The following is a 57,671-nucleotide window of genomic DNA, read 5'->3' on the forward strand; positions in this document are numbered from 1 at the left end:
TATAATCAGCTATTTTCTTCCCTGATGACATATAACTATAACTCCTCCGTTAAAAATTTTTTCATTTCCATTTTTACTTGTAAATTCTCATTAATATATTTTTCAAAACTTATAATAATTTTTTTTAAATAAACCGAATATTTTTCAAATTCTTTCAGAATATAATGTTCGTCAGAATATTTTTTATTTATAAAGGAGATTTCCCTATATTTCAGTATTAATTCAAAATCTAAAATTTTTTCAATTTCATCAGAATGGTAAATTCCCTGTTCTATCATTATTCTTCTCAAAAAAGATAAAATAATATAATATTTATAGCCTTTTAGAAGTTTTTCCCTCGTATTTATAAATTTTAGAATATCAATTAATTTATCAAAAAAATCTTTATCTTCATAATTTATATCATATAATTTATTTACACTGTCTAAAATATACAATGAAATTTCCAATTTTTCAATGTCATTTGTAATATTTCCAAATTTTTTTATAAGTTCAGAATCATTTACCGTATAAAAACCGTTTTTTTTCTGAATGGTCATATCTACAAGACTTAGAGGATTTAAAGTAATCGGATTTCTTTTTCTTGATTTCCTTATCCCATAAGCCATGATATTCATTTTCCCGTATTCCCTTGTAAAAACTGTTGCGGATAAGTCCGCTTCATTTATTTTTTTATTTTTTAATACCAGACATCTCGTTTTTAAAATTTCCATTTCTTTTTATTATCTTCCATTTGTTTTCCGTCTCGCCGTTATTCTTATTCTGATAATTTATGTTATTCTGTTTTATATATTTCATTTCTGCTATAATTTGTTTAATTATATTATCTGAAATTTGATAATCTGTAAATAATTTGTGAATTACCGTCAGTTACCGAAATTTTTGAAGGATAAGTATATTCTCCTGCTTTTACATAATCACTGAAATTCACTTTATATCCCTTGCTTGTTATTGATACGAGCCATGAATTATCGAAAGTAAATGTATCTCCATTTTTTGTCTGAGTTTTTTTCTCTGTCAGTTTGTTAAGTTTATTAAACACACTCAATATGTTAGATTCATCCTCCTGAAGTTTTTGAGTAACAGTCTGATTCAGAGAGGGATAATATATAGTTTTGGTACTTCCTGTGAATGTATAAATTTCGCCTTTATTTACAGTCGGATAAGTCATCTGAATTTTTAGAGTTCCGCTACTGTAAGTCATTACATATTTTTTAGTTTTAGTTGATTTATTCATTTTCATATTTTCCGTAACATTCACTACAAATCTGCTTTTTTCCCAAAAATCCTTGGAAAAGGAAAGTACCGAAAATATCATAAAAAGAACTGCTATTTTTCCTATTATTGTTTTATTTTTCATTATTTTTTTCTCCTCTTGATTAATATATTTTTATACAGCGATTTTATAACAATATATTTATAATATATTTTGAATATCCCAATATTATCACTAATTGATATTTCTGCTGATTATTATATATTAATTTAAATTTCTTTAGTTTGTCTGTGTTGTTCCTTTATTTTTTTGGAATTCCTGTTCTATTTCCTGATTAATCTGATTTTGAATTTCTTCATCGACAGTCGCATTTGTACTCCATTTATATACGAGAACACTCTGAATGTCATATATCTGATAAGACGGTCGAAATTTTACTTCTTTAGTCTGCTTGAATGAATTTAAATCCTTAATATAAAATGAACCTATTATAAGCCCTCTCGGAAACAAATCACTCGTTCCCGAAGTTTCAATACGGAAATTGGATTTTTCAGTAACATTTTCATTATAATTGAATATGGAAAACGTTCCGTTTCCGTTTCCACGCAGTATCTGCATATCAGTACCATTTATAACTACACTTGTTCTTGAATTTTTACTTGTAAGTAATGTTACTTCGGAATAATTGGAGCCTACTTTTGATATTTTTCCAATAAGAAATCCGTCATACATTACAGGCAAATTGAGACTTATTCCGTCATTTTTACCTTTATCAATAAATATTCTTTCCGAAGAATTCAAATCTTCTACTAATGCAACGTCGGCAGCAATGTATTCGGCAGGATTTTTGCTCCTCATTTCCAACATTTTTCTTAATTTTTCATTTTCTCTTTCAATATTTATCAATTCCATATTCTGAACTTTATTTTTCTGTAATTCAAAATCTCTTTCTTTATTGTTATTGATGTATGTATCTATATAATTCATATCATGTATTCTTGATTTAAATTTTAGTGTCTGCTTGTAGACAATGCTCTTTACTTTGACTAATTTGAAATTTACAGCTTGGGCCAGTCCGTCAAGAACTCCGACTGAACTCGCAACTTTGTCTTTAAATATAAATAAGACTACGGCTATAACTGCTACTATCAGTATATTTCGTGCTGTATTATTTTTTCTTTCGGCATTTTTTCCTCTTTTTACTGCCATTTATGAGCTCCTTTTCATAATGGTTTTTATTTTTGAATTATACTATATTTTTCTGACTTTGTAAATGTTTCAAATATTAAAATTTTTCGGTTATCTGCTCTTGCTTTTTGAATTTTTCCAGTTATACTATTAGAGTAAGAAATTGAATTAATTATTATATTATTTTAAAAAGAAGTTATCCTGAAATAATTCCTATCTCCGATATTATCAGGAAATAACTTCGGAAGGAGAAATTTATGAGAATCTATGAAAGCGACAGCATTAGGAATGTAGCTATTTTAGGGCATAGCGGTGCAGGAAAAAGTAATATGACCGAAGCATTGGAATATACTGCCGGACTCACTGCAAGAATTTCAAATCCTAACGATAATGTAAAAATAAGCAGTTCCACCACTCTACATGCAGTTGAATATCAGTCTTTGAAATTTAACTTTCTCGATATTCCGGGATATACTGATTTCTTCGGAGAACTGGAGTCAGGTCTTGCAGCAGCAGACGGTGCTGTCATAATAGTAGACGGAACGACAGATTTATCAGTAGGAACCGAAACTTCCCTTGAGCTGACTGATAACAGAAATATTCCCAAATTCATCTTCGTAAATAAAATTGACAGTGAAAAAGCCGATTATGAGAAAACTCTTTCTCAATTAAGAAAAAAATATGGAAAAAGGATTGCTCCTTTCCACGTTCCTTGGGGAAAAGCGGAAGCATTCAAAGGACATATAAACGTTGTAGATATGTACGCGAGAGAATATGACGGAAAAGAATGTCAGAACGCCTCTATCCCTGATAATATGGATAAAGAAATCCAAACAGTAAGGGATATGCTCCTTGAAGCAGTTGCCGAAACAAGTGAGGAATTAATGGACAAATATTTTAACGGAGAAGAATTTACCACTGCCGAAATCCACAAAGGACTTAGAGAGGGTGTCCTTAATGGAAGTGTAATTCCCGTTGTATGCGGGTCTACATTTAAAAATATCGGACTTCATACCACTTTCGATATGATAAGGGACTATCTGCCTGCTCCTCGTGATAATAAAAAAGTTAAATCGGAAAAAAAAGAATTTGTATGTCAAATATTTAAAACTGTCATAGATTCGTTTCTCGGAAGAGTTTCTTATGCTAAAGTTCTTTCAGGGGAATTAAAACCTGAAAGCGAAATATATAATATAAACAAAAGAATAAAAGAAAGAGTAGGAAAAATCTCCACTGTCGTATTGGAAAAACTCACCGACATTCCTAAAGCAGTATACGGAGATATTATAGTATTTACCAAACTTGCAAATACTCAAACTTCGGATACTCTGTCAAACAGTGAAAAAGAGCCTTCAGTTCCTAATATTTCATTCCCTAAGGCCCAGATGCTCGTAGCCATAAAGCCTTTAAATAAAGCCGATGATGAAAAAATATCTACAGGATTACAAAAATTGCTCGAAGAAGATGCCTCATTCATGTGGAACAGAAATATGGAAACGGGGCAGACTGTATTGGGAGTTCAGGGAGACTTGCATACAATTACATTGATTGAAAAGCTGAAAAATAAATTTGGTGTGGAAGTCAAGACGGAAGAGTTGAAAGTACCTTACAGGGAAACAATTACAGGTCAGTCCGACGTTCAGGGAAAATACAAGAAACAATCAGGAGGGCATGGGCAATACGGAGATGTAAAAATCAGATTTATGCCGACAGAAGAACACTTTATATTTGAGGAAACTGTTGTTGGAGGAAGTGTTCCTAAATCATATATTCCCGCGGTAGAAAAAGGACTGAAAGAATCTCTTGTCCACGGTGTACTGGCAGGTTATCCCGTAACAAATATGAAAGCTGTACTATATGACGGCTCCTATCACGATGTGGATTCTTCGGAAATGTCTTTTAAAATTGCCGCAAATCTTGCGTTTAAAAAAGGTATGCTCGAAGCAAAACCTGTACTTCTTGAGCCAATTATGGAGCTTTCAATTATAGTTCCCGAAGAATACATAGGGGACATTATGGGAGATATAAATAAAAAACGTGGAAGAGTTATCGGAATGGAATCCCACAAAAATACAAAACAAAAAATAACTGCCGAAGCTCCTATGGCTGAAACTTTTAAATATGCAAATGATTTAAAAGCTATGACACAGGGAAGGGGATATTTTGAAATGAAACTTTTAAAATATGAAGAAGTTCCTTATGATTTGGCTAAAAAAATAATTGACGAAACAAATAAAGATAAAGAGAAATAATCAGAAATATTATGAGAAATTTTATAATTAATAGAATTTACAATTGATAGAAAAAATATAAAGCATAATATCTAATATAAAATATAATCTTTAGGAGGAAAATAAAATGAAAAAGAATTTTCTGTTATCAATTTTAGTATTAATCTTTCTTATTTCATGCGGTGGAGAAAAGAAAGGCTCCCAAACAGGCGGAAAAGGTGAAAAAGTCGTCCTTAAAGTGGGAGCATGGAATGATGCGGGAGACGCTCTGAAAAAAGTGGCAACAGCATTTGAAAAAACTCACCCTGATGTAAAAATCGAAATAATTGAGTCGGATTCCAATTATACAAAACTTACTCCTGCCCTCGTTTCAAATCAGGGTGCTCCGGATATAATCCAAGCTCAGGCAAGGGATTTTCAAAGCTTTTTAATAAAATTTCCAAAACAGTTTTATGACCTTACTGAAAAAATGCAGAAAGACGGATTGGCTGATAAATTTCTACCCGCATCCATTGAAAATGTAAAAGGGAACGGTAAAATTTATGCTATGCCTTGGGACATAGGTCCTACAGCATTATATTACAGAAAAGATATGTTTGAAAAAGCGAATATTGACCCTAAATCTATAGAAACATGGGACGATTTTATAGAAGCAGGGAAAAAAATACAGGCTGCAAATCCCGGTGTAAATATGACAGGTTATTCGGAAGACAATGATTTTTTCCATATGTTATTTAACCAGCTCGGAGGAACTTATGTCAAAGACAATAAAATCTCTGTAAATTCCACTGAAGCTGTAAAAGCTTTTGAACTAATGAAAAAAATGCAGGCTGCAAATATCCTCATTAATGTAAAAGACTGGAACGGACGTATTATCGCCCTGAATAACAGTAAAATAGCAACTGTCATTTTTCCTGTATGGTATTCAGGAACATTGGTAAATGCGGTTGCCGATCAGAAAGGAAAATGGGGACTTATAGAACTTCCCGCATTTGAAAAAGGCGGAAACAGACAGGCTAATTTGGGAGGTTCTGTCCTCATAATATCAGAGCAATCCAAAAACAAAGAAATTGCTTACGAATTTTTAAAATTTGCTTTAGCTACCGTTGAAGGAGAAGATATTATGATGGAATTCGGACTATTCCCTGCATATACACCTTATTACTCCGCACCGAGTTTCAAAGTCAACAACGAATATTTCGGCGGAATGGACATAAATACTTTCTTTGCAGGATTGACAAACACTATTCCTGAAATAAATTACGGAGCTATAATGCTCGACGCTCAGACTCCTTTAAACAATATGACTACTTCGGTAATGGGAGGAAAAGATATAAATACCGCTTTAAAAGAAGCCTCTACAGCCATTTCCCAAAGCACACAACTGGAAGAAGCAAAATAAGATAAAGTAGCAAAGGAGACAATATGAAAATAAAAAATACACTAAATTCAAAAAAATTGACCCCTTATCTATTTTTGGCACCATTTTTCATTATTTTTTCTATATTTATGCTTTATCCGATTTTAAATTCATTGTTCCTGTCATTTACTTCAGAACAAGGATTTATAGGATTGGGCAACTTTAAACGTGTACTGTCGGACAAAATATTCTGGAAATCAATAATGAACGTATTTCTTATATTAGCAGTTCAGGTTCCTATTATGCTATTTTTAGGAACTGTCCTTGCCAATATTCTGAACAGTAATTTTCTTAAGTTCAGAGGTCTTTTCAGACTTTTTATATTTTTTCCTGTATTGGTAGATTTAGTTACTTATTCGATAGTATTTTCGATTTTATTTAATGAAAACTTCGGATTAATCAACTACATGCTGAACACTGTCTTTCATCTAAATCCTGTTCCGTGGTTTTCCAGCCCTTTGTGGGCGAGAATACTTATCATAATTGCCATAACTTGGCGTTGGACAGGGTACAATACGGTTATCCTGTTGGCAGGACTTCAGTCTATTGACAATTCTCTTTACGAATCTGCCGATATTGACGGAGCAAATGCTGTTACAAAGCTTCTTCATATAACTTTGCCGCTACTGACACCGATACTGCTGTTCTGTGGAATAATGTCCACGATCGGCACTATACAGCTGTTTACGGAGCCTCAGCTTCTTACTTTGGGAGGTCCTGACAATGCGACCCTTACCCCTATTATGTATATTTACCAGTACGGTTTTCAAAGTTTTAAATTCGGCTATGCTTCGGCAGTTTCTTATGTGATAACTACTATTGTGTTTATTATAAGTCTGATTCAGATAAAACTGACAAATGGAGGTAAACAATGATGAAAAAAGATAAAAAACTGAAAATTACATTTATGTATCTCATTCTAATTATAATCTGTCTGATTTCCGTTTACCCTTTTGTTTGGCTGATAATAAGTTCAACTTTATCAGATACCGACATTTTTAAACTGCCGCCTAAAATATTTTTTGGAAATAACTTTTTTAAAAATTTTGAAAATCTCAATATAAATCAACCCATATGGAAAGCATTCGGAAACAGTATGTTTATATCCGTTACTTATACGCTGTTGACACTTTATCTGTCTTCTTTGGCAGGTTACACTTTTGCTAAATTTGAATTCAAATTCAAAAATCTGCTTTTAGGAATAGTCCTTATGACTATGATGCTTCCCATTCAGGTAACACTTATTCCGTTATTCAGGATTTCCATAGCTTTGGGCTGGCAGAATAAAGCTGCGGCAGTTATCATTCCTGCTCTGGCAAATGCCTTTGGAGTATTTTTTATGAAACAGAATATGATGAGTATCCCCTCTGAACTTCTTGAATCTGCGAGAATAGACGGTGCAAGTGAGATTTCCATATTCCACAAAATTATTTTGCCTACTTCACTGCCTCCTTTGGCAGCTTTGGGAATACTCAGCTTTATACAGCAATGGGGAAATTTCCTCTGGCCTCTTATAATCTTACAGGATAAGGAAAGTACGACATTACCTGTATTATTGTCTATGATGGTTCAGAGAGGACAGGTCGTCCATTACGGAGAAGTGCTGGTAGGTACTATTTTCAGTATTCTCCCTGTTCTGATTATCTTCCTGTTTTTACAAAAATATTTTATAGCCGGAATATACAGCGGTTCAGTGAAAGGATAAAATTATGAATATAAAAAATTTAGAAGATTTAAATGTTTTAGGGATTAACAGAATAAATCCCCGTTCGACTTTTTTTGGATATGAAACAGCAGAAAAAGCCGAAACTTATAACAGAAATTTTTCCAAAGGTTTTAAATTACTGAATGGAAACTGGAAATGTATGTACAGTGAACATCCTGACGATTTTCCGGATGACTTTTTTTCAAAAGATTTTGACGATACTGACTGGGATTTGATATATGTTCCGTCAAACTGGCAAATGGAAGGCTATGACAAGCCATGGTATACAAACGTACAATATCCTTTCCCCGTAAATCCTCCCCATATACCGAGCCTTAATCCGACTATGGCATATAGAAGAAGATTTTATATGTCCTCTTCTGATTTGGATAATACCCAGTATTTGAAATTTGAAGGGGTAGATAGTGCATTTCACGTATGGATAAACGGAAAATATGCAGGATATAGCCAAGGAAGCCGTATTCCGTCGGAATTTAAAATTAATGAATATATTGTTCAGGGAGAAAATACTCTTTGTGTCTTAGTTCATAAATGGAATGTCTTTTCTTACCTCGAAGATCAGGATATGTGGTGGCTGAACGGTATTTTTAGGGATGTATATATCACTTCTGCTCCTGAAAGCCATATATATGATATTTTTGCAAAAACTTCCCTGAATGAAACTTATAAAAATGGGATTTTAGATTTGGAAGTCGATATTATAAATAACACAGATGCGTCTAATATGAACAGAAACGACGTGAATGAAAATAATCTGAATGATTTTTATTTGGAAATTATTTTAAAAGACAGAAATTCCGACAAATTCCTTATCAAGGAAAGTTATAATTTAAAAGAAAACTATAACTTAAATAGCTCCCGTAAATTAGAAAATAACACAGAAAATAATATTAAAAAATACAATTTTCATTATGAACTGGAAAATATACTGAAATGGTCTGCTGAAAGCCCAAATTTATATGAATTATATGTCATTCTAAAAGAAAAAGAAAAAATATTACAAATTGTTCCATTAAAAACAGGTTTTAAAAAAGTCGAAATAAAAGACGGAATAATGCTGTTTAACGGCAAATATATTATGCTCAAAGGAGTAAATCGCCACGAGTCGCACCCTATTTACGGACGAAGTGTAAGAACTGAAGATATGCTGAAAGATCTGAAACTGATGAAAGAACATAATATCAATGCCATACGTACTTCCCATTATCCTGACAATCCTAAATTTTATGATTTATGCGACGAATACGGATTTTATGTAATAGACGAAGCAGACCTCGAAACTCACGGTTTTGATATTATAAATAAAAGAAATTATCTGAATAATCTTGAAGAATGGAAACCTGCATTTATTGACCGTGCTGAAAGAATGGTAGAGAGGGATAAAAATCATCCGTCAATTATTATGTGGTCATTAGGAAATGAATCGGGCTACGGAAAAAATCACACTGCTATGGCTGATTATATGAAAAGTCGTGATGACAGCAGGTTAGTTCATTATGAAGGAGAAACAAGGGAAATCTTTGAAAATAATGACGGACTTCCCGACAGAGATCCTGAAAGCTCCGATGTACATTCCACGATGTATACCTCTATCGAAACAATGGAAAAAGTTGCCAAACTGAATTTCCTGAAAAAACCTCATATTATGTGTGAAAATCTCCACGCTATGGGAAATGGACCGGGAGGCATAAAAGAGCTATGGGAGCTATTATACAGGGAAAGAAGACTACAGGGCGGATTTGTCTGGGAATGGTGCGACCATGGTATTTTACAGGTGGATAAAAACAGAGAAAAATATTTTGCTTACGGAGGAGATTTCGGAGATACTCCCAATGACGGAAATTTTGTCGTAGACGGACTTGTAAATCCCGACAGAATTCCCTCTCCTGCTCTTGCCGAGTACAAGAAAGCTATCGAGCCTATAAAAATGACTGCACTAAATCCTGAAAAAACTGAATATGAAGTTGAAAACAGATATGATTTTATAAATCTTGACGATTTTATATGCAGTTTTGATATAAAAAAAGACGGAAAAACTATTCAAAGCGGTTACCTTGAAAATGTCAGTATAAATCCTTCGGAAAAAGGAAAAATCAAGATAAATATCAACAATTTCCTTCTTAATCGGAAAGGCGAATATTATATCATTTTTTCATGGACACTGAAAAAAAATATCGGTCTTTTGAAAGCAGGAACGGAACTGGCTTTTCATCAGGAAAAAATTTCTGAAAAATTTATCGAAAAAAATTTAGACCAAATGAATATTATTTCGTCAAATAATACTGATAACGACAATAATATCTGTCTAAAAAATGCTCCTGATATGTTTGATATTACTGAAACGGAAAACGAGCTGAAAATAGACTTTTTCAATAGACAAATAATTTTTGATAAAAATAAAGGAAAAATAAAAAGCTGCTGCTATGACGGAATACATATATTTGAGGACGGACCGATACTGAATTTATGGAGAGCTCCTATTGATAATGACATATTGGGAATCGAAGAATTCGGTGCTAAAAAAGTTTTAAATCACTGGAAAGAAAAATGTATTCATCTAATCCAACATAATATAAGAAATTTTGAAATCTCTGAAAAAAACGAGAACTATATCGTAATAAATATTTCTGCCGATGTAGCCCCTCCCGTTATAGACTGGGGATACAAAGTCAATTACAGATATACTGTTTACAGAAACGGCGTAGTCAAAATGGATATATCGGGAAAAACCTACGGAAACACACCTGAAACATTGCCAAGAATAGGAGTTATTATGAATATCAATAAACGCTTCAGAAATGTTCAGTGGTTAGGTTTAGGTCCATATGAAACTTACATCGATTCGTGTAGCGGTGCTAAATTTGATTTATGGAATAAAAAAGTCGAAGATATGTATACTCCTTATATTTTCCCGCAGGAAAATGGAAACAGATATAATGTAAAAAGATTTTCGCTAAATGACGACAGAAATGTAAAAATATGCTTTGAAACCCTTGATAATAAATTTGATTTCGGTATAAGTGAATACACTATTGAAAATATTGAAAAAGCAGGACACACTTATGATTTGAAAAAAGCAGATTTTCTCCAGTTAAAAATTGATATGGAACAATATGGCTTAGGCAGTGCAAGTTGCGGAGAAGAAACTCTTAAAAAATACAGACTTTACTGTAAGGATTTTGAATTTTCATTTAAATTCTCGGTTTTTTCTAAAGACGAATAAAATGATAAATAAATACTATAATAGATACATTCAAATTTGAAATTTTTTAATAAATATTATTTTTATTGGAAAAAAGAGATAACTAAAAATAAAAGAGGCGTAAGCCTCTTTTAAAATTTATCAGATATATTTATATTTGAGTAATATACCATTTTAGACATTGTAAAAATATATTTATTTCTTTTATTTTCAACATTTATCGTTTTTGTTGGCAAATTTGTTGGCAAAAGTATTTTTTTCGATTTTTAGTTTTTGTTATATATTCTAAAACTCTTATTTTCTCAAATGGTGCGAGTGGTGGGATTTGAACCCACACGACTATTGCCACTGCTCCCTGAAAACAGCGTGTCTACCGTTCCACCACACTCGCATCCTTTGTTATTTTACACTATTTTATATTTTTTTGCAATAAGATTTTTTAAAATTTTACCATATTTTTATTCTGTCTTTCGGTTCTTTGTACAGTTTATCTCCTTTTTTAGTTTTAAATGTATCATGGAAAGCGTCAATATTTATAAGAAGTCCATTTACACGGAAATAATTAGGAGAATGAGGGTCAGATTTTACAAGATTTTTTAGATATTCTTCCGTTGCTTTCTGTCTCCATATTCTTCCAAAATTCATAAAGAATAACTCATTTTGAGTATATCCGTTTTCCTTTATATTTTTTTCAGGGTGATCTTTTAAATATAGTTGCAACGCATCAAAAGCTATATTTACTCCTCCAAGATCCGCTATATTTTCAGTTAATGTAAATTTACCGTTTACATTTACATTAGGGGCAACAGAATATCCTGAAAACTGCTCCGCCAATTTTTCCGTAACTGTATCAAATTTCTTTTTGTCCTCTTTACTCCACCAGTCTTTCACATTACCGTCTCCGTCAAAATTTGCTCCTGATACATCAAATCCGTGTGTAATTTCATGACCTATAACTGCTCCTATTCCTCCGAAATTACTTCCCGGACCTAAATCTTTATAATCATAGAAAGGAAACTGCAATATTCCCGCAGGAAATACTATCTCATTACCTGTAGGAGAATAGTAGGCATTTACAGTATTTGCACTCATGAACCATTCTGTCTTGTCCACAGGTTTTCCTACTTTTTTCAGCTCTTCCTTATAGCTCCATTTGGATATACCTTCAAGCTGTGTATATAAATTATCCTTTTCGTTTATAATCAACTCATCAAAATTACGCCATTTATCAGGATATCCTATTTTTACTGTTACTTTTCCTAATTTTTCAAGGGCTTTTTTCTTAGTTTCACTGCTCATCCATGTGAGATTTTCTATTCTGTTTCTGAATGCTTTGAAAATATAACTTACCATTTCTTTCGCATTTTCTTTGGCTTCGGGTGGAAATTTCTGTTCCACATAAACTTTTCCGACCATTTCTCCCAATGTTCCGCTTACAAAATTTAACGCTCTTTTTTCAAGAATTTCTCTTTCTTTTTGACCGTTTAAGTATTTTCCATAAAATGCAAATTTTCTTTCTGCAAGTTTATCTGATAATAATCCCGAAGCTGAAGAAATCAAATGAAACTTCAAGTAATCCTTTATTATATCCATATTTGTATCATTTAAAAACTTATCCAGGTTTTCATAGTATTTCAGCTGCGAAATAATGACTTTGTCAGTATTTACTCCCGACTGTTTCAAATAATTTTTCAAATCGATGTTTTTAACTATTTTTGACAGTTCATCTATTTTTCTTGGGTTATTTCTTTTTTTTATGTCGTGGCTTTCCTCATTTGTAAGAAGTGTTTTCGCCATTTGTTTTTCAAATTCAACTATTTTTTTTGCTTTTTCTTCCGTATTTTTTTCTCCCAAATAACTTAGCATATCACTGATATATTTTGTATATTCCTGAATAATCTTTTTATTTTCTTCCGTTTCTTTTTGATAATAATCCTTTGAAAGCCCTAATCCTGCTGAACCAAGATAAACAGCATTATCTTTGGATGAATTTAAATCCGGTCCTACTCCCCAGCTGTATAAAGTTCCTCCTCCTTCTTTCGTAACTTCTATTGTATATTTTTCAAAATCTTTTATATTTTTTATGGCATTTATTCTATCCACATCTTTTTTCAGGGGAGAAATCCCTTCTTTATTTCTTCTTTTCATATCAGAATAAGAATTATAAAGGGTAAGTATCTTTTTTTCATCTGAATTTTCAGATAATTTCTTCTTTTTCAGCCCATTAATCATTTCTTTCAAAAAATCCTGATTTTTTTCAAATAATTCCGTAAATGAACCCCAAGCAGGTTTTGTAGAAGGAATTTGTGTTCTTTTTTCCCAGTTTTCATTTATAAATTTATAAAAATCATCCTGAGGTTTTATATTTTTACTTAAATCTTTCACAAGTTCTTTATCTCCCTTATAAGTTGTTATATTTTTATCCTCATTCTTTTCACTTACTTTTTTTTCAGTATTCTGAACAGCATTTTTACTGTTTTTAGATTTTTCAGTATTATAAGTTATTCCCATACACACTAAAAATAGTGAAATTACTAATAATTTTCTCATAATTCAAATCCTTTCTTTTCGTTATATTTTATTTTTAGTATATATTATTCACTCCAATAACATATACTATATTTACAGAATAAACAATCCAATTAATTTATATGCTCTTATTTATTCTGTTTTTTCCAGTATGTTTATAGTATAACATATATAGTATTAGTTTTTAATTATAAATATTTATTAAAATTTTATTTGATTAAAGATTGTTTCAAAAAATATCTTTGATTTTAAAAAAATAATATACTTTAAAATTTTGTGTTTTTATGGTATGATTTTATAGAAAAATTAAAATCTGACAAATTTAATAATACTATTAAAACAGGAAAGGCATATAAATGAAAATAGGAATTGATAAAATCGGATTTGCAATGCCCAAATATTATTTAAATATTGAGGACTTGGCTGTAGGAAGAAATGTAAGTCCGAACAAATTTACAAAAGGACTTATGCAGATTGAAATGAGTATCTCTCCTTCCAGTCAGGATGTAGTAACACTTGGGGCTACTGCTGCTTATGAATTTCTGAATGATGAGGACAGAGAAAATATAGATATGATAATTTTCTGTACAGAATCAGGCATTGACCAGAGCAAAGCCGCTTCGGTATTTATCCATAATTTGCTGAAAATACAGCCTTTTGTCCGTTCTGTCGAAATCAAAGAAGCATGTTACGGGGCTACTGCCGGACTTTCTTTTGCTAAAAATCACATAGAAAAAAATCCTGATTCGTCCGTTCTAGTAATTGCTGCAGATATAGCAAAATACGGTATAAATTCATCAGGGGAATCCACACAGGGAGCAGGGGGCTGTGCAATGCTCATAAAGAAAAATCCCTCCATTCTTATTTTAAATGATGACAATGTTTATCAGACACGAGATATTATGGATTTCTGGCGACCCAACTACTCTGAATATCCCTGTGTAGACGGGCATTTTTCTGCGAAACAGTATCTTGACTGTTTAGTTACAACTTGGGAAGAATACTCCAAAAGAAACAATAAAACTTTGGAAAATTTTGCAGCATTCTGTTTTCACCTTCCCTATCCTAAACTGGGACTCAAAGGACTTCATTCTCTGCTATTGAAATCCACAGATAAAACTTTGAAAGCCGGATTACTGGATAATTTCGACAGCTCCATAATTTATAGCCGTAGAATTGGAAATATATATACAGGTTCACTTTATTTAGGTTTGCTGTCATTACTTGAAAACAGTCTAACTCTTAAAGGCGGAGATAATATTGCCTTATACAGTTACGGTAGCGGTGCCGTATGTGAAATATTTAGCGGGACTTTAGCTGAAAATTTTAAAAACAATCTCCGTAGTAATAGAAATGATGATTTTTCCAAACGTCATAGATTGTCAATCGAAGAATATGAAAAAATGTTTTTTGAGAAAATTTCTCCGGATGAAAACGGTAATTTTGAATTTCCTGACGATAACAGTCTATTTTCCTTAAAAAAAATAGAAAATCATAAAAGAATTTATAAATATAATCCAAGATAACATAACCTGAAATAATAAAGGAATAATTTTATGAAAAATAATAAAAATATTTGGCTCGGTTTTCATAATAAGAGTCGAATTGAGCGTATCAAAAAACTGAAAGAAAATGATTTCCTAAATGAGGAATATTTTGAAATTCTAAAAAATAATATTACTTTATCTTGTGAAATTGCAGATAAAATGTCTGAAAACAGTCTTGGAACTTTTTCTTTGCCTTTCGGTATTGCACCGAATTTTCTTATTAATGGAAAAGAATATGCTGTCCCTATGGTTACCGAAGAGCCGTCGGTAGTTGCTGCATGCAGTTTTGGAGCTAAAATAATAAATCGCTCGGGAGGTTTTTCTACAAAAGTTGTAAACAGAAAAATGATAGGACAGGTAGTCCTTTATGACATTAAAGATATTGAAAAAGCAGAACAGATTATATTTGAATATAAAAGTGAAATCCTAAAAACTGCTAACGAAGCTTACCCTTCTATTGTTGTGAGAGGTGGCGGAGCCGAAAATATTGAAACAAAAATTTTTTCTAATAAGGATTTTCCTGAAAAATATGCTGAAAATAATGATGATATCGAATTTTTATCTGTCTATCTGACTGTCGATGTCAGAGAGGCAATGGGAGCAAACATTCTGAACAGTATGCTTGAGGGAATAAAACCCTTTCTTGAAAATATAACCGGAGGGATTTCTCTTATGGGTATTTTATCCAACTATGCTACCGAATCCCTCGTAACTTCATCTTGCGAAATTGATATTAAATTTTTAAGTAATGATGAAAAACAGGCTGTAAATACAGCTAAAAAAATTGAGCTTGCGGACAGATTTGCAAAAATGGATATTTACCGTGCAGCAACTCATAATAAAGGTATTTTTAACGGTATAGATGCCGCCGTTATTGCTGTCGGAAATGACTGGAGAGCTATAGAAGCGGGTGGACATGCTTATGCTTCAAAAGACGGAGCATATAAAGGTCTTACAACATGGAAATTTGACACTGAAAACAAAAAACTCAAAGGAGAGCTTACGCTTCCGATGCCTATAGCTTCTGTCGGAGGTTCTATAGGACTTAATCCTACTGTTAAGGCAGCTCGTAACATTTTAGAAAATCCTGATGCAAAAACTTTATCCGAAATCATCGTTTCAGTCGGTCTTGCTCAAAATCTGGCAGCTTTAAAAGCTTTAGTAACAACGGGTATACAAAAAGGTCATATGAAATTGCAGGCAAAATCATTAGCACTTTTTGCAGGAGCTAAAGATGATGAAATAGAAACTGTCGTTCAGGAACTTCTAAAAACAAATTATATTAATTTGGAAAATGCCCGAAAGATACTGGAAGAAATCAGAAAATAAAAAAGTTTAACCAATTATTTTTAATAGTAATGCTTGGCATTTAACAGTTTTTCGGCTTTTCTGTAATCAGGCATATAACTTTCAACATAATTATAAAAACCTTTTCCGTGATTAGGATATTTTAGATGAGCAAGTTCATGCAAAACGACATATTCTATCTCAAAAAGAGTTCTTTTTACAAGTTCTGTATTAAGATTTATATATCTTTTATTGTGATTACATGAACCCCATCTCGTTTTCATCGGTTTGATTGATAGATGTTCTATTGTTTCATCAAGTATTTCAAGCCATTTTTTTATAACATCGGGAAATATCTTCTTTGCACAATCAAAATACCATTTATTCATTATTTTCTTTTTATTTTCAAAATTTTCATTGTTCGTAACAAGTATTATTTCATTGGTTTCTTTATTGAGAGTAACTCTGTTTATATTTCCCGTTTTTACTGTCAGAAAGTATTCTCTCCCCATTAATTTATGGGTTTCTCCCGTTTTATACTCATATTCTTTCCGTTGAGTTTTTACATCTTCTATTTTATTTATAACTTTTTTTATCCAGCTTTCTTTTGAGCGGATAAAATTTTCTATATAACTGGTATGAAGACTTAAAGGAGCTGAAATATAGACTTCCATATTCTGATTTATTCTTAAATTTATGTTTTTTACCTTTTTTCTGTGAACATCATATCCCAGAATTTTTTCAGTTCTCATTTAAATACTTACTCCTTAATTTCTTTTATTTTTATAATTTTCTATCTCTCTATCCATTATCGCCGTTATATTTATTCCCATTGGTGCATTTTTTATAAATTTTTCATATAGTTCGGAGTTATTTTCTTTACAACTTTTAAAAAATAATATAATATTTTCTTTTTTCTGAAGTTTTATTGCATAATCATCTTCCAATACAATATACAAGGTTAAATTTCCAAACATATCATTTTTTATAATCATTCTTGTGAAAAATACAGTTTTTACTTCTTCCAGTTTAAAATAAACTTCTTTTTTAAAAATTCTCCTCAAAAATGTATATATAAATTCTCCGTTTAATTCTTCAAGTTTTTCAAAGCTCAATTTTATATTTTTCCATATTTTCCTTGCAAGGAAATATAAAACCAGATATAAAATCACAAGCAACCATATATTCATTATTAACCTCTCTTCAATATGCGTTTACTTTTAAAACTTCATTCTTTTTCAATTTTTATTTTTTAATTTTTGTTCTTTTTCAGTTATTTTGATTTTGAAAAATAAGTAACTCCGAATAATGTTTTCATATCATTGGACTTTTTCACTACATCTTTGACTTTAATCCATTTTACTTCAAGCTCTTCTCCTTCATCCAAAGAAAGCTCTTTCGGTTTTATCGAATCGGATTTCAGTCTTGCACTGAAAAAATAGAGATTTTCAGTCGTGTATCCGGGAGATACAAACAGACCTTTTTTTAATTCTTTAAAATCCGTTATATCTTTTTTTGTATACCCCGTTTCTTCTCTTAACTCTCTAAAAGCTGCTGTTTTAGGACTTTCTCCATCGTCAATTAATCCTGCGACTACTTCCAGTGTATAATCTTTAGGTCCGGGTCTAAACTGTTTTACAAGTATTACTTTTTCTTTCGTTTCATTAAAAAGTACAAAACATACCGCATTGGATTTATCCAGATATTCCAGTGTTATTCCTGTCGTAGGGTGTATCATTTTGGCACCTTTTAAAAATCTGAAATTTTCCATTTTTTTATTCCTTTCTCTTCATAAATATTTGAAAATTATGATTTCAATTTTTTTATTTAATATTTTTAATTTTAATATTTCCTATAATTATTAGATTTTATTTATCAAATTCTATTTTTTAGATTCTATTTTTTTATCACATATCTATTCTTTTTATTTATTTATGGGAGTGTATCCAAAATTATCAGAATAACAGAATTTAGAAAATGTTTTAAAAATTTAAGATACTTTTTAAAATATACTTTCAATTATATTTAATCCTAACTCTTTCGCAAATATTCTTGCCATTTCCATAGGCAAATCTTCCATTTCCTCAAAGTTATGGGTATCTGAACCTATTATAGTACGGATATTGTATTTAGCCACTATTTCCCAAAATTCTTTATAAGGATACATATATCTGTTCCATTCAGGGTGTCTTGCCAATGTTTTTCTTATACCGTTTGCATTCACTTCGAGCGGAACATTACATTTTTCAGCAGCCTTGCAAATCATATGTGCAGCCTCTATACAGCTATCTGTCCAATTTCTATATTTTACCATATATAAATCAGGATGAGCTATATAGTCAAAATTTCGCGATTCTATGGCTTTTACCATATATCCGGCATAATCCAGAACATGTCTATCATCGTTTATAGTCCATGCACTGTATATTTTTTCATCTTCATCCGTTCTGAAAGCATGAAGTCCTAAAACTATATAATCCAGTTTTCTTTTCAATTCGTTATAATAAACCTGCCATTCGGGAAAATATTCTATCTCCAGAGATTTATATATTTTTATTTTATCCTTATATTTTTCCTGCGCTTCTTCTATTTCTGTCAAATATCCGTCCAGCTCGCTCATTTTCATTCTATCCTCGTAATAATCAGGAACAGGAGCATGGTCTGAGATTCCTAATTCGGAATATCCTTCCTTTATAGCTACTTTTACATAATCTTCCACATTCCCGACAGCATGCCCACATCTATAATTATGTGTATGGAAATTTGTTTTCATTTTCTTTCATCCCTTTCATTTTTTCAATAATTTTATTGTCTATTTTGAATTATCTACTTTAAGCCATTCATTTATTATTCATTTATTTTTGTAATTTTTGAATAAAATGGCAATAAATTCTTATGGATAATTCAGTCTTATTTTATATTTTACCAGTTATTTCAAAAAAAATAAAGACTTTAAATCGGAAACTTATCATTTTATTCATTATCCGCTATTTCTTATCCATATTTTTTGATATGATTATATTTATCTGACAGGTCTAATAAACATTTGTCTTTACTGATTTTTTCTGATATAATGTATCGGATAATTAATATTTAAGGAGGAAGTTCTTTGATTTCAACAAGTAATCTGTCAGTCCAGTTCGGAGGAAGAAAATTATTTGACGAAGTGGACATAAAATTTACACCGGGTAACTGTTACGGTATAATAGGACCTAATGGTGCCGGAAAATCAACATTTTTAAAAATACTTACAGGAGAAGCCGATTCTACTTCAGGAGAAGTAATCATTGATAAAAATAAAAGACTGTCATTTTTAAAGCAGGATCACTTTGCTTATGAAGATGAACAAGTTTTAAATGTAGTAATGATGGGACATACAAAATTATATGATATTATGCAGCAGAAAAATGAGCTTTATTCAAAATCGGAATTTACAGAAGAAGACGGTGTTCTTGCAGCGGAACTCGAGGGGGAGTTTGCCGAGTTGGACGGCTGGGAAGCTGAAACTAATGCCGAAAAATTTCTTATAGGACTTGGTATTCCTGCCGAGCTTCATCATAAATTGATGAAAGAGCTTACAGAACCTGAAAAAGTAAAAGTTCTGCTTGCACAGGCTATATTTGGAAATCCTGATATACTTTTACTGGATGAGCCTACAAACGGTCTGGATTTGAAAGCAGTAAAATGGCTTGAGGATTTTTTAATGGAACTTGAAAACACTACTGTCCTTGTTGTTTCCCATGATAGACACTTTTTAAACAAAGTATGTACGCATATTGCCGATATCGACTACGGAAAAATCAAAATATTTGTCGGAAATTACGATTTCTGGTATGAATCAAACAAATTAATGCAGGAATTAATAAGAAACCAAAACAAGAAACTTGAACAGAAGAAAAAAGAACTACAGGATTTTATAGCCAGATTTTCTGCCAATGCTTCCAAATCCAAGCAAGCTACAAGCCGTAAAAAACAGCTTGAAAAACTCCAATTTGAAGATATGCAGATTTCCAATAGAAAATATCCTTACATAGAGTTTAAACCTGACAGAGAAGCAGGAAATAATATGCTCAAAGTAGAAAATCTGACTAAGACTGTGGATGGAGAAAAAGTTCTAAACAATATTTCTTTCACTGTAAACACAGGAGATAAAGTCGTTATTCTTTCTGACAATGATATTGCAAAAACTGCTCTCTTTCAAATATTGTCAGGAGAAATGGAAGCCGATTCGGGAACTTATGAATGGGGAGTTACAACTTCCCAGAGCTATTTTCCTAAAGACAATTCAGAATATTTTGAAAATGTCGACTTATCGCTAATAGACTGGTTAAGACAGTTTTCTACTGATCAGCACGAAGAATATGTAAGAGGCTTTTTAGGGAGAATGCTGTTTTCAGGGGAAGAAGCTAAAAAAATGGCAAAAGTCCTTTCAGGAGGAGAAAAAGTAAGATGTATGCTTTCGAGAATGATGCTTTCAGGAGCAAATGTTCTTTTACTTGATAACCCTACAGATCATCTTGACCTCGAAGCCATTACTTCTTTAAATAAATCTCTTATGAATTTCCCGGGAACTGTATTATTTACTACTCACGACCATGAATTTATTCAAACAGTAGCAAACAAAATAATTGAAATTACACCTAACGGAATTCTTGAAAAAGAAATGGAATATGATGATTATATAAATGACGAGGCTATACAAAAAAGACTTGCAGAACTATATGGTAAATAATTTGGTATTTATAATTTTATATTTAAGAGAAAAAGTATCTTGAAATTAATCACTTGAAAATTAATTGATTATAATAACACAATAAAAAAATATATTTATTAATTTTCCAAAATTTTACAATACTTAAATACGAAAGTTAAATAATCTTATACTTATTTAATTTATACCAATAACCTTATATTCAAGAAAAAAAGTATCTTGAAATTAATTACTCAAAAATTAATTAATTATAATAACACAATAAAAAAATATATTTATAAATTTTTCAAAATTTCTCAATGCTGAAATGTAAAGTATCTTACTATTTCAACAACTATTTTTTATAAATGAAATTTTGTTATAATGAATAAATATATTTTTTATTGTATTGTTGTATTATTATTCTATTGTGCTTATGTGCTTAATTTTTTTATTTAGTTTAATTTTTTTCTATTATCTAATTTATTATCTAATTATTTATCATATTAATTTTATTCTCAACATTTTCAGGTGTTGCCAACTGTACTACGACAAATGTATGGTCTAACATTCTGTATACTTCTATCGTTTTTTTACTGTTATATAGCAAAAGACTATCTTCTTTTTCTATTTTTTTCATTTTTTCTTTGGAAAACTTATTTTGATTTTTTGAGTATGTTTTTACAGTTTGTTTATGTTCCTCATCAGTAGTTGCTGAATCAAAAATCGCTGAAACAAGTCTATTATCTCTAAACCCAAAGCTTGCAACTTGGCTCACCTTTCCTAAAGGATTTACAACTTCTGAATAATAGTATACAGCACTACTCCCTTCGTCGTGAGATATTGACAATTCTTTTTTTTGAATTACTTTTTTAAATTCTTCCTTTGTCATTCCAAATTTTATTTTATCAGTTATACTTTCCCCAAAATTCTTTTCATAACCTTCCCCTAATAAAAATGTTGATAATACCAACATAATCATTAATAATATTTTTTTCATTTTTTCCTCCTTGTATTTTTTATATTCTTATTGTAACTTATCAAAATGAAAATAAACTGAAAATCTAAAGAATTTTTTTATTTTAATTTTATTATATACTAAACAGTATATTATATTAAACAACATATACAAAAAAAACTAAGATACCGATATCAGATATCTTAGTTTTTAAGTTCATTTTAGTTAATACTATTGAGAAACAACGTTTGTTGCTTGAGGTCCTTTTGGCCCTTCTTCTACATCAAAACTTACTTCTTCGCCCTCATTAACTGATTTGAATCCTTCTTTATTAATTTTAGAGAAATGTAAGAAATAATCATTTCCGTCTTCTCCTGAAATAAATCCGAATCCTTTTTTGTCATTGAACCATTTTACTTTACCTAACAAAGTACTACCTCCTAAAAATTTACACCTCAAACAACCTTGTTACAAACTACATTTATATATTTTGTTACACTTGCTTTTGGTTTCTATAATTATTATACCATATTTTTTCAAAATTAAAAGCCTTTTTTTGATTTATTTTTATTATATATAATTATCATATTTTATATTTATTCTTTTAAAACCCTGAAAAAATAAATGTTTTTATTTATATCATTAACTAAAAATATGATTGATTAATAAATTTATATAATTGTTAATGAAATAATATTATGTTTAATATTGAATTAGATATTAAAATAGTATATTATAGTATAAGAAATAATTTAATTTATTAAATTAGAGGTAATGGGTACCTTAATACCTAAATTTGAAAAAAGGAGAGAGATAATCACTTATATCCATAAGTATTATACAGTTTAAAATATGGCGTTAATTATCCAGAAATATGGCGGAACTTCAGTTGCAAATGCCGAAAGAGTTAAAGAAGTTGCTAAAAGAGTTTTAAAATACAGAAAAGAGGGGCATAATGTAATTGTTGTAGTTTCTGCTCCTGCGGGAACTACAGATTCACTAATAAAAAGAGCATATGAAATTTCCGATTCTCCTAACAAAAGAGAGCTTGATATGCTTCTCACATCAGGGGAACAGATTTCAATAGCTTCTCTTGCTATGGCTATTGAGGATTTAGGAGAAAAAGCTGTTTCATTAAATGCTTTTCAGGTGAAATTCAAAACAACTGAAAATCATACAAAAGCTGAAATACTTGACATTGATACCGAGTTAATCAGAGAAAAAATTTCTGAAGGAAATGTTGTAGTTTTTGCAGGTTTTCAAGGGATTACAGAAAATAACGATATTACTACCTTAGGAAGAGGAGGATCCGATACTACTGCCGTTGCTTTAGGTGCCGCTCTAAAAGCGGACGAAGTTGAGATTTATACAGATGTGGACGGAGTATATACTGCTGATCCGAGAGTGGTGTCAAATCCTAAAAAGCTAAAGACCATTTCTTATCAGGAAATGCTTGAACTGGCAGTTTCAGGGGCTAAAGTGCTTCATCCAAGATCTGTTGAAATAGCTGCCAGATACGGTATAAACATACATTTAAGGTCATCATTTGATGATACTACAGGAACAATAGTAACAGATGAAAAAGAAGGAGAACATTTAATGGAAAAAGTAAAAATTGTAGGAGTTACTTCATCAAAAAACGAAGGAAAAATAACAATATTAGGGGTACCCGATAAACCGGGAATAGCTGCGAAAGTTTTTTCGACATTGGCAAAATCCAAAATAAATACAGATATTATATTACAAAGCTCAAGTATAAATAAAGAGTTTAACAATATCTCATTTACTGTGAAAACAGATGACTTTAAAGAAGCCGTGCAGATTTCTGAAAATCTCAAAGAAAAACTTGGAGCGGAAGGAGTTATATACGAGGAAAAAGTTGCTAAAGTTTCAGTCATAGGTATAGGACTGAAAACTCACTATGAAACTACTGCCCGTATATTTGATACTCTTGCTGAAAACGGAATAAATATAGATATGATTTCATGCTCCGAAATCAATGTATCATGTATTATTAAGGAAGATGATATTGAAAAAGCTGTAAAAGCTTTACATGAAAAATTTATTGAAGAATAAGATTTTAAAATAAAATATTTATAAGGAGATTTACTATGAAAATAGGAATAATAGGTTTGGGGACTGTAGGAGAAGGGGTATTAAAAGTTCTTACTGCTGAAAAAGAAAGTATTTTTGAAAAATCAACTGCGGATATTGAAGTAAAATACGCATGTGATTTAAATATTAACAGAGAATTCTCATTTGATTTTGATAAATCCATTCTTATAGATGATTATAAAAAAATTATTGATGACCCTGAGATTAAAATTGTTGTTGAGCTTATCGGAGGGGAAACGATAGCTAAAAACATTATTACAGAAGCATTCAGAGCAAAAAAAAGCGTAGTTACTGCTAACAAAGCTCTTATAGCGAAAAATGGCGTGGAACTGTTTCAGATAGCTAAAGAAAACGGTGTATCTTTTCTATTTGAAGCCGCTGTGGGAGGAGGCATTCCGATTATTTCTCCATTAATGGAGAGCCTTGTCGCAAATACAGTAACGGAAATTAGAGGTATAATGAACGGAACTTCCAATTATATCCTCACTAAAATGAAAGAAGACAAGCTGTCATTTGAAGAAGCTTTATCTCTTGCTTCTGCCAAAGGATATGCTGAAGCTGACCCGACTTACGACATTGACGGGATAGATGCAGGTCATAAGATCAATATTCTCGCTTCTCTTGCTTACGGAGGTTCGATAAAATTCAAGGATATGCCTCTTTCAGGTATAAGGGAAATAACTTCTATTGATATTTTCGCCGCAAAACAACTGGAGCATACTATAAAGCTGATTGCTCAATCAAAATTGCTCTCTGACAATACTGTACAAATTTCTGTAGAGCCTACTCTTGTTTCAAACAATCAAATTTTGGCAAAAGTAGATGATGTGTTCAATGCTATTGAGACAATAGGTTCTTATACAGGAGAAACTTTATTCTACGGAAAAGGAGCAGGAATGGAGCCTACGGCTTCAGCAGTTGTCGCAGATATTGTAAAAATTACTACAAGAACACATATAGAATCTGATTATTTCTTTAATTCTACAAAAGTCTTTAATGTTGTAGATATTGATTCTGTAAAAGGGTCTTACTATATAAGAGTTTCATCGGATTTCAATATTGAAAAATCACCATTCCAGCTGTATAATCAGGTAGATAACTACTATATTATACTTGCCGATGATATATCAAAAAATGAAATAAATGAGTATTTAAAAGATGCTCAGGAAAAATTTATTTTAAAAATTATTAAATAAGTAATGGAGCTGTTTTAAAAGTAGAAAATGATTGGAAATAAATATATTTTTTATATTATACAACATTTATAACTTTTAAAATGGCTTTTTTTATTTAATAATAAAAAAGGTAACACTTTTGAGTATTACCCTTATAAATTTTATATTTTATATTTTTATATTTATTTTACTTTTTCTACTAATTTTGTAAATTCTGTCGGATTATTTAAAGCCAAATCAGCCAATACTTTTCTATCCAGCTCAATTCCTGCTTTTTTCAATCCATTCATAAATTTAGAATAGGAAATTCCGTTTAATCTTGCCGCAGCATTTATTCTGATTATCCATAATTCTCTCATTTTTCTTTTCTTCTGTTTTCTATGCTCTGTTGCATAAGCCATTGCTTTTTTTACGGCTTCATTAGCTTTTCTAAAGTTTGTTTTTACGGAACCTCTATATCCCTTTGCTTCTTTCAATATTTTTTTATGTCTTTTTCTTCTTACTATTCCTGTTTTTACTCTTGGCATTTTCTTTCCTCCTTATACTTTATTACTGTATTATCTTCCTTCTTGCCCTGCTAATAGTTTCTTAATTCTTCTTTCTGCTCCTTTTGGAACAATTGCATCCTGTCCCAATCTTTTCTTTCTTTTATGTGATTTTTTAGTCAATATATGACTTTTTCCTGAATGTTTAATAACAAGTTTCCCGCTTCCTGTTACTTTTACTCTTTTTTTTGTTCCTCTGTGTGTTTTCATTTTTGGCATTTTCTTTCCTCCTTATTTTACTTTTTAGGTGATAACATAATAAATTTTTGTATTTGTTCTTTTCCATATTTTTTTTCAACGATTGCATTTTCTTCAAAATAATCTGCAAATTCGTCCAAAACTTTTATGGAAGACTCGGCATGAAGTTTTTCTCTTCCGCTTAATCTTAAACTTACTTTCACCTTATATTCTTTGGCTATGAATTTTTCAATTTGAGATATTTTAGTTTCTTTGTCGTGTTCATCGATATGAGGTTTTATTCTAATCTCTTTAATCACGACATTTTTTTGTTTCTTTTTATTTTCTTTTTCTTTTTTTGTTTTCTCATACTTGAATTTTCCATAATCCATAATTTTACATACAGGCGGTGCCGCATTTGGAGAAATTTCAACTAAGTCCAGCCCTTTTTCATTGGCAAGAGCTACAGCTTCACTCACTGATAAAATTCCGAACTGTTCGCCTTCTTCTCCAATTACTCTTATTTCTCTCGCTCTGATTCTCTCGTTCATTCTTGGTTCGTCAGATTTATTAGTTCCTTTTATACAGAACACCTCCTAAAAATTTTTGAAATAAAAAAACAAGATATAAGAAACCTTGCTCAATAGTTATATTAAAACTGCTCATATAAAAAATATATAAGAATTAATAAAAAACTATGTACCTGACTCATCTTTAAATATTGTCCTTATCAAAGACTTTATAACAGTTATATGCTGTTAACGATGGAAAGGTGAGAAACAACGTTTCTACTTCTAATTTAATTACCAAAATATTCTACTATATTTTGATATTTTTGTCAAATTTTATTTTTATTATACCACTTTTTTATTATACCACTTTAAATTTTTAAAAACATTGTTGCAAACTTAAAATAAATAATAAGTGTTACGGCATCTGATATTGTTGTTATTAGAGGTGTCGCCATAACAGCGGGATCCGCTTTCAGCAGTTTTGCCCCAAGAGGCAGTAATGCTCCTACTATTTTTGAAACTATTACTGTAAATACGAGAGTTACAGAAACTGTAAGGGCAATCGTAATATCTACTTTTTCCAAAGTAACCAGTCTTATAAAATTCAAAATAGATAAAACAATGGATACCATTACAGAAATTGAAAACTCTTTTTTCAAAACTTTAAAAGCATCTTTGGGAGATATTTCTCCAAGTGCCAACGAACGTATTACAACCGTTGATGATTGTGAGCCGACATTTCCTCCTGTAGACATAAGCATTGGAATGAATGCTGTCAGTACAATGGATTGTGCCAGCACTTTTTCATATCCTTGAATTATATTTCCTGATATTGTATCGGAAATCATAAGTACGGCAAGCCAGCCTATTCTCTGTTTTGCCATAGTAAATACGTTTGTTTTCATATAAGATTCTTCTGCAGGAGCGGTAATCCCTGCCATTTTGTGAAAGTCTTCAGTAACTTCCTGTTCAACTACGTGCATTACATCGTCTACTGTTATTATCCCTAATAGTCTGTTTTCATGGTCAGCAACAGGCAAAACTATCAAATCATATTTTTTAAATATGTCTGCAACGGCTTCTTGATCAGTATCAGTCTGAACACTTACAAAATTACGCTCCATAATATCTTCTATCAGAGTATCGTCTTTTTTTGCTATTAGCTCTTTCAGGGAAAGAACTCCTTCAAGTTTGCCTTCTTCGCTCGTAACATAGCATGTGTAAATATTTTCTTTATCTTTTCCTGTTTTTCTTATTTGCTCAATCGCTTCTGACACTTTCATATTTTTTTCTAAATCTACATATTCAGTTGTCATTATACTTCCCGCTGAATTGTCAGGGTATTTCAATAACTGATTTATCAAATGTCTGTCTTTAGTATCGGTATTTTTCAATATTTTTTTTACCACATCTGCCGGCATTTCTTCTATTATATCTACTATATCATCAAAAAACAGCTCGTCAAATATATCCTTTGTTTCAATGTCTGTTGCCGCATGGATAATCATTTCCTGATGTTCGGAACTTAGATAAGGAAATACAATCGCAGCCTTGTCTTTTTTAAGCAATCTGAAAAGCATTATTACTACTTCAGAAATTTCAAATTCATTTATTATTTCAGAAATTTCTACAGGATTTAAATCATTCAGCTGTCTTCTTATTTCAAAATATTTTTTCTCTTTTATGAGAGTTTCGATTATTTCTTTCATTATTCCTCCTTACCGCTACTATTTTATCAGATTACTCAAAAATATAGACGCAAATTTAAAATAAATAGTAAGAGTCAGAGCGTCCAATATTGTAGTTATCAACGGTCCCGCCATAATTGCAGGGTCTAATTTCAATACCTTGGCAACAACAGGAAGTGAAGCTCCTATTATTTTTGAAATTATAACTACAAATATCAGCGTTACCGAAACAGTCAAAGCAACATCAAGGCTTGTCTTGGTCAAAGTTATAAGCCTTAAATAGTTAATTGCCGCCAAAACTAACGCTACTATAAATGAAATAAAAAATTCTTTTCTTAATATTTTGAATGTATCTTTAATAGTTACATCTCCTAATGCCAAAGCACGTACTACTATCGTTGACGATTGGGCTCCCGCATTTCCTCCTGTATCCATAAGCATAGGTATAAATGACGCCAGTATAACTACTGACTGCAATACATCTTCGTAACTTTTAATAATTCTTCCTGTAAATGTTGCCGAAATCATAAGAACTATAAGCCACATTATTCTTTGTCTTGCCATGGTAAATGCATTTGTTTTAAGATAAGACTCTTCTACCGGTGAAATACCTGCCATTTTATGAAAATCTTCTGTTGCTTCTTTATCAATAACGTCCATTACGTCATCTATCGTTATAATACCTAAAAGTCTGTTTTCAATATCTACAACAGGCAACACGATTAAATCATATTTTTTAATTATGTCAGCCACCATTTCCTGATCATCATTGGTATGGACACTCACAAAATTGCGGTTCATAATGTTTTCTATAACAATATCATCTTCACTTGTGATTAATTCTTTCAGGGAAACTACTCCCTCAAGTTTTCTATCCTCACTTATTACATAACATGTGTAAATATTTTCTTTTTCTTCAACAGTTTCCCTGATTACTTTGATTGCCTGAGATACTTTCATATCTTTTTTCAAGTCTACATATTCAGTCGTCATTATGCTTCCCGCTGAATTATCGGGATATTTTAACAACTGGTTTATCATATGCCTGTCTTTGGCATCAGTATTTTTCAATATCTTTTTAACTACATTTGACGGCATTTCTTCTATAATATCAACTATATCGTCAAAATACAGCTCGTCAAATATATTTTTTGTTTCAACATCAGTCATAGTATTGATTATCATTTCCTGATGTTCAGTATCCAAATAGGAAAATACGTCCGCTGCCCTGTCTTTGGATAAAAGTCTGAAAATCATCATCAGTTCCGAAGACTCAAATTGATTTAATAATTCAGAAACTTCTACAGTATTCAAATCGTTCAGATATTTTCTTATTTCAAAATATTTTTTTTCTTTTATAAGAGATTGAATTGTGTTTTCCATTGTTATCTCCTTCCTTATTTCATCCGTGTATTTCTACGCATTTTCAAGATGAGAAGAATAACATTACCGAGATATTCCAGTCATCATGCATAGATTTTCTAAATTCAGCTTATTCAGTTTAAATATACTCCGACCGGTTTCCTCGTTCAAAACACTCACCTCCATAAAATAATTTTCCATAAGATTTTATCAGACATTGTAAGCATTGTCAATAATTTTCTTAGAATATTCTTTTTACATTTTTTTATTTTACTGGAAAAATATACAAATAAAATAAATAACAAGCATAATCTAAAACATTATTTATAATTTCTTATAGATAGACCTTCAAGATTTTACAATATAAAACAGCGGGGCTGTCTCATAAGTCAAAAATAGTTTTACTAACATAAATGTTATATATTTTTAAAAATCAACAGATATTATTTTTATTGATTTTATAAATATAGTAAAATATATAGAATTTACGATTTGGTAATTTTATTTACTTTATGAGACAACCCCATTATTCATTTTTTATTATTGAAATTATTCAGAATAATTTCAATATAGTTTTTAATATATCCTCAAATGTACTTTCAACACCCCTATTACTTTCAGCAGAGAACTTTTTTCTTTTGTCAGTAAAATCATATTTTCATTATTTTCGAGAGATTTTAATATAATTATTTCGTCAATATATTCCACTTTTCTTATTTCGATTTTATCCTTATATTCTATCAAACATATTTTTCCATGCAACTCGCTATTTTTTATAATATTTTTTTTCTCAAAAATCAAAGCATCATTTATGTAAAAAACGGGAATATAATTTATATATTCAGTCTTTACTGCAAAAAGCTCATTATTAGTTTCTATTTTAATAAAAGATATGTTTTCATTATTTTCATCATATCTGAAAAAACCGTCGCTATCAAACTTTCCAAGCAAAGATATTTTTTGAATTTCCTCGACTTTTTCATCGTTATTTTCATTTTCACCTGACTTTTTTAAATCCAACAATTTTTCCTGAAATTTCTTAGGTAATTTTCTAAATTCTTCATATTCTTTAATATCAGTTTTATCTTTTTCGCTCACATCAAATATTTTATAAAATTTTTCAAGAAAATTCTCGGACGGGCTTTTTAAATTTTTTATTATATTATTAATGTATTGGGGCGATACCTCTATTATTTTTGCCAAATCTACTTGAGACATTTTTTTTCTCAAATATTCTTCCAGTATTTCTCCGGTTTTTCTCATAATGACCTCTTTTCCGTTTTATTCATTATAAATATTATAGGTAATTATACCTTAAAATAATGAAAAAATCTATTTTAAATAAAAATTATGTGATTGATTTTTTCAAAAAATGGTTGTAAAATAAATCAGTATTTTTTAACAAAGCCATAAATGCAAAATAAAAATTAATATTCTATCTAATATATATTATGTGAGTATATGTTATGGAGGAGTGATTAAAAATGAGTATAAAAATAAGAAAAGGAAAAATTGAAGATTTAAAAGAAATAGCTTCTATAGAAGCAGTCTGTTTTCCTGTAAATGAAGCCGCGACGGAAGAGGCACTGAAAGGGAGATTATCAGTCTATCCTGATTATTTTTACATTCTTGAGAAAGACAAAAAAATAGTAAGTTTTGTAAACGGAATGGCTACAGACAGTCCCAATCTTACAGATGAAATGTATGAAAATCCTTATTTACACAAAGACAAGGGACAATGGCAAATGATTTTCGGAGTTAATACTTTACCTGAATATAGAAAAAAAGGATATGCCGAAAAATTAATCAATGAACTTATTTACGATGCAAAAACTCAAGGAAAAAAAGGGGTTGTCCTCACTTGCAAAGATGTACTTGTCCCTTATTATGAGAAATTCGGTTTTGAAAATGAAGGAGTTTCCGAATCTACTCATGGCGGAGTTGTGTGGTATGAAATGAGATTGAAATTTTAGATAACAAATTGATAAAAAAAGCTATTCAAAAACAAAAAATTTATAATAAAATTTTAAAATAAAATCATATGAGAAAATATATTTATAACTTTTTTTATTTAATATTCGAAATTTTATAAAAAAATGTTGTATATCAAAATTGACATAATGAGTATATTTTATATAAAAAAAAATTTCATAATAAAAAATACTGTATATCAAGATTATATATTTTTCTATTTTTGAAGCAGCTCCATTTTATCATAATCAGATAAAATTATTTGCAGAATTCGGGATAATCCTGCTTTATAGCATTGTATAATCTTTCAAGCCCTTTTTCTAAGATATGGGTAGGAACAGCTAAATTCATTCTTTCAAATCCGTCTCCATTTTTTCCGAATGTATAACCTTCACTGAAAAATATTTTTGCTTTTTCATTCATAAATCTTTTCAATTCTTTGTTTTTTAATCCTAACTCTCTAAAATCGAGCCATTGTAAATAAGTTCCCTGTATCAAAGGAGCTTTTAAAACAGTAAATTTATTTTCAAAAAATTCGTTTACAATTTGCTGATTTTTATTAATCAGCTCAAGAAACTGTTCAAACCATTTTTCGGCTTTAATATATGCCAGCTCACATGCCTTAAATCCCAATGCTGCAAATACATGAGATGATGATTTTTCCTGTTCTTTTATAAATTTTTTTCTTAATTCTTTATTTTTTATAATAATATTTGATATTCCTATTCCGGCAAGATTAAAAGTTTTTGTAGGAGCAGTACAAGTTACGGTTATTTCAGAAATCTCATTGGAAATTGTCTGTAATACCGTATGTTTTTGTCCTTTCATCAAAATATCAAAATGTATTTCATCAGAAATGATGATTAAATCATTTTTCAGGGCAATTTTCCCTATTTTTTCCAATTCCTCTTTTGTCCATACCCTTCCTACAGGATTATGAGGACTGCATAAAATAAGTAATCTGTTATTTTTATCTTTAGCAAACTCTTCAAATTTCTGAAAATCTATCGTATAATTTCTGTTATTTTCAATCAAAGGACAATCAATTATTTTTCTGTTATTGGAAGTTATGGCACTGTAAAAAGGATAATACACGGGAGTAAATACTATTATACCCTGATTTTCTTCTGTATAGGCTTTTATCGCGTCATATAAGGCTGAAACAACTCCCGAAGAAGTTACAATCCACTCTTTCTTCACATCAAAATTATGTCTTTTTTTCATCCAGTTTACTACAATTTCGAGATAATTGTCATTTGCTCCCGTATATCCCAATACCGCTTCATCAATATATTTTTTCAAACCTTCCTTTATTTCAGGAGCTATCTGTAATTCCATATCGGCTACCGAAAAAGGAATTATATCATCAGGCAAATCGGGATATTCTTTATACATCTGTTCCCACTTATAAGAACCCTGATTTTTTCTTCTTATTACTGTTTCAAAATCATATTTTTCATTCATATATCCAATCATCCTTTCATAATCAAAACTGCTGCTCAAAATTATCTTAAAACTATTGTTCAAGATTATCGTAAAAATAAAATTCTCTGTGTATTCCTATGAAACTGTTTCGTCTATAAATTTTTGAAAATTCTATAATTTAAAATAAACCTGTAATTACACCATTTTCATCTATATCAATCAACTCTGCTGACGGTCTTTTAGGAAGTCCCGGCATATCAATTATTTCTCCTGCCATTGCTACCAAAAATCCCGCTCCTGCCGATAATCTTATCTCATTTATTGTAATTTCAAAATTTTGAGGTCTCCCCAGTAATTTAGGATTATCCGATAATGACTTTTGAGTTTTGGAAATACAGATAGGCAGATTATCATAGCCGTATTCAGTGTATTTTTTTATATTGTTCAATGCTTTGGGTGTAAAATTTACTCCGTCGGCACCATATATTTCACGGCATATTATCTCAATTTTCTCTTTAATCGGTAACTTTTCATCATATAAGAAATAAAATCTCTTTTCGGACTTTTCATTTCTGCTAATAGCACCAATCACTTTATCTACTAATTCTTTTCCTCCGTCTCCGCCTTTTTCCCAAATTTCGCAAAGAGCTGCTTCTACACCTTTTGAATTACAGAATTTTTGAATTTCTTCGATTTCCCTGTCAGTATCAGTTATAAATTTATTTATTGCAACTAAAACGGGAATATTGTATTTTTGCATATTCTCAATATGTTTTTCGAGGTTTACAAGACCTTTTTTCAGTGTTTCTATATTTTCATTTTTCAGATCCAGATCTCCTCCATGATGTTTCAATGCTCTTACTGTCGCAACTATTATTATTGCGTCAGGTTCAAGCTTTGCTTTTCTCATCTTTATATCAAGAAACTTTTCAGCCCCCAAATCTGCCGCAAAACCTGCTTCAGTTACTACATAATCCGACAATTTAAGTGCCATTTTTGTAGCCAGAACGGAATTACATCCATGGGCAATATTGGCAAAAGGTCCCCCATGTATAAATACAGGAGTATTTTCCAGTGTCTGTACCAAATTCGGTTTTATCGCGTCTTTCAATAACGCTGTTACGGCTCCCTGTATATTGAGCTGTTTTACTTTTAACATTTCACCTTTTCTGTTATAACCAAATACTATTTCTCCAATTTTATTTTTTAAATCGGAAATAGATTCGGCAAGACAGAATATTGCCATTATTTCAGAGGCGACAGTTATCTGAAAGGACGACTCTCTCGGAATGCCGTTAGCTTTTCCTCCCATACCGACTACAATATGTCTCAATGCTCTGTCATTCATATCAAGAACACGTTTCCAGCTTATATTGTTTACGTCTATATCAAGTTCATTACCGTGAGACAGATGATTATCGATACAGGCGGAAATAAGATTATGTGCGGCAGAAATTGCGTGAATATCCCCGTTAAAATGAAGATTTATCTCTTCCATAGGTACGACCTGAGACATTCCTCCGCCTGTAGCTCCTCCTTTCATACCAAATACAGGTCCTAAAGACGGTTCCCTCAATGCTGCAATCGATTTGTAACCGAACTTGTTCAGAGCCTGTGTCAGTCCCACAGTTACAGTGGATTTCCCCTCTCCCGGAGGTGTCGGAGTTATTGCCGTTACAAGTATCAGCTTTCCGTTTTTCTTATCTGAATGTTTTTTCAATACATTTAAATCTACTTTCGCCTTGTATTTACCGTACTGTTCATAATCTTCTTCAGTAAGTCCTATTTTTTCAGCAATAACATTGATTTTTTCCATTTTTGCTTTTTGTGCAATTTCTAAATCCGTCATTTTTACCTCCTAATTATGTTTTTTATATTATACTAAAAAAAATTAATATAAGTCCAGTTTAATTTTACTTTTTACAAAATAAATGATACAATTATGAAATAAAATTTATTTTATAAAAACTTATAAATTTAAATAAACTATAATCAAATCAAGGAGCCTTAATGAAAAATAAGAAATTTTTAATAGTCGTCTTTATGATATTTGGATTTATCTATTCAAACCCTCTTGGAAAAACAATACGAAAAAAAGGCAGCAGAACTACTCATCGAACTGTAAATGCTAAATCTAAAGCAGTATCTGTAAAAACTGTGGCTGCTAAAAAAGCGCATTCTCCAAAAACTGTTGCATCCAAAACCAAAAAAGGACATTTTCCGAAAAAAGGTGCTAATGTCCATAAAGATACAAGTATTTATGCGGTTCCTGCCAATAACAGAACTCTTCTTATTACATCCAAAATGAATGAACTGAAACAGAAACATAAAAAAGTTGCAAAATCAGGAAATATCAGCCAGAAAAAATCCGCAGCAATCGAAAAAAAACTGCTTACTTCTTACAGTAAATGGAGAGGTACAAAATATGCGTGGGGAGGAGATTCTAAAAGAGGTATCGATTGTTCAGCTCTGACGCGGAGAGTTTATCGGGAAGTTTATTCCAAAGAATTACCGCGAGTTTCTGTACAACAGATAAAAAAAGGAAGAAAAGTTTCCCATAAAAATCTGAAACCCGGGGATATTGTATACTTTAGACCCGAAGGCAGAACTAACCATACAGCAGTCTACGTCGGAAACTCCTTATTTATCAATGCTTCTTCTTCAAAAGGAGTAGTAATGTCATCACTTAAAAGCCCTTATTGGAAAAGATATTTTAAATATGGAGTAAGAGTCAAGAAATAAAAAGGAAGATATTTTAAAAACACTATTTCAAGAAAAAGTTTTCTTAATAACAATATAAAAAACAATATTTATTTTTTAATAAAATTTTGCTCATATAAAATCATTCATTCGCTAAGAAAAAATCAAAAACTTGCCTAAAAGTTCAAACAGATAATTTTTTTCTGACGTTTATTTCTTGTTTTATATTGTAAAATTTTAAAGAATTTATAAATATTGTTTTTTATATTATGGAATAATTTTATTCTTTTTAAAATAATGTCTGCTGATTAGTTGCCGATAATTCAGGTACACAATTATACGTTTTCAGTAAATCCACTACAGTTTTATTAAGTTTTGTTCTTTTCACGAGGTCTTCTATTGACAGAAACTCTCCGTTTTTCCTTTCATTAATTACATTGACTGCTACAGCCTCTCCAAGCCCGTCCATTGCAACTAAAGGCATTCTGATTTTACCATTTTCTATCGTGAAAGAAGTGGCCTCCGATTTATAAATATCAATTTGTAACAGTTCTATTCCTCTATAATGCATCTCAATCAGAATTTCATATAGAAATAATTCCTGCTTTTCCTTAACATTCAAGTTCGGTTTTCTTTCAAACTCTTTTTTCATTTTTTTCAGTTCATCGATAGGCTTAAACATAACCGTCATTTTAAAATCCCCGATTTTTCTGTTCAAAAATGCCGTATAAAATTCCAACGGATAATAAACTTTGAAATAAGCTATTCTCACAGCCATCATTACATAAGCTACAGCATGCCCTTTAGGAAACATATATTTTATTTTCTCACAGGAATCAATGTACCACTGTTTTACTTTATGATTTTTCATTATTTCCAAATATTCTTTCCATTTTTCAGGATTTTTAGTAGGCTGTCCTTTTCTTACAAATTCCATTATCGTAAATGCTACCGATTTATCAAGACCGTTATCAATCAGATAGTTCATAATGTCATCACGGACAGTTATTATTTCACTTAATGTTGCAATCCCCTGTCTTACATATTCCTGTGCATTATTTAACCACACGTCCGTTCCATGAGACAGTCCCGATATTCTCACAAGTTCGGCAAAAGTCTTAGGCTTAGTATCTACCAACATCTGTTTTACAAACGAAGTCCCAAATTCGGGTATTCCCGATGAACCTGTCGGAGAGCCTATCTCTTCGGGAGTTACTCCCAGTGCTTCTGTTCCACTGAAAAGACTCATTACTTTTTTATCGTCAAGAGGGATAGTATAAATATCTTTTCCTGTCAAATCTTGCAGTATTCTCAATGTAGTCGGATCATCATGTCCGAGTATATCAAGTTTTACAAGCTGTTCATCCATTACGTGATAATCAAAATGTGTCGTCTTGGACTCAGCATTCATATCGTTAGCAGGTCTCTGAATAGGACAGAAATCATATATTGACTTGTCTTTCGGTACAACTATCATTCCTCCGGGGTGCTGTCCCGTAGTTTTTCTCGCTCCCTCGCAACCTTTGGCAATCCTTGTCAGTTCAGCTTTTCTTTTGCTTATTTCAGGTGTTCCTTCTACTTCCTCAAAATATTTTTTTACATATCCGAAAGCATTTTTCTCTGCCAATGTGGCAATTGTTCCCGCTCTGAATACATTATCCGCTCCAAACAGCTCTTCCGTATATTTATGTATCTCTCCCTGATATTCTCCCGAAAAGTTCAAGTCTATATCAGGTACTTTATCTCCGTTAAATCCCATAAATACTTCAAAAGGTATAGCATGTCCGTCTTTTATATATGGTGTTCCGCATTCAGGACATACTTTATCGGGCAAATCAGGACCGCTTCCCTCAAACTCCATAAATTCACTATGTTTGCAATTAGGACATCTGTAATGGGGATAAAGTCCGTTTACTTCAGTTATTCCCATTAGATACGCTACTATAGATGAACCCACGGACCCTCTTGACCCTACAAGATAACCATTATCAAGGGATTTTTTAACGAGTTTCTGGGCTATAAGGTAAAGTACGGCAAATCCATTTCCTATTATGGAGTTCAGCTCTTTTTCCACTCTTTCATTCAAATGTTCAGGAATATTCTCTCCATATAATTCATGAAGCTTTTTATAAGCCGTTTGTCTCACTTCTTCTTCCGCTCCCTCTATTTTTGGCGGATAGAAACCTTTAGGAATAGGTCTTACATTTTCAATCATATCATTTATCTTATTTGTATTATCCACTACAACTTCATAGGCTGCATTTTCTCCTAAATAAGAAAATTCTTCAAGCATTTCGTCAGTTGTTTTGAAATAGAGTTTTTTATCGTAAGAAAATACCCGACGACCCATTCCGCTACCAAGAACGAGGACACTACGATTTATAGCTTCTCTCTCTTCGAGATAATGAACATCTCCTGTAGCGACTACTATTTTCCCCAGCTTGTTTCCCAATTCATAGAAATATTTGTTCATCTCGGTGATAATACCTTGGCTTTCCATTTCCGTGAGATTTTCCCCTTCCATATCCGAATAATTGGAAAGAGGCTGTATTTCAATATAGTCATAAAATTTGGCTTTTTCTTCTATCTCGTCTTTTTCCGTACCACGTAAATAAAGATTTACAAGCTCTCCTGAATTTCCGTATACCGCCGAAGCCGAGCTGGCAAGGAGAAGATTAGCTCTCATTTGATTTAACAGTGTTTTCGGTATTCTCGGTTTCTTGTTTCCAAAAAACTCAATATGACTTCTCGATACAAGCTCATACAAATCCCTTAATCCCTGCTGATTTTTTACAAGTATAATCGTATTCAGTGTATCCGCATTTTGTATATTTGTCTGAAGCTCACTGTTTATTTCATTTAGGTTTAAAACACCTTTGCTCAATATCATATTCAAAAATTTCTGAAATATTTCCGCAGTAGCTTTTGCATCATCTACAGCTCTATGATGATTATCAAGGGAAACATTGAAATAATTGGCAATGTATTTCAAACCGAACCTTTTTTGTTCAGGCAGCAATATTCTTGCCCAATGGAGAGTGTCTATAACACTTGGTGAGTATTCCAATCCCTGATTTTTAGCTTTCTGATTAATAAATCCTACATCAAATTTGGCATTGTGGGCTACAACAGTCGTATTTTTACAAAATTCCAAAAATTTTGGTAATATTTCTTCAACTTTTTCAGCATCTTTTACCATATCATTTGTAATATTTGTTAGCCTTGTTATCTCTTCGGGAATGTCCATTTCAGGATTTACAAATACTGAAAATTCATCAATTATTTCTTTACCTTTTAATTTAATGGCTCCGATTTCAATTATCCTGTCTTTATAAGGGTCAAGCCCTGTCGTTTCTATATCGAATACTACATATATTTCTTCTTCTATAAGCTTGTCGGACGGTTTGGTTATCATTTCCTGCTCATCGTCTACAACATAGGCTTCCATTCCGAAAATTATTTTAAAATTTTCATCAGATTCCTTGTATGCAAACGGAAATGAATGCACCACTCCGAAATCGGTAACAGCAACAGCACTATGTCCAAATTCCTTTGCTCTTTTTGCCAAATCTTTTGCCGAAACAACTCCGCTCATTTCACTCATATTTGTATGAGCATGAAGCTCTATTCTTTTTTTCTCCGCATTGTCTTTTCTTGAAAAAATTTTAGGCTCTATCTTATCTACTCTCTTTGTGTTTATATAATATTCTCCGGTAAATCTGTCCGCCTCAAATATTCCGTTTACTTTTACCCAGTCATTCAGATTTATATCTTTAAGTTCCGTAGTGTCTTTTGCAAATATTCTGCATCCTATGGAATCGTTGTAATCAGTAATCAGGAAATCACATTTCAGATTTCCGTTTTTTGTTTCCGAAGTATCTACATGAAATATCTGACCTTCAAGGGCTATGTTTTCACTTGTATTCAGGCTTTCGAGTATGCTGAATTCACTCGCTTCCCTATCCTGAACTTTTCTTTTAAAGCTGCCATTATATGAAGTATTTTTCTTACTGTCTTTCCAGTTATTTTTCGTATCTTCCTCTTCTATTTTAATTTTAGGTATTTCCTGAGCTTTTACAGTATTTTTTAAAATTTCTTTTCCTTCTTCGGCTTTTTTAATATCTTTAAAATCTCCTGTTGTAAATTCTATATTAAAATTTTTATTAGTTATGTCCAACATTCTTTTGGATAAATCCCTTAATATTTCAGTCTTTTTCCCCTCTTCTATCATATGTTCCGACGGAAGCTTTATAAATATTTCATCTTCAAGACTTTCTATTTCATAATTGGCAAAAATATACTGATGTCTCATACTTTCCGCTTTATAATTTTCTATTATAAATTTTATAAACTCATTCATATCTTTTTCTACAAGCTCGGCTTTTACACTTATTCTTATTTTCAACATCAGCTCATTTCCTAACTTTTTATAGAGAAGCTGTCTAAATTCTTTTATTTCTTCCTTTGCCTCATAATCATTTATATTTAGAAATACTTCCATTTCCTTTTTTTCAGAATATAAATTTATATGCTCTATTTCAAAATTTTTCATATCATATTTTGCTGTAAAACCTTCGTTAGGCTTTAATTTCAAATATTTTTTGGACATCTTTTCTTTCCTTTGCTTTTTATAATTCTATTTTATTTTTTATATTATATATTATACAATATTCAAAAAATTATTACAAAAATTTTTTCTTTTTCAAAAAAATATGTTATAATCTTTCATATATTTTGAATGGAGGATTTTATGGGAAGACATGGTACAATAGCAGGACGTAAGGAAGCTCAGGACAGAAAAAGAGCAGCTTCTTTTACTAAATTTGTCAGACTTATAACTGTTGCCGCAAGAGGCGGAGCAGACCCTGAATACAATGTAGCATTAAAACATGCTATAGAAAAAGCGAAAGCTATAAATATGCCTAATGATAACATTATGAGAGCTATAAAAAAAGGGTCGGGAGCTGACGGTTCTACGAGTTATGAGGTACTGAACTATGAAGGATATGGACCGGGGGGAGTTGCAATCATTGTCGAAGGACTGACTGATAATAAAAACAGGACCGCTTCATCAGTAAAAACTGCCTTTGATAGAAATGGAGGCAATCTCGGTGTTTCAGGATGTGTTTCATATATGTTCGACAGAAAAGGTGTAATTGTTATAGAAAAAACTGATAAAATTGTAGAAGATGAATTAATGGAAACAGCTCTTGAAGCAGGTATGGAAGATATGAAGACTTACGATGACAGTTTTGAAATTATAACTACTACCGACAGTTTTGATGATGTATCTTCGGCTCTTAGAAATGCAGGGTATGACCTGCTTGAAGCTGATATAGAGTATGTTCCTTCAATAGAAGTCGAAACACTTTCTGAGGGAGATACTGAAAAATTAAAAAAACTTATTGATATCCTTGAAAATGACGATGATGTTCAGAAAGTTCATCATAACTTTGCAGGTGAATTATAATTCAAATATCAGAATTATAAAAAATAAATCGGAAACATTGAGCAAGAAATTTATTCTTATCAAGCTGTTTCCGATTTTTATATACTTTCTTAAATTTATGTGTTTATTAATCTATATGTTTATTGGAAAATCTTAATTTCATCTAATTTTTCATAACACATTATCTTTTAATTTATCTATTTAATTATCTATAATATTTTCAATTTCCAATTTTTACTGTATCATTTTTAATCTTATCTATTTAAACTGTTATACTCTCCCACAAGTTCATTGAAACTCTTAACAACATTTTCAGGTGAGCCGTCCTCATTTTCAAGGAAAAAGCTGTTTTGCAGATGAAAATTATCTATTTTTTTCTTTGCTTCCATTCTTTGTACAAAATTAGCTACACTTGCTTTAAAATCATTTGTTTCTCTCATAAAACTATCTATTTTATAACTTTCATATCCTTCTTTTTTAAGCTGTTCAGGGTCTCTTGCAACTTTTTGAAATTCAGCTACTATATTAATTAATTTTTCCTGTAATGGTTTGAATTTTGAAGGGTCTCCTGATGTAAAGTTTGCTCCGTTAAGATTTTGATTACGAATTTCTGACAATATTTCCTCACTTACACTTAAGATTTGCATTTTACTATAATCTATCTTTCTTCCTGCTTTTTGTAATTCTTTCGCTTCTTTTTCTTTCTGTACAGCTATCACTTTTTCCATTTCTGCTCTAAACTGAAGAACAGCTGCATCATATTTTTTCACAACAGCTAAAAATTTAGTGTGAAATTCCTGAGCTTTTTTATAATTATCACTTGTATAATCTTTTCCGTCATAATAAGCTTTCATATCCTGAGTAAGTGGAAGAAGCTCTTCAAGTACCGGAACTAAATCTTTGGAAGTTTTATCTACTCCCGCCATAGCAGGTTTTGCTGAAGAAGCTTCCTTGATTTTTTTCATTATGTCATCTACTCTTGAAAAATTCACACTTACACTTCCGTTAGGTTTTTGAAACTGCTCTTTATCACCTGCGTCTTCAAAATAACTGTTAATATCTCCGTCAAGACTTAGCAAATCATTGTACACTCCTATATATGAGTTATATTTCTGTATTTCACTCATACTCTGTTTTTTATCATCTTTGTTTCCTCCCAAATTAAGCGGGTCAGATTTATCCTTTCCTTTTCCGCATGAAATTAAAAGCAATAACATTGATAATACAATTAAAATTTTCTTCATTTCTCAATCCTCTCTCTTTCTTAAATTTATTTTTTACATTAATATTTTATAACTATAATAGTTATTTTTTAAATATTTTGAGATTTTTCATTTTTTATTATTGAATTGTTTTTTGAGAGCATTAAAACAAAAAGAGGTATTAAAAAATCCTTATTTTAAATCCCTCTAAATTATAAATTCATTCTTTGTAATTTTTTTGGAGCGGAAAACGAGGCTCGAACTCGCGACCTCAACCTTGGCAAGGTTGCGCTCTACCAACTGAGCTATTCCCGCATTTTGTCCACTTAGAAATATTACATTATTTTATGAATTATGTCAATAGTTTTTTGTAATTTTTGATATTATTTTTTATACTCTCAATTCTTCTCTTTTATTATCAATCTCATTCTTATATTTCTCAAGTATCGGGTCAATTTCTTCCTTAATAAAATCTTCTGTCTGTTTAGCTGCAAATCCCGTATAATTTGATGAAATTAAAATCCCTTTCATATCTTCGGTTTTTAATCCAAGTCTTCCGTCTTTTATAATTCTATCTATGAGATTATTAGGTTTGCCATTTATTTTTATTTCTTTTGTTTCCTGCATGGAAAGTTCCCTTATTATTTCATGTACTTCCTGTCTGTCCATACCCTTTCTGACTGCTTCCATAATAATATTTTCAGTAGCCATAAAAGGTAGTTCTTTTTGGATATTTGCTTCTATAACTTTAGGGTAAACTACGATTCCGTCCATTATATTAAGCCATATAATCAAAATAGCATCCACAGCTAAAAATGCCTGCGGAACGGATAGTCTTTTACTCGCAGAGTCATCCAACGTCCTTTCAAACCATTGTGTTGCAAAAACCAATGCACCTGTCTGTGAACTTGAAATTACATATTTTGCAAGGGATGATATTCTCTCACTTCTCATAGGGTTTCTTTTATATGCCATTGCACTCGAGCCTATCTGATTTTTCTCAAATGGCTCTTCCAATTCTTTCAGATGTTGTAGCAGCCTGAAATCATTTGTAAATTTATGAGCCGACTGGGCAATATTTGAGAGCAGGTTTAATATCTGAGCATCGACTTTTCTGTCATAAGTCTGTCCTGAAACTCCCTGTTTTATTTCAAATCCTGCTTTTTCGGTAACAAGCTTATCCAGTTTTTTTACTTTCTCAAAATCTCCGTCAAAGAGTTCTTTGAAACTTGCCTGCGTTCCTGTAGTTCCTTTTACACCTCTGAATCTCAATTTTTCCAGTCTAAACTCCAGCTCCTCAAAATCAAGAAGCATCGAATGGAGCCATAGAGTGGCTCTTTTCCCCACAGTAGTCAGTTGCGCCGCCTGAAAATGAGTAAATCCCAAAGTAGGAAGAGCTTTATATTCCAAAGAAAACTCTTTCATTTTTTGAATTAATGAAAGTAATTTTTTTCTTATTATGATTAATCCTTCTTTTATCTGGATCAAATCAGTATTATCTCCTACATATGCACTCGTAGCTCCCAAATGTATTATTTTTCTAGCATTTTTCGCCTGTTCTCCATAAGTATGTACATGAGCCATTACATCATGTCTTAATTTTTTTTCAAATTCTGCTGCTCTTTCAAAATCAATATCATCTTTATATTTTTTCAGTTCTTCTATTTGTTCGTCCGTAATAAAATCAAGCCCAAGTTCCTTTTCGGCTTCTGCCAGATTTATCCACAGCTGTCTCCATGTTCTGAATTTAAATTCCGGAGAAAATACATGAAGCATTTCCCTGCTTGAATATCTTTCCGCCAGAGGATTTGAGTATATACTCATATCTTTCATTTATTTTCCTCCTATTTTTTTATTTCTACTTTATCTATTAAATCATATCTGTAAATATTCTGACTTCTTTCAGGACCGACAGAAATCATCGAAACGTTGCATTTCAGTTTTTTTTCGATATATTCAACATATTTTTTACAGTTTTCTGGCAAATCATCATAGTTTTTTACTTTAGTAATATCTTCTTTCCAGCCGTCAAGTTCATCATATATTATTTTCGGATTTTCAGATTTTCTCAAGTTTCCGGGATAAGAATTGTAGATTTTCCCGTTTATTTCATATCCTACGGCAACTTTGATTTTATTAAATCCGGTAAGAACATCCAATTTTGTCAGTACAATATCAGTCAGACCGTCTATAAGTACGGCGTATTTTCCTATTACAAGGTCAAGCCAGCCACATCTTCTCGGTCTGCCTGTTGTCGCTCCGTATTCATGTCCCACGGTTCTCAATTTTTCCCCTGTTTCATCGCTAAGCTCTGTAGGGAAAGGCCCCTCTCCCACTCTCGTCGTGTAGGCTTTCATAACTCCGAGTATTCTGTTTATTTTTTTAGGAGAAACTCCCGTACCTACAGTTACTCCTCCTGCCGTAGGTGAAGATGACGTTACATAAGGGTATGTCCCATAGTCAATGTCCAGCATTAATGCCTGTGCCCCTTCAAAGAGAACTGTTTTCCCTTCTTCTATTGCTTCATTTATTTCGAGGACTCCGTCTATTATTCTATGTTTTATTTTTTCACCAAGTTTCATAAATCTGTCATATAATTCATCAAAATCAAATATCCCTTTTCCATATCTCGTAAGCATATCATTTTTTTCTTTTATATTCCATTCCAGTTTATCCTTAAATCTTTCAGTATCAAGCAAATCTCCTATTCTTATTCCGTTTCTCGCTATCTTGTCGATATAGCACGGTCCTATTCCCCTTTGAGTAGTTCCTATTTTGTTTTTTCCCATTGCTTCTTCTTTTGCCTTGTCTATCTCAATATGATAAGGCATTATTATATGGGCTCTTTCATCAATATACAGGTTATCGAGTTTTTTCCCTCTTTTTTCGAGCTCTTCTATTTCTTTGAGCAAAACTTCGATATCTACTACAACTCCTGCACCTATTACACATTTACCGTCAGAATTTATAATCCCCGAAGGCAATAAATGCAGGATAAATTTTTCGTCATTTACGACAACAGTATGACCCGCGTTATTCCCTCCCTGAAATCTTACAATATAGTCAGCTTTCGGAGACAGAACATCTATTATTTTTCCTTTTCCTTCATCTCCCCATTGAGTACCTACAATTACGAAAGTTTTATCTTCCATTTATTATTCCTCCTCTTTGATTTATGATAACTGATGATATAATGAATAATTCTTTTTACTATTTATTCTACTATATTTATATCCTTTTTTCAATTATAAATAATTGGCATTTTTATTTTTTCTTAGCAAACGGCTGTTTCGTATAACTAAAAATTTTACAAACAGAATAAATATTATTTTTTATATTTAAAATATACCGATTATACAAAAAAATAGAGGAAAATTTTCCTTATTAAATATTTTTTCAAACTATACTTTAATTAAATGAATAATATTTTAAGATAGGAGATGAAGTTATGAAGCAAAAAAATACATTGTTTCTTTTAATTTTGCTTGTTTTAATGACCCAATTTTCAACATATGTCCTTGCATGTACAGGAATTATTATAGGTAAGGGACTTACGACGGACGGAAGTTTTATTTTCGGAAGAAATGAGGACTTTACAGCAGCCGTTGACCATAATAAAAATTTTGTTGTCCATGAAAGAGGAAAAAACAAACCGGGAACTATATTTAAAGATGAAAGTAACGGATTTACATATCCGCTTCCCGAAGAAAGATTTAAATATATATCTATTCCCGATGTTACTCCCGAAGAGGGAATATTTGACGAAGCGGGATATAATGAATACGGCGTGGCTATAGACGCTACAGTTTCTGCCGAAGCTAATGAAAAAATTCAGAAAATTGACCCTTATGTAAAAGACGGTCTTGCAGAATCTGCTATTCCTACGGTTATTCTGCCTTATGTAAAGACTGCAAGAGAGGGAGTTCTACGTTTGGCTGAAATCATAAAAACTAAAGGTGCCGCTGAAGGAAATGTACTTGTGATCGCCGACAAAAAAGAAATGTGGTATATCGAAATTTATTCGGGACATCAGTTTGTTGCTATAAAATATCCCGATGACAAATTTTCTGTATTTTCAAACACTTTTTTCTTAGGAACTGTTGATTTAAATGATAAAAATAATGTAATAAAATCAGATAATATAGAAAAAGTTGCTAAAGACGCAGGCAGTTATGTGGCAGTAAAAGGAAAAATGCACCTTGCAAAATCTTATGCCCCTGAAATGACAGACGGTAACCGTTCACGTGCTTATTCAGGAATTTTGCATTTAAATCCTAAAGCAGGTATTACTTATACCGATGAAGTATACGAATTATTCCAGACAAGGGATAAAAAAATATCCGTACAGGACGCAATGGCTGTCTTGAGAAATCGTCTCGAAAATACAAAATTTACAGTGGCTAAAAGAAAACAAAATACAGATACTGCTAAATATCCTATAAGCAATGAAAACGGTATTGAAACTCATATTTTCCAGATTAAGAAAGATTTACCTGCAAATGTGGGAGGAATTGTCTGGCTTGCGATGGCAGGAGCCAAATATTCTCCATTTGTTCCTTATTATGGAAATATAAATGCCACTTATGATACTTATCATGTAAAAGGTACTAAATACAATGAAAATTCTTTCTACTGGGTTGCTGAAAATGTAAATATCAATATGGAAACTGCTTCTAAAGATGTACAGAATAAATATTTACAAAAAATTAAAGATTTTGAAAATAAAAAAGTTGCCGAACAAAATGCACTGGACAAAAAAATAGCTAAAATGTCCCCTAAAGAAGCTGAAAAATTTGCAACTGACCTCGCATTAAAAAATGGAAAAGCAGCTTATGAAATTGTAAAAAATGAAGAAAAATCATTGAAAAAATAATATTGCAGTTTTTCTTTGAAATCAGACTTATTTTTTCAAATAAATTTTCTTTATATTTTTCGGATTTTACTTTTGTTTCAATAAATTTTTATGTATAAATATAATTAAATACAATTAGGAGATGATAAATTATGAAAAAATTATTTTCTGCAATGGTTTTACTTACATTAATGACTCAATTTTCAACATATGTTCTCGGATGTACAGGAGTCATTGTAGGTAAAGGACTGACGACAGATGGGAGCTTTATTTTCGGTCGAAATGAGGACTTTTTAGAAACTCCTGAACATAACAAGAATTTTGTTGTCCATGAAAGAGGAAAAAATAAACCGGGAACAGTATTCAAAGATGCAAGTAACGGATTTACCTATACACTTCCCGAAGAAAGATTTAAATATTTTTCTGTTCCTGATGTTACCCCTGAGGAAGGTATATTTGACGAAGCCGGATATAACGAATACGGTGTAGCTATAGATACTACAGTTTCTGCTGATTCCAATGACAAAATCAAAAAAATAGACCCTTATGTAAAAGACGGTATCGCTGAATCTGCAATGCCTACAGTTATTTTACCTTATGTAAAAACTGCAAGAGAAGGAGTTTTACGTCTTGCCGAAATAATAAAAACTAAAGGTGCTGCTGAAGGAAATATTTTAGTAATTGCTGATAAAAAAGAAATGTGGTATATCGAAATTTATTCAGGACATCAGTTTGTTGCTGTAAAATATCCTGATGATAAATTTTCAGTTTTCCCTAATACATTTTTTCTTGGAACTGTTGATTTGAATGATAAAAATAATGTAATAAAATCAGACGGCATAGAAAAAGTTGCTAAAGACGCAGGCAGTTACGTAGCTGTAAATGGAAAAATGCACTTAGCTAAATCATACGCACCTGAATTTGCTGAAAGAAATCGTTCGCGTGCTTATTCAGGAATTTTACAAATAAACCCGAAAGCAAAAATTAACTATAATGACGACAGATTTGAATTTTTCCAATCTTCCGACAAAAAAATCAGTCTACAGGACGTAATGGGCGTTTTGAGAAATCGTCTTGAAAATACAAAATTTAAACCTCAAATGGACGGAAAAAAAGGAGACGATTACAAATATCCTATAAATAATGAAAATGTAATAGAATCTCATATTTTCCAAATCAAAAAGGATTTACCTGCAAATGTAGGAGGAATTATGTGGCTCACAATGGCAAGCTCAAAATATTCACCTTATATTCCTTATTATGGAAATATAAATGCCACTTATGATGCTTATCACGTAAAAGGCGGAAAATATGATGCAAACTCTTTCTACTGGGTATCCGAAACTGTAAATACTGCTATGAATAAAGCTTCTGTCAATGCTCAGAAAGAATTTTTCAATAAAATTAAAGACTATGAAAATAAAAAAATAGCCGAACAAAATGAGTTAAACAAAAAAATAGCTAAAATGTCTCCTAAAGAAGCTGAAAAATTTGCAACTGACCTTGCTTTAAAAAATGGAAAAGAAGCATTTGAATTTGTAAAAGCTCAGGAAAAATTATTGAAAAAATAAAATATAACAATTACGACAATATTATAAAAATAGAAATATAAAAAGAGACTATGTTATGAACAGGTCTCTTTTTTGTTACTGTCTTATTGCTTTCTTGAATTACTCTTTCGGCATTTTTCTAAATTCATATATTAAGAAAATTACTGCTACTGCAAATGAAATAAAATCCGTAACGGGAGTTGCGTACATTATTCCGTTCACTCCCATAAACATAGGCAATATAATCAACAAAGGCAGTAATACTAATATCTGTTTCATCAACGATATAATTACCCCTTTTACAGCTTTTCCTATTGACGGGAAAAATGTCGAGCCGACAATCTGTATTCCATTAATAAACATAAACATAAGGAATACTCTCATATATTTCACTGCAAATTTAAAATACAGTTCGCTTCCTGAACCGAATAAAGATATTATCTGTGCGGGAAAAGTCTGAAAAATGATAAAAGTAATCGTTGAAACAAGTAACGTAACTCTCAACAATATTCTCATAGTTTCCCTCACTCTTTTATAATTTTTTGCTCCATAATTATAGCTGAATATAGGTTGTGCCCCCTGTACTATTCCTATTACGACGGCTATAAAGATTACATTTACTTTGGACACAATTCCTGCCACTGCGATTGGAATATCACTTCCATAAACGGACATATTTCCGTATATTTTCAAGAGATTGTTGGTCATTATCTGTATAATCATTGTCGAAAACTGAAATATAAATGAAGCAATTCCTAATGATATTATGATTTTCACAGCACTGAACTTAGGTATAAAATCTTTCAATTCAAATTTTACAGATTTAAATCTTGTAAAATATCCGAGCAGTAAAAGTGCCGAAACAATCTGACTTATCACTGTTGCCCATGCCGCTCCTGCTATTCCCATATTAAAAATAAACATAAACACAGGGTCCAGAATTGTGTTTAAAATAGCTCCTATAACAATTGCTATCATCGAATATTTCGGACTTCTATCGGCTCTTACCAAAGGATTTGTCCCTATGGAAAACAGCAAAAACGGCACTCCGAATGACGTAATTCCTGTGTATTCCATTGCATAATCCAGTATTTTTTCAGTCGCTCCGAAAGCAATCATCATCGGTCTCAAAAAAATTAATATTATAATACAAAGCAGAATACCTATGATTATAAGCATTCCGGCTGCTGTTCCTGCTGCATGTTTTGCTTTATCAGGATTTTTTCTTCCCAATTCAAGATTAAAATTTGCGGCGGAGCCTATTCCTATCATTAATCCTATTGCAAGACATATAGTTACAATAGGAAAAGCTATATTTGTAGCTGCATTTCCTAAATATCCCACACCCTGACCTATAAACACCTGATCCACAATATTATACAGTGCATTTACAAGATTTGCCACTACCGCAGGAACTGCCATTGACGTCAGAAGTTTTTTCACCGGTCTGTATCCCAGCGGGTTTTCTTCTTCTCTCACATTTTCTTCTTTCATTATATCTTCCATATATTCTCCTATCTAATTAATTTCCTTGAAAATTATATATTTAGAAATCTTTTAATTATTCTTTTTGATTATTCTTTTTAATTTTTCTTATAATAATAGTCTTAGGTTTATAAGTATACTATCTTACTCGTTATTTGTCAAAGAAAATCTCAATTTTTTAAATAAAAAAATTGCCCTATAAGTTAGAGAAGTATGTTACTCTTAATTTATAAGGCATTTTTAGATATTTTTAAACATAAAGTCAGATAAAACTTTTTAATTATTACCGGCTCTTTACTAACTCATATAACTTTAAATATTCCTTTGCAGACTTGTCCCATGAAAAATCCAAAGACATATTTCTTTTGACGAGTTTTTCCCATATTTCAGGCTTGTCATAATATATACCCTCGGCAACTTTTATTGTGTAAAGCATATCATCTGCATTAAAATTCGTAAATGAAAAACCGTTCCCTTCATCACTATATATATTATAAGGTTGAACCGTATCTTTCAATCCTCCCGTTTCTCTGACGATAGGGATTGTTCCAAATCTCATTGCTATCATCTGACTAAGTCCGCAAGGCTCGTATCTGGACGGCATTAGAAAAGCATCGCTTCCGGCATACATTTCATTTGCAAGATTGGGATTATATCCCAAGTATACTTTAAATTTATCAGGATATTTTGCAGTCAGATAATTATAATAATCTTCATAGAATTTATCTCCACTTCCTAATATTGCTATCTGAACGGCATCATACTTCAAAAGATTTTCCACTACGAGAGATACCAAATCCAGTCCTTTTCCCTCTACAAGTCTTGTTATCATTGATATGAGCATATTATCGGATTTAGGTAGTCCCAATTTCTCCTGCAATCTGTATTTATTTTCCTTTTTCTTTTCAAGGGTGTTTTTATTAAAATGTATAATATCTTCGTTTGTTTCAGGATTAAAATAATCTATATCTATTCCATTCAATACACCATAAATATGCTTATTATTTGTTATCCACTCCAACCCCTCACTGAAATACGGATATTTTATCTCCTCCGCATAAGTCGGACTGACAGTATTCACTATATCAGCATAACCTATCCCTATTTCCATAAAATTTAAATCATAGCCGTCTGTGTAATATCCCATTCTTTCAAAAGAATACTTTGAAAATCTTCCCTGATACATCAGATTATGAATTGTATAGACTGTTCTCATATCCCAATAAAAAGGGTCATTATTATATCTAACATTAAGAAAATAAGGTACGGGACCTGTCTGCCAGTCATTGCAGTGTAAAATATCAGGCTGTAAATTTATCTCTTTCAGAAATCTGAGTGCCAGTTCAGAAAACATAGCATACTGAATATCTTCATCATTATCCCCGTAAACACGTCCTCTCTCATACAGAGCTTTATTTTCAATAAAATAAAAATTTATTTTATCATCAGGATATTTCACAAGATTGAATATATCTCCATGGCTTTCAAGCCTTGCTATCCATTCAAGATTTTCAAGATATTTCAAAGGGATTTTATCATATTTGGGCATTATTATCGAAACTTCGTGTCCTAATTCCTGCATTTTTTTAGGCAGTGCATACATTACATCAGCTAAACCTCCTGTTTTAAAAAAAGGAAATACTTCCGATGCCAAATATACTACTTTCAAGATAAATCCTCCTTATTTTTCAATAGTTTCTCCACTGTTTACAAATTTATTTTCATCATTCAGTGTAACATATCCAAAAATTCTTACATTTCTTCCCACGATAGTTCCTTCAGGCAAATGGGCATGTTTTCCTACCACACTTATGCCTTTTGTTAATAATTCAGGTTTTGCTTTATTGGCAGTATAATCATCTCCATGACCTAACAAAGAGTTTTTACCTACATATACTCTTTTATCAAGTATCACTGTATCCAAATGAGTATTTTCATCTATATAGCTTCCTGAAAAAATGATACTGTTTTTTATTGTACTGCCTTTTCTTACAGTAACTCCCGGTCCTAAAACAGAATTTTCGACTCTGCCTTCAATTTTGCAGCCGTTACATATGAGAGAATTCAGGACACTTCCTGTAATTCCTATCCTTACGGGAGCAAGGTTTTCATTTCTCGTATAAATTTTCCATGCATTGTCATATAAATCTATTCCGACTTCTTCGGATTTCTTGATTAAATCAAGGTTTGCCTCAAGATAGGAGTCATATGTTCCCACATCCATCCAATAGCTGTCATATGTATGGACAAAAACTTTTCTGTCATCTTTTATCATGGCAGGAATAACGTGTTGTCCAAAATCCAAGTCCTTATTTTCAAGTTTTTCAAGGTATTCCAATAATACAGGAGTATTAAAAATATATATCCCCATTGAAGCTAAATTACTCTTAGGCTCTTTCGGTTTTTCCTCAAAATTCAGGATTTTTTTATTTTCATCAACTTCAAATATACCAAATCTTCCTGCTTCTTCCATAGGTACTTCCTGAACTGCTATTGTCAGTTCGGCGTTACTTTTTTTATGGTCATCCAACATCCAGTTATAATTCATCTTGTAAATATGGTCTCCTGATAATATAAGAACATATTCGGGATTTTTACTTTTGATAAATTCTATATTCTGTCTTATTGCATCCGCTGTCCCCTGATACCAGACATTTCCTTCCGGTTTTTCATGAGGCTGCAACATCGTAATGCTCGAATCTCTTCTATCAAAATCCCAAGGCTTCCCCGAACCTATATGTTCGTTTAAAGAAAGGGGTAAATATTGCGTCAGCAGTGCAACATCATAAATCCCTGAATTTGAACAATTACTTAGTGCAAAATCTATAATTCTGAATTTACCTGCAAAAGGGACACTCGGTTTAACCCTTTTTTCAGATAAGATATCCAGTCTCGAACCTCTTCCACCGGCTAAAATCATTGCTAAAATTTCCATAAAATTACCTCCCATTTAGTCTCTACACTAATAGTATACCTCATTTTCCGAAAATTAAAATAGATAATATTAAATATTATCTATATATTTTATATATTTTTATATTTTTTTGCTTTTATCTTCTTCTGATAATTAACCTAATCTGTCAACAAAACAAAGTATCAATACAAAATATCTTTTATCTTTCAAAATATTCTATTACTTCCAGTAAATTATTAAATTTTTTATGTACCAGTTTTTTTATTTCGTCAGTCGGCTGTAATTTATCAGGTATCATAACAGGATACATTCCCGCTGAATGAGCCGCCCTTATGCCGTTAAAAGAATCTTCAAAAACTGCGGATTTTTCAGGAGAAATACCTGCTTTTTCCGCAGCAGTAAGAAACACTTCGGGATTTGGCTTTCCATTCGTTACATCATTTGCAGTTATGATATGACTGAAATATTTTTTCAGTCCTTTATTTTCAATCAAAGTATTTGCCATTAAGCTGTCTGCCGATGTGGCAAGCACCATTTTTTTATCGTTATTATGTAAATATTGAAGAATTTCTTCAGCTCCTGTCATAAGGGGAATACTTCCATTTTTCGCCTGTTCTATTATATATTTGTAAACTTTGCCGCTCAATTCTTTATAAGGAAAATCTTTTCCTAACTCCTGAATATAAACAGCCTCTACATTTTCTTCCGTCATTCCCGTAGTTTTTTCGATAATTTCGTCCGTTATAATATATCCTGCTTCTTTTGCCAGTTCCTTACCGTAATTTACATATATTGTTTCCGTATCAAATAACAGTCCGTCCATATCAAATATAAATAAATCAAGATTTTTAAATAATTTTTTACCCATATCTTCTCCTTATTAATTAAAATTATCGGTTAAACTCGTATTCGTCAGGAAAAACTGTTATAGACCTGTGTGCTATTGAAGTTATCACTTCATTAAACTGTAATATCCCCACACTTAGAAATATCGCAATTCCCAAATGTTCGTGGTCTCTTGCTATACCAATTTTTCCTCCTACGCTCAGTCCGTTTATATTTGTTTCTATCTGGCTCATAGCCTCCCTCATTGCACCTATGACAGCCCCGTCGTGAACATGCTCATCTTTTATAATATTATTTCTTTTAGCTGCCATTAATGCACTTTCAATGAATTTAAATCTTGAATTCGGCATGGAACCGCCTACATCTACAGCGGCTACTTTTATCCCTTTTGCCTTATATTCTTTTATAAATTTTTTTTCTTCTTCCCTCGAAGAAATCGACATTTTTAGAGCAACTCTGCATACATCTACACTTTTATTATCATTAAATTCCATATTATTCCTTTCTGTAACAGTTTGACTTATTACATTTCCAGTAAAAAATTTATTGCTTCGATATATCCGTCTTTTCCTTTTCCATATATCTGCTTAAGGCAGGCAGGAGCAGTAACAGAAACTTTTCTGAAATCTTCCCTTTCGTGTATATTACTCAGATGTACCTCAACTGCCGGAATTGAAACAGATTTCAGAGCATCAAAAATCGCATAACTGTAATGAGTATATGCTCCGGGATTTATTACAATACCGTCAGTTTTTTCATAATAGGCATCCTGAAGAAAATCTATTATTTTCCCTTCGGAATTTGACTGAAAAATCTTTATTTCAATATTTTTCTTCTCACAATATTCTACTATGTATTTACATAAATTTTCATAATTATCATTTCCATAAATTCCTGTTTCCCTTATACCCAGAAAATTTAAATTAGGACCGTTTATTACCGTTATTTTCTTTTTTTTTATTTTTCTTTCCTCTATTTTTTCCATATGAGATAATCCCCTATTTTTAGATTATTTTATAAATTTTCTTTCTTTCAGGATTTCCGCTATTTTATCTGTAACTTTATACAAAGTATCATCATTTTCTACTATAATATCTGCATATTTATTATATAAATCTATTCTCTCAGCGTAGATTTTACTGATATTTTCCGTTTTCTGCAAGAGAGGTCTGTATTTATGATTTTCTTTTGCAATATCTTCGATTTTCCTGCTTAAAAAAATTATAATGCCGTTTTTTTTCAACTCGTCCATATTTTCTTTTTTCTTTACGGCTCCGCCGCCTGTAGATATTATTATTCCTTTTTTTTCGGATAATTCTTTTAAATATTTTTCTTCAAGGTTTCGGAAATGCTCTTCTCCTCTTTCAGAAAAAATATTAGTTACCCTTGTTTTCTCTTTTTCTTCCAAATATCTGTCAGCATCATAATGTTTGTATTTTATTTTCTTTGCAAGGAGTTTTCCGATAGTTGTTTTCCCGCTGGCAGGCATTCCTATTAATATTATATTTTTCATCCGTTCCCCTTAAAATATATATTAATCTAAAAATATACTAAAAATATGCCAATCATATTTTTTTGAACTGATTTATTTCACTGTTATAAAAATAGCCGTTTTCTTCCATTCTTTTTAATATAACTGTCTTATCCGCCGAATAATAATCCGCAAAACTGTCCAGACTGGAAAATTCATCTCTTAATTTCATATTTAAAAGACTTAACATCATATTTATATCGCCTTTTTCAAAATCAAACATATTATTTTTTCTTCCTTTATATAATATATTTACGTCTGTTAAGGATAACGTATAATCCTTTTATTAAATTTCAGTATTAATTTTTTTTATAAATTATTCTATAAATAAACTATATTGAAACTATATTATAAGTCAAAATAATTCTTCAATATTGAATATTATAATACCAATAATACTTCGCCATTATCTTCATCTACATCTTTTATTACCACATTGTTTTTTAGGAATAAAGAATGATACTGACTCCCGTCCTTATCCTTTTCGATAAAATCTCCCACTTGGAGTCCTTTTACTCCCAAATCTCTTTTTACTTCAAAAATTTCATTATAAATCGTTTCCAGATATTCCAAATCAAATATCGTATATAATTCAGCCTTTTTATTTATCCTTTCATAAGCATCTTCCGAAACAATGAAATACAATGCAGATTCAAGACCTATATTCAGACCGAACAGTGCAAGTCCCTGTTTCTTAAGCTCATAATTTATCATTGCATAAAGTATATCAAACAAAGCTTCCTTATATTTACTTTCTTTTGTTTCCATTCCCAGCCAATCTATATCCATAGGTTTAGGGTCTATATTATGGGCTTCCAGTAATTTTCTGAATTTTTTTGTAAATCCTTTTTCAAGAAAAGTATACAGATAAGTATTTTCATATTTTGCCAAATAATAATAGAAAAAATCTCCGAATGTTTCTATATTTCCCTTATATTCACTGTCTCCAAAATATTTTTCAATAGTTTCTTTAGGCTCAAAAAAATATTCCTTTCTGACCTGCATATATTTTAAAAGTCCGTCAGGACTCAAAACTTCTGCACAGAAGTTATCCATTTCATCATATATTTCTCTGTTTTCAATGTTATTGTCCACTTTCTTCTTCTCCTTCTTCTATTTTTTCAAGCGATTTTATTAAAAATTTCAGACTTGCAACATTTTCAAATTTTACAAGTTTTTTTACTTTTTCCTTATCTTCTGTTTTCAAGCCTGACCCGTCGATATATTCTTCAAAACTTTTATCATATTGTCTGTAAAGTCTTTCCAATTTTTTCAGCGAAGATTTTATATTATTTCCCTGCTTTCTTTCAGTCGCATTTCCTTCGGCAATCCTTTTCTCCAAAGCACTGTTCAGATTTATGTATTCCTTATCTACAATGCTTGTCAGTTCACGATTTGACATAGCCATATAATCTTCTTTTGTTTTCTCATCCCCTTTATAATATAGATAATCAATTATTGTTTCCACATTTTTATCTATAGTTTCGGAACTTTTCTGACCTTCCAGATAAGTATTCATATTCAGATTGAAAGCTTCTATGGATAAATATACATTTGTATAGGAATATGCTTGCAAATCAGATTTTTCCTGTAAAAAATTTGAAAAAATATTTCTTGAAATTTTAGAATTTTCTACTATGTAGTCATTAAACTGAACGTACATTTTTCTAAATATTGATTTTCTCTTATGTTCCTTTGCAGAATTCAGTCTATTGAATTCCTTATCATAAATTCCTCTGTTTATACCGTCCAGATAAGTTATTACTTCCGGAAAGACTGAATTTAAAAGATTTGGGTCTTTTCTTGAAGTTCCTCCGGGAGTTTTGTTGAAATATTTGTCGAAAATGGCTTTCTGTTTTGCTGCCCCTTGAGAAATAATTTGTTCATTAGTAATTGCAAATACTGTATTTGAAATCATTATTGCAAATATTGCCGTAATTATTTTTTTTATCATTATCTTTATTCCTTTCTTTTTATTTATAAAAATTTTTGTGTATTATTGTATTCATAATTTTTTATATATTACTTAGTTTCTTAGTTTATTGTTATTTATATAATTTTTTTACAAGTTTATTGTATATTTCCTTTAAAATATTTTCATTATAATTTCTGTCATTCCATATTTCTTCAGACTTTATTGCCTGTGATATGAGCATTAAAAGACCGTTTGTGCTTTCT

49 protein-coding genes and 2 tRNA genes (2 of these 51 cut by a window edge) are annotated in these 57,671 nt (G+C 31.3%); 15 read left to right on the plus strand and 36 right to left on the minus strand.

Annotation, left to right across the window (positions count from 1 at the left end; genetic code table 11):
- From ACO5J6_RS00255 to mreC, 4 genes are all read right to left on the minus strand, one after another.
- Positions 1–31: the beginning of a PTS sugar transporter subunit IIA gene (locus tag ACO5J6_RS00255; RefSeq protein WP_485641286.1), read on the minus strand. Its footprint begins 437 nt before the window's first position; 31 of the gene's 468 nt are visible here — the first part of the coding sequence; its start codon is at positions 29–31; its stop codon lies off the left edge, out of view.
- Between the two features lie 4 nt (positions 32–35).
- The gene (recO, locus tag ACO5J6_RS00260; RefSeq protein WP_485641288.1) at positions 36–713 is read right to left on the minus strand and encodes a DNA repair protein RecO; all 678 of its coding nucleotides are present in this window, start codon (positions 711–713) and stop codon (positions 36–38) included.
- A 110-nt stretch (positions 714–823) separates the two neighbouring features.
- Entirely contained in the window at positions 824–1,360 is a 537-nt protein-coding gene (locus tag ACO5J6_RS00265; protein WP_485641290.1) for a hypothetical protein, read from the minus strand.
- Positions 1,361–1,495: 135 nt separating this feature from the next.
- Positions 1,496–2,425, minus strand: coding sequence for a rod shape-determining protein MreC (mreC, locus tag ACO5J6_RS00270; RefSeq protein ID WP_485641292.1), 930 nt, complete (start codon positions 2,423–2,425; stop codon positions 1,496–1,498).
- Positions 2,426–2,661: 236 nt separating this feature from the next.
- Here mreC and ACO5J6_RS00275 point away from each other — a divergent pair, with 236 nt between their 5' ends.
- The 5 genes from ACO5J6_RS00275 to ACO5J6_RS00295 all read left to right on the plus strand — a co-directional run bounded on the left by ACO5J6_RS00275 (position 2,662) and on the right by ACO5J6_RS00295 (position 11,004).
- Positions 2,662–4,656: an elongation factor G gene (locus tag ACO5J6_RS00275; protein WP_485641294.1), complete on the plus strand. Its 1,995-nt coding sequence runs from the start codon at positions 2,662–2,664 to the stop codon at positions 4,654–4,656.
- A gap of 106 nt (positions 4,657–4,762) precedes the next feature.
- Positions 4,763–6,037 (plus strand): ABC transporter substrate-binding protein, encoded by a 1,275-nt coding sequence (locus tag ACO5J6_RS00280; protein WP_485641296.1) that lies wholly within the window; start codon positions 4,763–4,765, stop codon positions 6,035–6,037.
- A 23-nt stretch (positions 6,038–6,060) separates the two neighbouring features.
- Entirely contained in the window at positions 6,061–6,930 is an 870-nt protein-coding gene (locus ACO5J6_RS00285) for a carbohydrate ABC transporter permease (protein ID WP_485641298.1), read from the plus strand.
- Complete coding sequence (locus ACO5J6_RS00290) at positions 6,927–7,760, plus strand: carbohydrate ABC transporter permease (protein WP_485641300.1); 834 nt, start codon at positions 6,927–6,929, stop codon at positions 7,758–7,760. The genes ACO5J6_RS00285 and ACO5J6_RS00290 overlap by 4 nt, the downstream gene beginning before the upstream one ends.
- 4 nt (positions 7,761–7,764) lie before the next feature.
- A complete protein-coding gene (locus tag ACO5J6_RS00295; protein ID WP_485641301.1) occupies positions 7,765–11,004 on the plus strand; it encodes a glycoside hydrolase family 2 TIM barrel-domain containing protein in 3,240 nt (1,079 codons plus the stop codon).
- 286 nt (positions 11,005–11,290) lie between these two features.
- On the opposite strand, the gene ACO5J6_RS00300 is transcribed toward ACO5J6_RS00295, so the two are convergent.
- A tRNA-Leu gene (locus tag ACO5J6_RS00300) sits at positions 11,291–11,374 on the minus strand.
- A 56-nt stretch (positions 11,375–11,430) separates the two neighbouring features.
- Entirely contained in the window at positions 11,431–13,533 is a 2,103-nt protein-coding gene (locus ACO5J6_RS00305) for a M13 family metallopeptidase (protein WP_485641303.1), read from the minus strand.
- A gap of 335 nt (positions 13,534–13,868) precedes the next feature.
- Here ACO5J6_RS00305 and ACO5J6_RS00310 point away from each other — a divergent pair, with 335 nt between their 5' ends.
- On the plus strand, positions 13,869–15,038 hold the full coding sequence (locus tag ACO5J6_RS00310; RefSeq protein ID WP_485641305.1) for a hydroxymethylglutaryl-CoA synthase: 1,170 nt from the start codon (positions 13,869–13,871) through the stop codon (positions 15,036–15,038).
- Between the two features lie 30 nt (positions 15,039–15,068).
- A complete protein-coding gene (locus ACO5J6_RS00315) occupies positions 15,069–16,388 on the plus strand; it encodes a hydroxymethylglutaryl-CoA reductase, degradative (protein WP_485641307.1) in 1,320 nt (439 codons plus the stop codon).
- 20 nt (positions 16,389–16,408) lie between these two features.
- On the opposite strand, the gene ACO5J6_RS00320 is transcribed toward ACO5J6_RS00315, so the two are convergent.
- The 4 genes from ACO5J6_RS00320 to ACO5J6_RS00335 form a co-directional block, all read right to left on the minus strand.
- Positions 16,409–17,098, minus strand: coding sequence for a M48 family metallopeptidase (locus tag ACO5J6_RS00320; RefSeq protein ID WP_485641310.1), 690 nt, complete (start codon positions 17,096–17,098; stop codon positions 16,409–16,411).
- Positions 17,099–17,113: 15 nt separating this feature from the next.
- The gene (locus tag ACO5J6_RS00325) at positions 17,114–17,536 is read right to left on the minus strand and encodes a hypothetical protein (protein WP_485641312.1); all 423 of its coding nucleotides are present in this window, start codon (positions 17,534–17,536) and stop codon (positions 17,114–17,116) included.
- A gap of 83 nt (positions 17,537–17,619) precedes the next feature.
- Positions 17,620–18,117 carry an NUDIX hydrolase gene (locus ACO5J6_RS00330; RefSeq protein WP_485641314.1) on the minus strand — a complete coding sequence of 166 codons (498 nt, stop codon included), beginning with the start codon at positions 18,115–18,117 and terminating at the stop codon, positions 17,620–17,622.
- Positions 18,118–18,348: 231 nt separating this feature from the next.
- Positions 18,349–19,119 (minus strand): histidinol-phosphatase, encoded by a 771-nt coding sequence (locus ACO5J6_RS00335; protein ID WP_485641316.1) that lies wholly within the window; start codon positions 19,117–19,119, stop codon positions 18,349–18,351.
- Between the two features lie 336 nt (positions 19,120–19,455).
- On the opposite strand from ACO5J6_RS00335, the gene ACO5J6_RS00340 reads away from it, so the two are divergent.
- Positions 19,456–21,078 carry an ABC-F family ATP-binding cassette domain-containing protein gene (locus tag ACO5J6_RS00340; protein WP_485641317.1) on the plus strand — a complete coding sequence of 541 codons (1,623 nt, stop codon included), beginning with the start codon at positions 19,456–19,458 and terminating at the stop codon, positions 21,076–21,078.
- A 448-nt stretch (positions 21,079–21,526) separates the two neighbouring features.
- Here the strand turns inward: ACO5J6_RS00340 and ACO5J6_RS00345 are convergent, their stop codons facing one another.
- Together ACO5J6_RS00345 and ACO5J6_RS00350 are read right to left on the minus strand one after the other, a co-directional pair.
- Complete coding sequence (locus ACO5J6_RS00345; protein WP_485641319.1) at positions 21,527–22,036, minus strand: hypothetical protein; 510 nt, start codon at positions 22,034–22,036, stop codon at positions 21,527–21,529.
- A gap of 189 nt (positions 22,037–22,225) precedes the next feature.
- Positions 22,226–22,423, minus strand: coding sequence for a cold-shock protein (locus ACO5J6_RS00350; protein ID WP_006806760.1), 198 nt, complete (start codon positions 22,421–22,423; stop codon positions 22,226–22,228).
- A gap of 423 nt (positions 22,424–22,846) precedes the next feature.
- Here ACO5J6_RS00350 and ACO5J6_RS00355 point away from each other — a divergent pair, with 423 nt between their 5' ends.
- Together ACO5J6_RS00355 and ACO5J6_RS00360 are read left to right on the plus strand one after the other, a co-directional pair.
- Entirely contained in the window at positions 22,847–24,070 is a 1,224-nt protein-coding gene (locus ACO5J6_RS00355; RefSeq protein WP_485641322.1) for an aspartate kinase, read from the plus strand.
- Between the two features lie 35 nt (positions 24,071–24,105).
- Entirely contained in the window at positions 24,106–25,305 is a 1,200-nt protein-coding gene (locus tag ACO5J6_RS00360; RefSeq protein WP_485641324.1) for a homoserine dehydrogenase, read from the plus strand.
- Between the two features lie 161 nt (positions 25,306–25,466).
- Here the strand turns inward: ACO5J6_RS00360 and rplT are convergent, their stop codons facing one another.
- The 6 genes from rplT to ACO5J6_RS00390 all read right to left on the minus strand — a co-directional run bounded on the left by rplT (position 25,467) and on the right by ACO5J6_RS00390 (position 30,831).
- On the minus strand, positions 25,467–25,811 hold the full coding sequence (gene rplT / locus ACO5J6_RS00365) for a 50S ribosomal protein L20 (protein WP_485641326.1): 345 nt from the start codon (positions 25,809–25,811) through the stop codon (positions 25,467–25,469).
- A gap of 30 nt (positions 25,812–25,841) precedes the next feature.
- A complete protein-coding gene (rpmI, locus tag ACO5J6_RS00370; protein WP_485641327.1) occupies positions 25,842–26,048 on the minus strand; it encodes a 50S ribosomal protein L35 in 207 nt (68 codons plus the stop codon).
- 17 nt (positions 26,049–26,065) lie between these two features.
- On the minus strand, positions 26,066–26,599 hold the full coding sequence (gene infC / locus ACO5J6_RS00375; protein WP_485641329.1) for a translation initiation factor IF-3: 534 nt from the start codon (positions 26,597–26,599) through the stop codon (positions 26,066–26,068).
- Positions 26,600–26,886: 287 nt separating this feature from the next.
- Positions 26,887–28,227 carry a magnesium transporter gene (mgtE, locus tag ACO5J6_RS00380; RefSeq protein WP_485641332.1) on the minus strand — a complete coding sequence of 447 codons (1,341 nt, stop codon included), beginning with the start codon at positions 28,225–28,227 and terminating at the stop codon, positions 26,887–26,889.
- Positions 28,228–28,245: 18 nt separating this feature from the next.
- The gene (gene mgtE / locus ACO5J6_RS00385) at positions 28,246–29,589 is read right to left on the minus strand and encodes a magnesium transporter (protein WP_485641334.1); all 1,344 of its coding nucleotides are present in this window, start codon (positions 29,587–29,589) and stop codon (positions 28,246–28,248) included.
- A gap of 555 nt (positions 29,590–30,144) precedes the next feature.
- Positions 30,145–30,831 (minus strand): helix-turn-helix domain-containing protein, encoded by a 687-nt coding sequence (locus ACO5J6_RS00390; RefSeq protein ID WP_485641336.1) that lies wholly within the window; start codon positions 30,829–30,831, stop codon positions 30,145–30,147.
- A 221-nt stretch (positions 30,832–31,052) separates the two neighbouring features.
- Between ACO5J6_RS00390 and ACO5J6_RS00395 the strand changes: the two genes are divergently transcribed.
- Positions 31,053–31,541 (plus strand): GNAT family N-acetyltransferase, encoded by a 489-nt coding sequence (locus tag ACO5J6_RS00395; protein WP_485641338.1) that lies wholly within the window; start codon positions 31,053–31,055, stop codon positions 31,539–31,541.
- A 256-nt stretch (positions 31,542–31,797) separates the two neighbouring features.
- Here ACO5J6_RS00395 and ACO5J6_RS00400 read toward each other — a convergent pair whose 3' ends face one another.
- Both ACO5J6_RS00400 and ACO5J6_RS00405 read right to left on the minus strand, forming a co-directional pair.
- A complete protein-coding gene (locus tag ACO5J6_RS00400) occupies positions 31,798–33,003 on the minus strand; it encodes a MalY/PatB family protein (RefSeq protein WP_485641340.1) in 1,206 nt (401 codons plus the stop codon).
- A 139-nt stretch (positions 33,004–33,142) separates the two neighbouring features.
- On the minus strand, positions 33,143–34,813 hold the full coding sequence (locus ACO5J6_RS00405) for a formate--tetrahydrofolate ligase (protein WP_485641341.1): 1,671 nt from the start codon (positions 34,811–34,813) through the stop codon (positions 33,143–33,145).
- A 161-nt stretch (positions 34,814–34,974) separates the two neighbouring features.
- Between ACO5J6_RS00405 and ACO5J6_RS00410 the strand changes: the two genes are divergently transcribed.
- Positions 34,975–35,706 carry a C40 family peptidase gene (locus tag ACO5J6_RS00410; protein WP_485641342.1) on the plus strand — a complete coding sequence of 244 codons (732 nt, stop codon included), beginning with the start codon at positions 34,975–34,977 and terminating at the stop codon, positions 35,704–35,706.
- Between the two features lie 247 nt (positions 35,707–35,953).
- Here ACO5J6_RS00410 and ACO5J6_RS00415 read toward each other — a convergent pair whose 3' ends face one another.
- Positions 35,954–40,273: a PolC-type DNA polymerase III gene (locus tag ACO5J6_RS00415; protein ID WP_485641344.1), complete on the minus strand. Its 4,320-nt coding sequence runs from the start codon at positions 40,271–40,273 to the stop codon at positions 35,954–35,956.
- Between the two features lie 141 nt (positions 40,274–40,414).
- Here ACO5J6_RS00415 and ACO5J6_RS00420 point away from each other — a divergent pair, with 141 nt between their 5' ends.
- Positions 40,415–41,134 (plus strand): YebC/PmpR family DNA-binding transcriptional regulator, encoded by a 720-nt coding sequence (locus tag ACO5J6_RS00420; protein WP_485641346.1) that lies wholly within the window; start codon positions 40,415–40,417, stop codon positions 41,132–41,134.
- A gap of 233 nt (positions 41,135–41,367) precedes the next feature.
- Here the strand turns inward: ACO5J6_RS00420 and ACO5J6_RS00425 are convergent, their stop codons facing one another.
- The 4 genes from ACO5J6_RS00425 to ACO5J6_RS00440 all read right to left on the minus strand — a co-directional run bounded on the left by ACO5J6_RS00425 (position 41,368) and on the right by ACO5J6_RS00440 (position 45,467).
- A complete protein-coding gene (locus ACO5J6_RS00425) occupies positions 41,368–42,357 on the minus strand; it encodes a YiiG family protein (RefSeq protein WP_485641348.1) in 990 nt (329 codons plus the stop codon).
- A gap of 197 nt (positions 42,358–42,554) precedes the next feature.
- Positions 42,555–42,630 (minus strand) — tRNA-Gly (locus tag ACO5J6_RS00430).
- Between the two features lie 75 nt (positions 42,631–42,705).
- Positions 42,706–44,148, minus strand: coding sequence for an adenylosuccinate lyase (gene purB, locus ACO5J6_RS00435; RefSeq protein WP_485641350.1), 1,443 nt, complete (start codon positions 44,146–44,148; stop codon positions 42,706–42,708).
- 11 nt (positions 44,149–44,159) lie between these two features.
- Positions 44,160–45,467: an adenylosuccinate synthase gene (locus ACO5J6_RS00440; protein ID WP_485641351.1), complete on the minus strand. Its 1,308-nt coding sequence runs from the start codon at positions 45,465–45,467 to the stop codon at positions 44,160–44,162.
- A 296-nt stretch (positions 45,468–45,763) separates the two neighbouring features.
- Between ACO5J6_RS00440 and ACO5J6_RS00445 the strand changes: the two genes are divergently transcribed.
- Positions 45,764–47,188, plus strand: coding sequence for a C69 family dipeptidase (locus ACO5J6_RS00445; RefSeq protein ID WP_485641353.1), 1,425 nt, complete (start codon positions 45,764–45,766; stop codon positions 47,186–47,188).
- 131 nt (positions 47,189–47,319) lie between these two features.
- Positions 47,320–48,738, plus strand: a complete 1,419-nt coding sequence (locus ACO5J6_RS00450; RefSeq protein WP_485641355.1) for a C69 family dipeptidase — start codon at positions 47,320–47,322, stop codon at positions 48,736–48,738.
- A gap of 99 nt (positions 48,739–48,837) precedes the next feature.
- Here the strand turns inward: ACO5J6_RS00450 and ACO5J6_RS00455 are convergent, their stop codons facing one another.
- From ACO5J6_RS00455 to aroE, 11 genes are all read right to left on the minus strand, one after another.
- Positions 48,838–50,223, minus strand: coding sequence for an MATE family efflux transporter (locus ACO5J6_RS00455; protein ID WP_485641357.1), 1,386 nt, complete (start codon positions 50,221–50,223; stop codon positions 48,838–48,840).
- Positions 50,224–50,485: 262 nt separating this feature from the next.
- Entirely contained in the window at positions 50,486–51,871 is a 1,386-nt protein-coding gene (locus ACO5J6_RS00460) for a glycogen synthase (RefSeq protein WP_485641359.1), read from the minus strand.
- Positions 51,872–51,883: 12 nt separating this feature from the next.
- A complete protein-coding gene (locus ACO5J6_RS00465) occupies positions 51,884–53,137 on the minus strand; it encodes a glucose-1-phosphate adenylyltransferase (protein WP_485641361.1) in 1,254 nt (417 codons plus the stop codon).
- 178 nt (positions 53,138–53,315) lie between these two features.
- Positions 53,316–53,984, minus strand: coding sequence for an HAD family hydrolase (locus ACO5J6_RS00470; protein WP_485641363.1), 669 nt, complete (start codon positions 53,982–53,984; stop codon positions 53,316–53,318).
- 22 nt (positions 53,985–54,006) lie between these two features.
- Entirely contained in the window at positions 54,007–54,456 is a 450-nt protein-coding gene (locus ACO5J6_RS00475) for a HutP family protein (RefSeq protein ID WP_485641365.1), read from the minus strand.
- 29 nt (positions 54,457–54,485) lie between these two features.
- On the minus strand, positions 54,486–54,947 hold the full coding sequence (gene aroQ / locus ACO5J6_RS00480; RefSeq protein ID WP_485641367.1) for a type II 3-dehydroquinate dehydratase: 462 nt from the start codon (positions 54,945–54,947) through the stop codon (positions 54,486–54,488).
- Between the two features lie 24 nt (positions 54,948–54,971).
- On the minus strand, positions 54,972–55,475 hold the full coding sequence (locus ACO5J6_RS00485; RefSeq protein WP_485641369.1) for a shikimate kinase: 504 nt from the start codon (positions 55,473–55,475) through the stop codon (positions 54,972–54,974).
- 52 nt (positions 55,476–55,527) lie between these two features.
- Entirely contained in the window at positions 55,528–55,716 is a 189-nt protein-coding gene (locus ACO5J6_RS00490) for a DUF4250 domain-containing protein (protein WP_485641370.1), read from the minus strand.
- Positions 55,717–55,874: 158 nt separating this feature from the next.
- Positions 55,875–56,588, minus strand: coding sequence for a hypothetical protein (locus tag ACO5J6_RS00495; protein ID WP_485641372.1), 714 nt, complete (start codon positions 56,586–56,588; stop codon positions 55,875–55,877).
- The gene (locus ACO5J6_RS00500) at positions 56,578–57,447 is read right to left on the minus strand and encodes a hypothetical protein (RefSeq protein WP_485641374.1); all 870 of its coding nucleotides are present in this window, start codon (positions 57,445–57,447) and stop codon (positions 56,578–56,580) included. The genes ACO5J6_RS00495 and ACO5J6_RS00500 overlap by 11 nt, the downstream gene beginning before the upstream one ends.
- A 91-nt stretch (positions 57,448–57,538) precedes the next feature.
- Positions 57,539–57,671 carry the 3' end of a shikimate dehydrogenase gene (aroE, locus tag ACO5J6_RS00505; protein WP_485641376.1) on the minus strand. Its footprint extends 683 nt past the window's final position, so 133 of the gene's 816 nt are visible here — the last part of the coding sequence; the start codon falls outside the window, past its right edge — the gene reads right to left on this strand; its stop codon occupies positions 57,539–57,541.

The organism is Pseudoleptotrichia sp., from assembly GCF_057270515.1.

Excerpts from the sequence above, each read along its gene's own strand:
- ACO5J6_RS00415 (WP_485641344.1), bottom strand. The coding sequence starts at position 40,273 with ATGTCCAAAAAATATTTGAAATTAAAGCCTAACGAAGGTTTTACAGCA.
- ACO5J6_RS00285 (WP_485641298.1), top strand. The coding sequence starts at position 6,061 with ATGAAAATAAAAAATACACTAAATTCAAAAAAATTGACCCCTTATCTA.
- ACO5J6_RS00470 (WP_485641363.1), bottom strand. The coding sequence starts at position 53,984 with ATGGGTAAAAAATTATTTAAAAATCTTGATTTATTTATATTTGATATG.
- ACO5J6_RS00425 (WP_485641348.1), bottom strand. The coding sequence starts at position 42,357 with ATGAAGAAAATTTTAATTGTATTATCAATGTTATTGCTTTTAATTTCA.
- mreC (WP_485641292.1), bottom strand. The coding sequence starts at position 2,425 with ATGGCAGTAAAAAGAGGAAAAAATGCCGAAAGAAAAAATAATACAGCA.
- ACO5J6_RS00465 (WP_485641361.1), bottom strand. The coding sequence starts at position 53,137 with ATGGAAATTTTAGCAATGATTTTAGCCGGTGGAAGAGGTTCGAGACTG.
- ACO5J6_RS00310 (WP_485641305.1), top strand. The coding sequence starts at position 13,869 with ATGAAAATAGGAATTGATAAAATCGGATTTGCAATGCCCAAATATTAT.
- ACO5J6_RS00440 (WP_485641351.1), bottom strand. The coding sequence starts at position 45,467 with ATGGAAGATAAAACTTTCGTAATTGTAGGTACTCAATGGGGAGATGAA.
- mgtE (WP_485641334.1), bottom strand. The coding sequence starts at position 29,589 with ATGGAAAACACAATTCAATCTCTTATAAAAGAAAAAAAATATTTTGAA.
- rplT (WP_485641326.1), bottom strand. The coding sequence starts at position 25,811 with ATGCCAAGAGTAAAAACAGGAATAGTAAGAAGAAAAAGACATAAAAAA.
- ACO5J6_RS00360 (WP_485641324.1), top strand. The coding sequence starts at position 24,106 with ATGAAAATAGGAATAATAGGTTTGGGGACTGTAGGAGAAGGGGTATTA.
- ACO5J6_RS00315 (WP_485641307.1), top strand. The coding sequence starts at position 15,069 with ATGAAAAATAATAAAAATATTTGGCTCGGTTTTCATAATAAGAGTCGA.
- mgtE (WP_485641332.1), bottom strand. The coding sequence starts at position 28,227 with ATGAAAGAAATAATCGAAACTCTCATAAAAGAGAAAAAATATTTTGAA.
- ACO5J6_RS00400 (WP_485641340.1), bottom strand. The coding sequence starts at position 33,003 with ATGAATGAAAAATATGATTTTGAAACAGTAATAAGAAGAAAAAATCAG.
- ACO5J6_RS00450 (WP_485641355.1), top strand. The coding sequence starts at position 47,320 with ATGAAAAAATTATTTTCTGCAATGGTTTTACTTACATTAATGACTCAA.
- aroQ (WP_485641367.1), bottom strand. The coding sequence starts at position 54,947 with ATGGAAAAAATAGAGGAAAGAAAAATAAAAAAAAAGAAAATAACGGTA.
- ACO5J6_RS00420 (WP_485641346.1), top strand. The coding sequence starts at position 40,415 with ATGGGAAGACATGGTACAATAGCAGGACGTAAGGAAGCTCAGGACAGA.
- ACO5J6_RS00445 (WP_485641353.1), top strand. The coding sequence starts at position 45,764 with ATGAAGCAAAAAAATACATTGTTTCTTTTAATTTTGCTTGTTTTAATG.
- recO (WP_485641288.1), bottom strand. The coding sequence starts at position 713 with ATGGAAATTTTAAAAACGAGATGTCTGGTATTAAAAAATAAAAAAATA.
- ACO5J6_RS00390 (WP_485641336.1), bottom strand. The coding sequence starts at position 30,831 with ATGAGAAAAACCGGAGAAATACTGGAAGAATATTTGAGAAAAAAAATG.
- ACO5J6_RS00305 (WP_485641303.1), bottom strand. The coding sequence starts at position 13,533 with ATGAGAAAATTATTAGTAATTTCACTATTTTTAGTGTGTATGGGAATA.
- ACO5J6_RS00410 (WP_485641342.1), top strand. The coding sequence starts at position 34,975 with ATGAAAAATAAGAAATTTTTAATAGTCGTCTTTATGATATTTGGATTT.
- ACO5J6_RS00335 (WP_485641316.1), bottom strand. The coding sequence starts at position 19,119 with ATGAAAACAAATTTCCATACACATAATTATAGATGTGGGCATGCTGTC.
- ACO5J6_RS00290 (WP_485641300.1), top strand. The coding sequence starts at position 6,927 with ATGATGAAAAAAGATAAAAAACTGAAAATTACATTTATGTATCTCATT.
- ACO5J6_RS00490 (WP_485641370.1), bottom strand. The coding sequence starts at position 55,716 with ATGTTTGATTTTGAAAAAGGCGATATAAATATGATGTTAAGTCTTTTA.
- ACO5J6_RS00485 (WP_485641369.1), bottom strand. The coding sequence starts at position 55,475 with ATGAAAAATATAATATTAATAGGAATGCCTGCCAGCGGGAAAACAACT.
- ACO5J6_RS00265 (WP_485641290.1), bottom strand. The coding sequence starts at position 1,360 with ATGAAAAATAAAACAATAATAGGAAAAATAGCAGTTCTTTTTATGATA.
- ACO5J6_RS00280 (WP_485641296.1), top strand. The coding sequence starts at position 4,763 with ATGAAAAAGAATTTTCTGTTATCAATTTTAGTATTAATCTTTCTTATT.
- ACO5J6_RS00500 (WP_485641374.1), bottom strand. The coding sequence starts at position 57,447 with ATGATAAAAAAAATAATTACGGCAATATTTGCAATAATGATTTCAAAT.
- ACO5J6_RS00395 (WP_485641338.1), top strand. The coding sequence starts at position 31,053 with ATGAGTATAAAAATAAGAAAAGGAAAAATTGAAGATTTAAAAGAAATA.
- ACO5J6_RS00330 (WP_485641314.1), bottom strand. The coding sequence starts at position 18,117 with ATGGAAAATTTCAGATTTTTAAAAGGTGCCAAAATGATACACCCTACG.
- purB (WP_485641350.1), bottom strand. The coding sequence starts at position 44,148 with ATGAAAGATATGAGTATATACTCAAATCCTCTGGCGGAAAGATATTCA.
- ACO5J6_RS00320 (WP_485641310.1), bottom strand. The coding sequence starts at position 17,098 with ATGAGAACTGAAAAAATTCTGGGATATGATGTTCACAGAAAAAAGGTA.
- rpmI (WP_485641327.1), bottom strand. The coding sequence starts at position 26,048 with ATGCCAAAAATGAAAACACACAGAGGAACAAAAAAAAGAGTAAAAGTA.
- ACO5J6_RS00355 (WP_485641322.1), top strand. The coding sequence starts at position 22,847 with ATGGCGTTAATTATCCAGAAATATGGCGGAACTTCAGTTGCAAATGCC.
- ACO5J6_RS00475 (WP_485641365.1), bottom strand. The coding sequence starts at position 54,456 with ATGGAATTTAATGATAATAAAAGTGTAGATGTATGCAGAGTTGCTCTA.
- ACO5J6_RS00455 (WP_485641357.1), bottom strand. The coding sequence starts at position 50,223 with ATGGAAGATATAATGAAAGAAGAAAATGTGAGAGAAGAAGAAAACCCG.
- ACO5J6_RS00345 (WP_485641319.1), bottom strand. The coding sequence starts at position 22,036 with ATGAAAAAAATATTATTAATGATTATGTTGGTATTATCAACATTTTTA.
- ACO5J6_RS00325 (WP_485641312.1), bottom strand. The coding sequence starts at position 17,536 with ATGAATATATGGTTGCTTGTGATTTTATATCTGGTTTTATATTTCCTT.
- ACO5J6_RS00295 (WP_485641301.1), top strand. The coding sequence starts at position 7,765 with ATGAATATAAAAAATTTAGAAGATTTAAATGTTTTAGGGATTAACAGA.
- ACO5J6_RS00275 (WP_485641294.1), top strand. The coding sequence starts at position 2,662 with ATGAGAATCTATGAAAGCGACAGCATTAGGAATGTAGCTATTTTAGGG.
- ACO5J6_RS00405 (WP_485641341.1), bottom strand. The coding sequence starts at position 34,813 with ATGACGGATTTAGAAATTGCACAAAAAGCAAAAATGGAAAAAATCAAT.